Source organism: Natronobacterium texcoconense, from assembly GCF_900104065.1.
GTDB classification, from domain to species: domain Archaea; phylum Halobacteriota; class Halobacteria; order Halobacteriales; family Natrialbaceae; genus Natronobacterium; species Natronobacterium texcoconense.
Map to the genome: position 1 here is coordinate 55,076 of NZ_FNLC01000002.1, position 51,839 is coordinate 106,914.

Below are 51,839 nucleotides of genomic sequence, written 5' to 3' on the forward strand. Positions count from 1 at the left end.
CCCAGACCGGCGGCCTGGTCGCTCTCGACGCCGAGTTCGTCGTCGATCTGCCGGTTGAACGTGTACGCGACGTCTTCGGCGGTCAGTTCCTCGCCGTTGTGGAACTGGACGTCGTCGCGGATCGTGAGTTCGGCCGCCCCGTCGCCGGTGTCTTCCCACTCTTCGACGACACGCGATTGGAACTCGAACTCCGGCGTGACGTCGAACAACGGTTCGTAGACAGCGTCGAGGATGTTGAAGTACGGCCCCGTGATGTGGTCGTTCGGATCGGGGTTCTCGATAAACTCTCCCTGGGTAATGACGAGTTCGTCCGCGTCGTCCCCCTCGGGATCGTCGAGACAGCCGGCGAGCCCGGTCAGGCTCGCTGCACCGGCCACCCCGGAAAGCTTCAGGACTGTTCGGCGACCATAGTTCGGTCTGTCAGCACCCTGCATACCTAACATCGTCGTAAGACGATTATTTATATATTTGGAATTGTCGACTGATGGTGTGTGACACGTGCACTTATGCCCAGGTTTGGGTGTAGATGTGCAATTCCTGTTCGAGAATCGGTTCGTGAAACCCCTGCCACAAGCTTAAGTTGCGCAAGCGTCCTACTACAGGTATGGCCGCTCACGGCCGGTCCGCACTGCGGGACCTGTTCGACGAGTCGCCCACGCCGCATATCGCCCATCCTCCCCGGACTCACCACCGCGACTTCTACGTCGCCACCGACGGGTCCTTCCGGGAGTCGGGCGGCGGCCTGGGGGCCGTTATCGAAACGCGCGACGGCACCCGTGTCGCACGCATCGCGACCGCGGATACGCCGCCGGACAACAACGTCGCCGAGTACCGGGCACTACACCTCGGGCTCGACGTACTGGCGGCGAGAGCGCCTCGAGACGCTCGCGTCGGCCTCCTCGTCGATCACGACGTGCTCGCGAGTAACGTCAACAACGCCGTCCTCGCCGCCGATCACCCCGACTGGAAGCCGCCACAGCCGTTCTCGGTCCCGGCGGCGACGCGCAACCACTGGCGAGGGATCCGCGCTCGACTCAGTGGGTTCGACGAGATCCGCGCTGCACGCATCCACAGCGACCAGAACCCCGCCCACCCCCTCGCGAACGAACCGGACCGGTACCAGCATCTCGAGGGAGAACCCGACCGCTGTGTCCTCCCCGACCCACCCGAACCCACGACGACGGCGACGGAGTTCCCGCCGCCGTCTCGAGCGGATCGAAACAGTGAGAGTGGCAATCGAGCCTCCGACTGACCGGGAACCGCCACCGTTATTTCGTCGCTAGAGAGAGTCGTCTTCGATGAGCCTTCGCGTCGCCGTCGCCGCTCCCTTCGTCCAGCACGGCACCGATTGCCTCGAGGAAGGCGAGTTCGTCGTCGCGCTCTCGCTGGATCGTGACTGGTTCTCGCCCGACCAGGCCAAACGGCTGATCGACGTCGCCACCCAGGAGGGACTGCTCGAGCGCGAGGACGACGACCTCGTCGCAGCGTTCGACCACACTGACGTGACGGTCCCCGAGGAGTTCGTCCCCGACGACGAGATCCTCCGCGAGCGATCCACCTTCGAGCGCGTGCTGGACGCCCTCGTCGCCGAGGGAATGGAGAAACACGAGGCCGTCGGCGCGATCAACGGGCTTCAGGAGGAACTCGGACTGACGATCGAGGCGGCAGCGGTCGTCTACGCACGACGCGAGGGGATCGACGTCTCGGAACTCGCACCGATCGCGAAGGACGCGCTCGAGGACGAATCGTGACGCCGTTCTACCCCTTCAACTCGACCCGGAGTGCGTGGTAGGGGACGGTGTCGACGTTCTCGACTGCGTGTGGCCCCTCCGGTTCCATCCACTCCGTTTCGGGCGGGGAGCGGTCGGCAGTCTCGCCGTCTTCTCGTTCGGGTGATTCGTACGCGAGGTCGTCGTTCTCGTCGTAGTATCGAATGCGTGCGGCGCGGTCGACCATCATCACGCTCGGCCATCGATGGGTGTGGAGTGGTTCCTTCTCGCCGGGCGGGATGATCACCTCGACGACTCGCACGCGATCGTTCTCGAGAAGTACCACGTGGGAGTCCGGAGCGGCCTCGACAGCGTCGAGGGAATCGGGCCAGGGCCAGCCGGAGTCGGTGCGATCGGACATGTCGTACAGATAACTGGTGCCGCGTACATGAATTCACCGTTGCGTTCGGCCAGCAGTAGACGGCCGGGACGACCCGAAGAGAGTTACTTTCCCGACCCCCGAACCCAGGACATGGTCGAAGAGCAGATCACGAACGGAAAGCGAATCGCCCAGTTGCTCTCCTCGGAACTGGACGGGCGCGACGACGGCGTACTCGAGCCCGTCGCCGTAACCAACGCCGACGCGGACGTCGAACCGACGGTCGACGGCGAACGAGCCTACGACGTCGAACTGGACGCGGACGGCGAGACCACCCGCCTCGCACGCGTGTTCGTACACGAAGACCGCGCTCGAGTCGAGTTCGAGGTCGGTCAGGACCGTGCGGCCGAGGAAGCGAAAGCCGTCGAGCTTCGAACCCGTCCGAAAGCGAGTCAGCCGCCTCGAACGCTGCTGTTCGTCGAGAGCGGTGCGGAAGTCAAACGGGCGACGGATGTCGTGCAGGCCGTCGTTCGCGGCGAGTTCGATTAGGACTCACTCGAGGTCCGCGACGATTCCAGGTACTGCCGTCGCGACCTCGTCCTGGTCGACGTGGGCGACGGCCCGCGAATCGGGGTCGGGGCCGTCTTCGAGAAGAACCTGGATTACCCGCATTCCTGCGTTCGTCGCGCCGTAGACGTCGGCCTCGACGTCGTCGCCGACGTAGACTACGTTTTCGGGTGCGACCTCGAGCGCGTCAGCGACTGCTTCGAACGCCCGCGGATCGGGTTTGCCCGCCTCGAGTTCGCCGGTCACGACGGCGGCGTCGAAGACGTCCTCCCAGCCGAGCGTCTCGAGTTTGTCCCGCTGGGCGCGGACGGGGCCGTTGGTGAGCAAGCCGACGCGATACCCTCCACGGAGGTCCGCAAGCATAGCCTCGACGCCGACCAACGGCTCGAGCGCGTCGGCGATGGTCTCGCGGTACGCTCGAGCGAGGGTCTCGGGGTCGGCGTCGGTCGTTCGATCCGCGAGCAGGTCGGCGAAAATCGGCGCTCGCGTCTCGCGGGTGAGGTTCTGGCTGTGGGCTGTGAGGTACGCCTCGCGGCTCAGTTCGGGAGCGTCGACGGCGTCGGCGGCCTCCTGCAGAATGGTTTCACGGTCCCGTGACGGAACCGCGAGCGTGTAATCGAGATCGAAGACGACCGCCTGTACCATGGGAGTCACGGCGGACTCGAGGGGGTTGAAGCTGTCCCTTCGGGGGCATCGAGACCGGACTCGGGGCTGTGACCGCCTGACAGCCGTCGCCCAACGAGTGTTCACGTTTGTCGGGAGAACAGAACCGCTATCGGTACCATTAATTCGGGGGACCCGTCAGTTCGTACCGAATGGTCACAGAGGTAGCACTCACTCTCGATCTCGCCATTATTATTCTCAGCGCGACGCTCGCCGGCTTCGCCGCCAAACGGACGGGACAGCCGACGATCATCGCCTACATTCTCGTAGGCGTGGTGATCGGGCCGGCAGCCCTGGGAATCGTCGAGGTCAGCGAACTCACCGACCTGCTTTCGGAACTCGGACTCGCCTTTCTGCTGTTCCTGCTCGGGATCAAGATGCGACTCGACGACGTCAGGCACGTCCTCACGCCGATCGTCAAGATTTCGATCCCGCAGATGCTCGCCATCTTTCTCGCCGGAATGGGCGTGGCGCTCGCCTTGCCGCCGTTTGGCCTTCTCGAGTCGTTCCTGATCGGCCTCGCGGTGATGTACAGTTCGACGGCGGTCGTCATCAAGATGCTGAACGACAAAGACGAGGCGACGTCGTTACACGGCAAGATCGACGTCGGCGTCCTCCTCGTGCAGGACATCGTCGTCGTCATCATCCTCGCGGTGCTCGCTGCCGGCCGGCCGGACGACCTGGCAGAGGTCGCCACGACGCTGGCCGTCGTTCTCGTCCTCGTCGCGATCATCACCGTCGCGGCGATCGGTGCCTCCCAGTCGGTACTGCCGACGGTCTTCCGCCGTATCGCCGACGACAAGGAGGTATTCTTCCTCGTCGCTCTCTCGTGGGCGTTCCTGTTCGTCTTCGTCTCCGAAAACATCAACCTCTTTCTGGAACCCTTCGGAATCACTGCGTACCTCTCGATCGAGATGGGGGCGTTCATGGCAGGGCTGGCCCTCGCCCAGCTTCCCTACAGCAAGGAACTCCAGGACCGGGTCAATCCGCTGACCGACCTGTTCGTGATGGTGTTCTTCGTCTCCGTCGCGCTCGATCTGCGGGCCGCGGAGTTGCTCGCCCACTGGCACGAGGCGATTATCGCCGGACTCGTGTTGATGCCGGTGAAATTCCTCGTGTTCTTCTACCTGCTCGACTGGCAGGGCTTCGACTCCGAGACGACGTTCCTCGGCTCCATCAACATGATCCAGGTCAGCGAGTTCGGGATCATCGTCGCCGCCGTCGCCTACGAGGGCGACTTCATCCCAGCCGAGGTGCTCGGGTTCATGACGCTACTGGCGATCTTCACGATGAGCGTCTCCGTCTACCTCGTCGAGTTCAACCACGCACTATACGACCGGTTCGAGGCGCCGATCGACCGGTGGACCGGCGACCGCGAGTTCGAAAGCGGCAAGCGGGAGTACCGCGACCACGCCGTCGTCATCGGGTACGACGAGGTAACGAAAAACTCTCTCCCGCTGCTTGCCGACAACTACGAGGACGTCGTCGTCGTCGACCGAACCGTCAGCCACATCGAAACCCTCGAGGAAGAAGGATACGATGTAATCTTCGGCGACGCCAGAAACGCCACGATCCGAAAGGACGCGGCCGTGAAGAAGGCCGACTTCGTCCTCTCGTCAGCGGGTGATCCAGCGGTAAACGAGGCGTTGCTCAGGGACGTCAGCGACGACGCAACGGTGTTCGTCGAGGCGAAGCGGATCGAACACGCACGCGACCTCTACGACAGCGGTGCTCACTGCGTTATCATGACACCATACCTCGCAGCCGACAGACTCGCGGAGTACCTCCGGACCTACCTCGAGGAAGAGGAAGATGTCCTGATGGAAGCGATCGACAGCGATGTCGAACTGCTCGAGACGCCGGATCCGCTCCCGGAGGCCCGCAGCCGACTCGGGGGTGGTCTCGATGAGTGAACTGCTCACGGCGGTCTCGATACTCTTCATCGTGACCGGTCCTCTCCTGCTCGTCGCTCACCGATTCGATCTGCCGGCGGTGCCGGCGCTGGTCCTCGGTGGACTGCTCGCCGGCTGGGTCGTCGAGCCGGATCCGCTGCTCGAGCTTGCGTACTACGGAATCGCACTGCTCGTGTTCACGTGGGCGACGCGGGTCGACCTCGCGGCGATCCGGACGGTGATCGTCGACGGTGAGCTCGCAGCGCTCGGCCAGATCCTCGTCGTCGGCTCGCTCGGCATCGGGTTCGGTATCCTCCTTGGCGTCTCGCCCACCGACGCGATCTACCTCGGGATCGCTGTCGCACTCTCGTCGACGATCGTCGGCACAGGCCTGTTACACCGGGAGATCACCACAGATCTCGTTCGCGGCCGACTGGCACAGTCGCTGCACTTCGTTCAGGACCTGGTCGCCGTCGTCATCGTGTTACTTCTCGGCGCCGGCACGCTCGAGGCTGGATACGTGGGACCGGCGCTCGCTGGTGGAGCAGCACTGTTGGGCGCGGCCGTCCTCGTCAACAGGTACGTGTTCGACGTCATCGGCCGATTGGCCGGGGACTCGGACGAACTCATGATTCTGGGGGTCGTCGCGTTGCTCACGATATTCGTCGGCGCGGCCGAGCTCGCCGGTATTTCGATCGTCGTCGGGGCGTTCGCGGCCGGGCTCGCGGTGCGACACGACCCCGTCGAGTACCTCGGGCTGTTCAACGGGCTGCAGTCGATAAGGGACTTCTTCGTCGCGATCTTCTTCGTCACGGTCGGCGCGCTCGTCGTTTTCCCGTTCATCGGCGAAATCGGGTGGACCGAGTCCGTCGAGAAGCTCGCCCTCGTTGCAGGCCTGGTCGTCCTGACCGCGGTCGTGAAGCCAGCCGTCACTACGGCGATCCTGATCGCTCGCGGATACGAGGCTCGATCGGCGACCCTCGCCAGCCTCAACACCGATCAGGTCAGCGAATTCGGGCTGATCATCGCGATCCAGGCGCTCACGTTCGAGGCGTTGAGCCCGGCCGTCTTCGACGCGATCATCCTCGCCGCTGCGGTGACGATGATCACCTCGAGTCTGACCAACCGGTACAACGAGGAGATCTACCGCGCGCTCGCCGACCGCGGCGTAATAGACGGAAAGCACGACCGGATCGACGAGTGGAGCGACGTGCCCGACGGCATCTCCGATCACGTCGTCATCGTCGGGTACGGACGACAGGGGGCGAGACTCGTCGAAACCTGCGAGGACCTCGATCATCCCTACGTCGTCATCGAGAACGATCCCGCCCGCAGGGAAGCGGTCATCAACGAGTGTGAGGCCGCCGTCGTCGGCGACGCGATGGAAGACTACACCTGGGAGAAAGCCAACGTCGAGGACGCGAAACTCGTCCTCTCGACGGTCGATTCCCGCCCAGTCTCGCGTCGCATCCTCTCGCTGGACGTTGCAGCCGACGTGACGCTGCGATCGAGAGACCGGGCGACCGCTCTCGAATTACTCGACGAAGGCGCATTGTACGTCGGTCACCCCGAACTGCTCGCGGGCCAGCAACTGGCTCAGCAGATCGAGGACCTGTTCGAGGGTGAACTAACGCGCGCGGAACTCCGGGAGTACCAGCGGGACGAACTCGAGCGACAAGCCGATCACGCGCCGCTTCACCTTCAGTGAGGCGATTACTGTAACGATTTCCCGCGCAACCGCAGGACAGGTCGCGGTTGCGCTGGTATTGACTTACAGTAGTCGTATGGACGGGACCCAACCTCGATCGGTTCCCGGGACGAAACGCCATTTCTTTGATGCGGCCGCCGGTATCTACTGGCGTGTTCGAAACCGCCCAAGTGCTTCGGATCGGCCGTAATCTGGTCGTCTACGCCGTGGGTGTCGGATTGCTCGTCGCCGGCGCACTCGGGATGGCAGATGCGATCGATCTGACGACGACCGTCGCCATTCCGTCTTTCGTCGTCGGGTTGCTTCTCGTGTTGTTTGTGCACGAATACTTCGGTGGGCCGGTGTGAGATACCCGCATCACCTCGTATAGGGCGGGCTGTCGTACCTGATTGATTGAGCTTCCTCGGTGATCGAACGTCGTCCACTCACTGTTTCAACCCCTGGATAACTACTCCCACGAGCTTTTTATTTCCCGAAGAGAAGACCGAGCCCAGGTGAGCTAGGGTATGGTCGAGGTCGGCCTCGCGAGTGACGTAGCCACGATCCTCGTCGCCGCTGCGATCGTCGGCGTGCTCGCTGTAAAGCTAGGGCAACCGACGATCATCGGATACATCCTCACCGGCGTGGTAATCGGTCCAGTCGGACTTGGAATCGTAGAGCCGAGCATTATCACAGACACGATGGCCGAGCTCGGTCTGGCATTTTTGTTGTTCCTGCTCGGCATCAAGATGCGCATCGGCGATATCCGACACCTCATCGCTCCGATCGTAAAGATCTCGATTCCGCAGATGGCCGCGATCGGGCTCGTCGGGTTCGGGCTCGCGATCGCCCTCCCGTTTTCCTTCGAGGAGGCGGTAATCATCGGTCTGGCGGTAATGTACAGCTCGACCGCCGTGGTCATCAAGATGTTAAACGACAAGGGAGAAGCGACGTCGCTCCACGGCAAGATCGACGTCGGCATCCTCCTCGCTCAGGACATCGTCGTCGTCATCATTCTCGCGGTACTGGCCGCAGGCCGTCCCGAGGACGCTGCAGACGTGGCGGCGACGCTCGCGGTCGTGATGGTTCTGGTCACGGTCACCACCGTCGCGGCGATCGCCGCGTCCAGGTACGTGCTCCCGCCGCTCTTTCGGCGGATCGCTGACGATACGACGTTCCTGTTCCTCGTCGCCATCTCGTGGCTCTTCCTGTTCGTCCTCGTCTCCGACCAGATCGATGTTCTCCTCGCACCGTTTGGAGTCGACGCGTATCTCTCCGTCGAGATGGGAGCGTTCCTCGCCGGGCTAGCGATCGCACAGCTTCCCTACAGCAAGGACCTCCAGGGCCGAGTCAACCCGTTGACCGACCTGTTCGTGATGGTGTTTTTCGTCTCCGTCGCCCTCGACTTCGAAGCCCGACATCTCCTCGAATACTGGACGGAGGCGATCGTCGTCGCCGTGGTATTGCTGGTCGTCAAGTTCGTCGTATTCTTCACGCTTCTCTACTGGCAGCAGTTCGACCTCGAGACGACGTTCCTCGGCAGCATCGGGATGATCCAGGTTAGCGAGTTCGGGATCGTCGTCGCCGTCGCTGCGGCCGAGAGCGATCCCCCGTTCATTGGACAGGAGGAACTCGGCTTCATCACCCTCGTCGCGCTGCTGACGATGAGCGTCTCAGTGTACTTTATCCAGTACAACAAACAGCTGTTCGAGCGGGTGAAACCGCACCTCTCGCGGTGGGAACAAATCGATCCCGTCGAGCCGGCCGACACGGAGTATCGAGACCACGTCGTCGTGGTCGGCTACGACGAGATCGCACGCAGAGCGTTGCGGATCCTCGAGGAGCGGTACGACGAAATCGTGGTCGTCGATCGCAACGTCGAGCACGTCGAGGCGATCGAAAAGGCTGGGTACGAAGTTCTGTTCGGTGACTTCCAGTACGAGAAGATTCGCAAGGATGCCGGCGTCAAATACGCAGACTTCGTGTTCTCGTCGTCCGACCAGATGGAGATCAACGAGATGATTCTCAGGGAGACTTCGGAGGAGACGACCGTGTTCGTCGAGGCCAAAACTGCGGAGGAAGCAGAGAAACTGTACGACCTTGGCGCGGGGTACGTCATCATGGCTCCACAGCTCGGCGTCGCACAGTTCATGGAATACCTCGAGTCGTACGTCGAGAACAGATCGAGTTTCGACCGGGAAATCGCTGCGGACATGGAGTTGTTGCGAAGCGGCCGACTGTTCCCCGACATTACGGATCGACCGGGTGGTGACGATGACTGACGTCGCGTTACTCACCGCACTGGCGGTCCTGTTCGTCGTCGTCGGGCCGCTGTTGCTGATCGCGAAGGGGCTGCGGCTGTCACTCATCCCGTCGCTTATCCTGGCCGGGTTGCTCGTCGGACAGCTGGGTATCATCGACGGGGAACTCATGCTCGAGCTTTCTCGGCTCGGGATCGCGTTTCTCGTCTTCACCTTTAGCGTGCAGATCAACACCGAACGCGTTCGAACGGTCGTCTCGAACACCGAAATCGTCGCGATCGTTCAGATGCTCGTACTCGGGGCGCTCGGGATCCTCTTTGCGCTCGCGGTCGGTATCGCACTGGAGTCCGAGGCCCTCGCAGGTGTGGGGATCGACGAGCCACTGACAGTCGAACAGGCGCTGTTCGTCGGGATCGCGGCTGCGCTGTCGTCGTCGATCGTCGGGACCACGCTGTTTGCGAAATCGCAGACCGACATCGTTCACGACTCCCTCTCGAGTGAGATCGATTCGTTCAACGATCTTTTGGCGGTGTTCCTCCTGCTCGTCGTCAGCGCCGGCACCTTCGCCCTGGATCCGATTGCGATGCAGCTTGGATACGGCATCATGCTTCTCGCCGCGGCGATCATCGTCAACCGGTATCTCTTCGGCATCGTCGAACGGCTCGCGGGTGGTTCCGACGAGGCGATGTTGATCAGTATCGTGGCGCTGTTGATCGTCTTCCTCGCCGCGGCGGAGTTCCTCGAAACTTCGATCGTCGTCGGCGCGTTCGCCGCCGGGATCGCAGTCAGGGACAACCCGGTCGAGTACTCGGAGGTATTCAACGGGGTAACGTCGATCCAGGAGTTCTTCGTCGCGATTTTCTTTGCCACTGTTGGGGCGCTGGTAACGCTTCCCTCGCCGATCACGGTAGTATCCGACCCTTCGGCCGCTCTCGTCCCCTTCGTACCGATCGGGTTAGTGTCCGATCCATTGGCCACGCTCGCTCCCTTCGTCCCTGTCGCCACGGTTGCACTCGGCCTCGTGATCCTGACGGTCGTGATCAAGCCGATCGTCACCGCCGCCCTGCTCGTGTACACCGGATACGACAGGCGATCGGCAACCGTTACAGGACTCGATCTGGATCACGTCGGCGAGTTCAGCGTCATCGTCGCTATCGAAGCGCTCGTCCTCGGGCTCCTGATCGAGCCGGTGTTCGAGGCGATCATCCTGGCCGCTGCGGTGTCGATGATTCTCTCGAATGTAACTCACACCTACGACGAGGAAATTTACGGGGTGATGGTGAATCGCGGCTGGCTTGGAGAGCCGTATCACGACGTCGACGATTGGAACTCCGTTCCCGAAGACATCTCTGACCACGTCGTCGTCGTTGGGTATGGTCGGCAGGGCCGTCGACTCGTCGAGTTCTGTGAGGAGTTCGATCAGCCCTACGTCGTCATCGAGAACAACCCGCAGGCATTGCCCGATCTTCGGGCCGAGTGCGACGCCTACGTATTCGGCGACGCAATCGAGCCTGAAACGGCAGCGGTGGCCAACCTCGAGTCGGCAGAGCTGGTTATCTCTACGGCCGAATCGAAGCCCCTCACCGAGTACTTCCTGTCGTTTACCGATACCGTCGACGTCATCGTCCGGACCAACGAACTGCCGATGGCCGCCGAACTCATCGACCGAGGGGCAACCTACGTCATCGTTCCGGACCTCCTCGCAGCCGACCAACTCGCCGACAGCCTCGGTGCACTCCTGAACGGAGAGTACGATCCAGATGAACTGCGGACGGAGAGTATGCGCGCACTCGACGTGGATCGCGTGCCACCTCGTTCTTCCTCTGCGGAATCGACGTCGGATACCAGAGAGTTCGGAGGTTGACATCTTCTACGAGCTGTTGGCTGTGGTGCTACCCTGTTCAACGTACAACGAGTAGGATCGTCGCTCGTTCGACTACGAGAGGGCGATCTTCGGAACTCCTCCCGGACCACGGACTTTGCGGATTTCAGCGCACGTCAACCTGCTCGAGAACGCCCTTCTGACAGTCGCGAACGGAGACGACGCCACGAAAACAGTTCGTGCACTCGAGCCGTCCAACCCGGGCCGAAACCCCACGGGCCATCTCAGACCCGCTCGTCCCGCGTCGCGAACCCGTACCGCTCGAGCGCCTGGAAGTACTCGCGCTGCTCGCGCTCGAGCGTCGTCGAATCCGTCTCGTCAGCAGCGAGAGCTTCGACGGTCGAGATCAGCTGTTCGCCCGTGAGGACGTTCGGAACGGCGACGTAGATTGCGCCGGACTCGAGTAACTCGCTCGCGTCGTCGACCGACCCGGAGCGGAGCACGACGTCGGCGTCGGCCCCGATCTCGAGGGCAGTCTCCGACACCGGACGGTGGTCGACGGTCGACCAGACCAGCGCCGCGTCCGCAACCTGGGCTTTCTTCCAAGGGTAGGCCGCCATCGCGTCACCCAGGACGTAGTTGCGACACTCGGTGTCGAGTTCGTCCCACAACACTGGATCGTTCTCGAGGACGACGTACGGCTGGTCGAGTTCCTCGAGTTTCTCGACGATGCGGCGACCGATCCGGCCGTAACCGACGACGACGACGTGATCCTCGAGGTCGTCGACCCTGCTTCGCTCGTCGACTTTTCGCGTCCGCTGGCCCCGGAACAGTCGGACGATGATCGTCTCGTAGACCAGGTCTTCGGACCGTCGTGCGAGGAACGTGAGAAGCATCGTCACGGCCGCTGCGAGAATGATCGCGTCGAACAGTTGGCCTGCGATCGTCCCCATCGTCGCCGCCTGGATCGCGATGATCAGCGAGAACTCGCTGACCTGGTTGAGACTCGAGCCCGCCAGGAACGCGGTCCGGGAGTCGTATCCCTCGTAGACAAAGGAGAGAATGTGGACGATCGGATTCAGGACGAGCACGAGCGCCGCGAGCGCGGCCGCCATGAGCAGGACTTCGATCGACGGGATCGCGACCAGCGCGCCGACCGTCACGAAGAAGATCGCGACGAAGAAGTCCGTGATCGAACTGATCCCGTTCTGGACCTCGAGGGCCTGCGTGCCGTCGCTGCGGATGGCGACGCCGGCGGCGAACGCGCCGACGACGATCGAGAGTTCGACGTACTCCGCAGCGGCGATGAACGCGATCAGGATCGAGATGCTCCCCACGAGCACGAGTTCACCGTCGCCGTCGGCGAGTCGGACCAGAATCGGGAAGCCGTGGCGGTAGATTACCAGTCCAGCGAGAACCAGCACGACGCCGTAGCCGATCTGGGCGGCGACGGCGTCGGCCGTGACGACCTCGGTACTGAGGACCAGCAGTAACGCGATCGCGACCAGGTCGTCGAAGAAGTGAATCGACGACGCCAGCCGCCCGTGGACGAGGTTCTCGCGGATCTCCGTCCCGAGTACGACGCCGCCGACCAGCGAGGAACTCAGGACGACGGCCGCGCTGAAGTAGACGGCGTTCCGAACGACGTTGTCGAAGCCGAACAGGTCACCGAACAGGTAGCCGACCGCGAACGCGATCGGCGCGACGACGACCAGTTGCGTGACGGCCGCGAGTTCGGCGTCCCGCAGCACTGACTCGAGGTCGCCGAAGTCGATCCGGATCGCGAAGACGAACACGAGGAAGGCGATCCCCCACTGGGCGAGAACGACGATCTCGTCTTCCGTGACGAACGCGAACTGGCCCGTGATCAGCCCGGCGATGATGTAGAACGGGATCGGCGAGAGCCCGAAGTGGTTCGCGATCAGCGACAGGATGCCGGCGGTCACGAAAACGACCGCTAGCGCGATCACCAGCGCCTCAGTCATGGAACTCACCACCCGGATCGTCGACGACGTCGGTTCCGGTCACGGGGTCTCCCTCCTCGAGTCGTTCGGCCGAACGCCGCCGCCGAGCCTCGATCCCGTCGGCGTCGCGGGCGACTGCCTCGTCGAACGCCGCCCGATCGGAGACGTACAGTTCGAGGTACTCGCTCAGCTTCTCGGCGGCGAGATGCGTACTCATGATGACGTAGGTGGCTCCCTGCTCGTAGAGTGCGCGTGCGTCGTCGATCCGTTCGGCCTCGACGAACACGGTCGCGTCGTCGTCGACTTCGGCGAGTAGCGCCTCGTTGACTTCGCGTTCGACGCTCGAGCTGAGCACGAACGCGGCACCCTTCAGGTTCGCCTCCTTGCGAACCTCGGTGTGACGGAAGTCGCCGAAGACCGCTTCGTATCGCCCCTCACGCTCGAGTTCCTCGATGTGGTCGGTCTGTCGGTCGATGATGACGACCTCGCCGTACTTTTCCTCGAGCAGCGGCAGCGCACGCTCGGTGATCTCGTCGTAGCCGATGGCGATCGCGTGATCGTCGTACGTGCTGATCTCCGCGTCTTTCTCGTCACCGGACTCGAACCGGCGGAACCACGGCTCGAGGCGCGCGTAGATCGCGTGGTTGTAGGCGATGATGTACGTCGAAACGCCCATCGTCAGGAGTGCCATCAGGCTCAGGTATCCCAGGACGTCGGAGCCGATGAGCCCCTGGTCGATCGCGAGCGCGCCGACGATCAGCGAGAACTCGCTGACCTGGACCATGTTGATCGAACCCAGGAACGAGGTCTCGACGTCGAACCCTTCGCGGTCGATGAGGTAGAACATGATCCAGAAGTTGCCGACCATCAGGACGACAGAGGCGACGATCGCCTGCCACCAGTAGGCCAGCAGACTCGAGAGTCCATCGATCTGGAGCCCGATGGTGGCGAAGAACACGAGGATGAAGAAGTCCGTGATCGGCGTGATGCGGTCCTCGAGTTCCTTGCTGTAGGGTAGCTGTGCGATGCTCAGGCCGGCGAGGAACGCGCCGACTTTCGGATCGAGGTCGGCACCTTCGGCGATGGCAACGAACAGGAACGCCCAGCCGATGGCGACGACGAGGAAGACGTCTTTGTTATCCGCGATGCGCCGGAACAGGCCGGGCAGGATGTAGCGCGAGGAAAACAGCGAGAAGAGGCCGATAAACGACATCATGACGAGGATGACGCCGAGCGTCGAGGCGATATCGGCCGCGCCGCCGAGTTCGTCGGTGGCAAACAGCGCGAGGACGACGACGAGGTAGATGTCCTGGACGATGAGGACGCCGACGTCGATCTTGCCCGGCAGCGAGGTGATCTCGTCTTTGTCGGTGAGGATCTTGACGATGATCGGCGTCGCACCGAAGACGGTCGCGAGTGCAATGACGAGGATTTCATTGGTTTCGAATCCGAGCGCCCACGCCACGAGGAACGCAAGTGCCGTCTGGAGGACCGTCTGCCCGATGGCGACGTTCGTCACCGCGGGCAGAATCTCGCGGATGTCCTCGAAGCGCATCTTCAGCCCCAGCAAGAAGAGGAGAAACGCGAAGCCGAGGTCGGCCATCAGCTCGACTAACCCCTCGTCGGTCACGATGTCGAACGCGACCGGGCCGAGGATAATCCCCGTGAGGATGTACGCGATGATCGTCGGCTGGCCGGTCTGTCGGGCGATCAGCCCGATAACCGTGGCGACGACGACGATGATCGCGAAGTCGGCTGCGAGGGCGATTTCACTCATCGAGAACTGTTCACCTCCCCTTTTGCCGACCCCGTTTGTATACGTTGTCTTCTTCGCTACGAACGGCTGGCGTGACGTGGTTCTCGTTCGGTTCCTACTCGAGGCTCACGAGTATAGACCAGTCGCTTCACCGAACCGTCGGGAGTGGTACTATACTACTGTCCGTGGTCGGCCGTTCCGTCCCTGGTTTCGAGGACGGAGATACTATGGTCAAAATCGGACACAAACTCGTCAGTGAACTGCACGGCCCCCACGATCTCGTCGAGTACGCCCAGTTGACCGAGACGTCGGAACTGGCCTTCGCCAACGTCTCGGATCACTACCATCCCTGGATTCCCGAGCAGGGAGAGAGCCCAATGGTCTGGAACGTACTCGGCGCGATCGGACAGGCGACCGACGACCTCGAGGTCTGGACCGGCGTCACCTGCCCGACGATGCGCATCCACCCGGCGGTGATCGCCCAGGCCGCGGCCACCGCCGCGACGATGCTCGAGGGCCGGTTCACGTTCGGGGTCGGCACCGGGGAGAACCTGAGCGAGCACATCCTCGGTGAGGGGTGGCCGGAACACCAGATCCGACTCGAGATGTTAAAGGAGGCACTCTGGATCATCAGGGCGCTCTGGCGCGGCGAGACCGTCAGTCATCGCGGCAACCACTACACCGTCGAGAACGCGCGACTGTACACACTCCCCGACGAACCGCCAGAGATCGGCGTCGCGGCCGACGGCCCGAAAACCGCCCGCAAAGCAGGCGAGATCGGCGACGGCCTCATCACTGTCGTCCCGGACGAGGGCCTCGTCTCCGAGTTCGAGTCGACCGCGGACGACGGCGCTCCCGTCTACGGCGAGGCGACCGTCTGCTACGCCGAGGACGAAGACGAGGCGATCGACACGGTCTACGAACTCTGGCCACAGGAGGTCCTCCCGAGTTCGTTGCTCTGGGACCTCCCGACGCCCGCACACTTTGCACAGGCAGTCGAGAGCGTCTCGAGGGAGGATGTCGCCGAGGAGGTCCCCTGCGGGCCCGATCCGGACGAGCACATCGAAGCGATTCAGGAGTACGTCGACGCAGGATTCGACATGGTCGCGATCCACCAGGTCGGCGACAGACAGGCGGAGTTCCTCGAGTTCTACGAGGAGGAGGTCCTGCCGTCGTTCGGCTGAACTGTGTCAAATTCCGGCCGAACGCTCATACGTGATCCATCGACGAGATACACAGTAATGGTACCGTACGACAGTATTCTCCTTCCGACGGACGGGAGCGAGACCGCAGAACTGGCGACCGAGCGGGCAGTCGACATGGCGGATCGACACGACGCCGAACTGCACGCCCTCTACGTCGCCGAGCGAACGCGAGAGGAGCCGACCCAGCAGGGACTCGAGGAGAAGCTCGCGCGGGAGATCGACGAAGGGAAGGACGTAATGGACGTCATCGAACGGCAGGCCGCAAAGCGCGATGTCGAGACCACTACGACGGTCGAACCGGGGGTACCCAGGACGACGATCGAAGAGTACGCCGACGAACACGGGATCGGACTGATCGTCATCGGATCGACGGGGGCCTCCGACGTGACCGAGAAGTTGCTCGGGACGGTCGCGAAGTACGTAGTCAACGAAGCGCCCGCTGACGTCTTCGTCGTTCGGCCGGACAAACGGCTACGATAATCGTTAGTCCGACGCTTCGAAGTGCGCCTGCCCTCGCTCCGTGAACTCCTCTCGCGAGATGTCGTCGGATAGCAGCGCCTCGAGGTCGTCGCCGACCCGCTCGGCTGCGATCGCGTCCGGATAGACGACGCCGGTCGCGCCGCGCTTGAGGAACTCGGCCGCCGCATCCGTGTTCTCGACGCGAACGATCCGTGGCGTCTCCGTCTCGAGGTCGACCACCGTCTCGGCCCGATCCCGTTCCGGCGTCAGCGAGATAACCACTGCGGCGTCCTCGAGTTGCGCCAGTTCCCAGACCCGGTCGTTCAGCACGTCGCCGTAGATGTAATTGTCACACTCGTCGCGGATCTCCTCGAACAGCACGGGGTTGTCCTCGAGAACGACGATCGGGCGCTCGAGTCGGGTGCAGGCCTCGATCACCTGCCGGCCGCCGTGCTGGAAGTCGACGACGATGACGTGATCCTCGAGTCCCTCGGTGACCTGGGTGCGTTCGCCAAGCGGTTCGCCGAGTGCGCGAACGACGCCGCGGTTGCGCAACTGGCGGTTGATCTCACCGGCGTGGCGGCTCGTGTAGGTCGCGACGATCATCGTGACGGCGGTCGCGAGGACGATCGCGTCGAACAGCGGCCGGACGATCGTCTCCGCGGCGAGTGCCTCGATCGCGATAAACAGCGTGAACGTACTGATCTGGTCGAGCGTGAGGCCGGTGAGGATCGACGTTCGACCGTCGAACCCGCCGCGAAGCAGAACGAACGCGACGATCAGGGGGTTCAGTACCAGAACTGCGACGATCAGGGTCGTCGCGTAACCGATCGTCTCGAGTCCCGGTATCGTGAGCAACGCGCCGACGGTGACGAAGAAGATCGGCGTGAAGAAGTCCTCCAGGTCGTCGATCGTGTCCACGAGCTCGAGCGAGTGGGGGTAGTCGTCGGCGATGGCGATGCCGGCGGCGAACGCGCCGACGACGATCGAGAGGTTCGCGGCCTCGGCCAGTGCGATGAATCCGATCGCGAAGGAGATGCCGACGAGCATCATCACCTCCGGATCGCCGCGCAGTCTGGCGGTCAGGCGATGGAAGAGGTAGTAGCGGATCACGAGCGCGAGCGCGAGCATGCCGGCTGCGACGGCGAACTGCTCTATGGCCGGTTCCGTGGCGTAGACGAACGCGGAAAGTGCGAGCACGGCCAGGACCCCGAGGACGTCCTCCGTGAAGTGGATCGATTCGGCGAGCAGTTCGTACGTCGGCTGGGCCTCGCCGGTGTCGTCGAGGTAGCTCGTCGCGACGAGCGACGAACTCAGGGCGGCGGCGATGCCGAAATAGACGGCGTTCACTGAATCGAGTCCGAACGCGAGCCCGGCCCCGAACCCGAGTACGCCAACGATCGAGGCCTGCAGGACTCCGACTGTAACGCTGATTCGCCCTCGAGAGCGGACCGCCTCGAGATCCACGTGAACGCCGAACAGCAAGACGAGAAACGCGATCCCCCACTGGGCGAGATCGAGCAATGCTCCCTCGTCGATCACCGTCCCGGCGACGACGCCAGCAAGCAGGTAAAACGGGATCACGGGGAGCCCTCGCTGGGCGGCGACGACCAACAGGACTGCGGCGAGGCCGAAGATCAGCGTCAGCGCGAGCAGGATCTCATACATCGCTCTCACCTCCCGGTGCCGTGTCGGGCTCGCGTGGCGAGCCGTCCCGTGCGCGGTCGTTGAGTTCGGCGAGTCGTCGTTCGAACGCCTCGCGGTCGTCGACGCGCTCGAGCAGTTCGCGCAACTCCTCGCCGACGAGTCCGCGACCGACGACGACGTAGTCGGCGCCGCTCTCGTACAGCACCGTGGCCTCGTCCTCGGTGGTAGCCACGACGACAGTCAGCGCGTCCGGGGCGTCCTCGACCAGTCGGAGGTTGACGTCGAGTCGTTCCGCGGCGCTGACGACGACATCGGCACCGGAGACGTTCGCCTCCTGCCGGACGTCGCCGTGTCTGGCGTTGCCGAAGAGGAAGCCGTGTTCTGCGTCCTGTAACTCCTCGACGTACTCGGCTCCGTGTTCGACGAAGACGATTTCGTCGACCGTGGACTCGAGGACGTCCGCGAGTTCGCCCGTCAATCGGCTGTAGCCGACGATCACCGCGTGATCCTCGTACTCGACTGGGGTCGCTTCGACCGTGTCTTCTCGCTCGAGTCGCTGCAAGAGGGGTTCGACGGCCGCGTAGATCTGCCGGTTGTAGATGACGTAGTAGGTCGAGATCGGCATCGTGATCAGCGCCATCAAGCTGAGGAAGCCGAGGATTCCTTCCTCGATGAATCCCTGGTCGACCGCGAGCGCCCCCAGTACGAGCGAGAACTCGCTGACCTGGAGCATCGAGATCGTTCCCAGGAAGGAGGTCTCGACATCGAACCGCTGGCTGTAGAACAGCGAGAAGACGATGAAGAAGTTGACGACGATCAACAGGACCGACGCGGCGATGGCTTCCTGCCAGTACTCGAGCAGCTGGTCGACCTCCATCTGGAGCGCGATCGAGGCGAAGAAGACGGCGATGAAGAAGTTCGTCGCCGGCCGCATGCGCTCTTTGAGCTCCGTGCTGTAGGGGAGTTGCGCGAGCGCGAGCCCCGCGAGGAAGGCACCGATCTCGATGGACAGCTCGAGCGTCTCGGCGGCGAAGATGAAGACGAACGCCCACGCGATGCCGACGGTAAAGAGCGTGCTCTTGTTGGCGGCGCTCGCTCGCAACAGCGCGGGCAGGAAGTACTTGCTGGCGAGGTAGGCGACGACGCCGATCGCGCCCATCAGGAGGAAGACGCGCCCGATGCTGAACGCGATCTCACCGACATCGTCGACGGTGCCGACCGCCAGGATCGCAAGCGCCATCACGAGATAGATGTCCTGGAAGATGAGGACGCCGACGTCGACCTTGCCGTACAGCGACTTCAGGTCGTCCTTGTCGCCGAGAACCTTGACGATGATCGGCGTCGCGCCGAACGTCGTCGCGAGCGCGATCATCAGCGACTGGAAGAGGGTGAAGCCGAGCAGGAGTGCGACCGCGGTCGACGCGATCGCCTGCAGGATCGCCTGGCCGACGGCGATCGCGCCGACCGGACGCGCTATCTCCCGAATGTCGTCGAACCGCATCTCGATTCCCAGCAGAAAGAGGAGGAAGCCGAGTCCGAGTTCCGAGACGATCTCGATCAACTGGTCTTCCGTGACGATCTCGAGGCCGATCGGCCCGACGACGACGCCGGTCAGGACGTACGCGACGATCGTCGGCTGTTTCGTCAGCCTGGCGACGTAGCTCAGAACCGTCGCGGCGACGATGAGCAACGCGAAGTCGGTCGCCAGCGCGATCCCGCCTAGTGACATCGTGGGAGTTCGAGAGCGTCGAAAACGGGTGCCAGTCGTCGACCATCTCCCGCACGTTCCATGAGCAAAACTGCACCGACGGCTAGCAAGAGTAGTGGCCGGCTACAGGCCAGTAATCCGTTCGTAGCTCCGATTTCGGCGGTCGAATCGCTCGCCTCGAGGACGCCCCGGGTCACTCCGCGAACCCCTCGATCAGGAACTCGGCCGACGAGAGGTTCGTCGCCAGCGCGGTGTCGTGGACGTCACAGATCCGAAGGAGTGCGGAGATATCGGGCTCGTGTGGCTGTGCTCGGAGCGGGTCCCGGAGGAAGACGATCCCGTCGAGATTGCCCGCAGCGACCTCTGCACCGATCATCATGTCCCCACCGAGCGGGCCCGATTCCTTCCGGTCGACGTCGAGGTCGGTCTCCTCGAGCAGCCGTTTCCCGGTCGTTCCGGTCGCGATCAGGTCGTAGTCTCGCAACTGGCTCTCGTGGGTCTGTGCGAACTCGACGAGTTCCGGTTTCTTCTCGTCGTGAGCGATGAGCGCGATCCGGGTCATACGGGACGGACGGTCGCCAGCCGAATAATCGTGGGACCGGGATGTGCCCGCTCCCGGAGTCGAACGTTTTTCGTCGCTCCCTGTCGCACCGACGAGCATGGCACGCCCCGAACTCGACGGCCACCACGTCGGCATCACCGTCAACGACCTCGAGACCGTCCTTCCGTTCTACCGCGACGTCCTCGGACTCGAGGTGATCGACCGGTTCGAGGTCGGCGGCGAGGCGTTCTCCGACGCGGTCGACGTCGAGGACGCGAGCGGACGCTTCGCGCATCTTTCGGCCGGCGATACCCGGATCGAACTCGTCGAGTACGAGCCCGAAGCGCGCGGTTCGCCGGCGGCAGGGCTCAACCAGCCCGGCGCGACCCACGTCGCCCTTGCGGTCGACGACCTCGAGTCGTTTTACGCCGAGTTGCCCGACGACGTCCGGACGATCAGCGAACCGCGGACGACCGAGAGTGGGACGACGATCTGCTTTCTCCGGGATCCCGAGGAGAACCTGGTCGAGTTGCTCGAGAGCTGATCTGTTCGGTTTCGAGACTCCCTCGAGTCGTTACTGACAGAGAGTAGCAGGCCAGATCGTAGTTTGCCTCGGTGCCATTCAGTAATGACAGGTGCCTAACAAAACCCAGAGTCCTACTCTAGCGAGCAACCAGGACGACCCCGATAACTGCGAATACTATTCCAGCAAATCTGGTTATCGTGATTTCGTCTCCAAGGATAGCGATACCGATGAGAGCCGCGACGACGAAGTACATCGCACTGAGAGTCGAGACGATGGTTGTTGACCCTCCGGAGAGGCCGATGTACATCGAAATCAGGCCGATTCCGGTGAACAATCCGGCCGTAGCAGCGAGTAGACCCCCTCTCGCAGTAATGGCAAGCGAGGCGTCTGAAACGAGGATGTATCCGAGTGCAAGGGGCGCCGCAACGAGATAGGAGATCGCGGCGGCCGTCCTCGGATCGATAGACTCCGACGCAGCGTTACCCAGGACGACCCAGATTCCCCAGGTGACCATTGTAATCGAGCCAAAGAACACAGCCGAATCTATCTCGGGAAACCCCATCAGTGTGTACTCCGACCGTGCGACCGAAAAGCGTCTCCCTTTCGTATTTGTAGGTCTTCAATTGCAGAGTTGAGCGCGCTGGTTCACAGTATCTGGGGCATAGCTCAACAAAACCGTCGACAATTGATCGATGGTTAGCCGCTCAGTTCCACATGTATTGATTAGCTGATTCAGAGGACCGGGCGCGAACTAATCTCTAAACCTCCACGACGATCTCAACATGTCCGTGGGCAGCCACACTGGGCCTGACGTGACACACTAATCCCTGTGTCTCGAGCGGAAAACTCCTGAAACAGTCGTACCGAGCGATCCGACTTTCTGCTCACGCGCCAACTAGGGATTCCACGTCCTCCCCAGCCGACTCGCTCGCTGGCTCACGGCCGCCGGCCGTTCGCCTCCCGCTCGCTCGCCCCTCGCGGGCCGTCGACCCGCGGTTCGTCGGCGACTCACCGCGGTTCAGCCGCGCCACCGCCCAGTATAGCAACCTTTTCGACCATCGCGGCGTCACTCGCTGTCATGAACTTCTTCGATCGACTGCACGACCGCATCCGGACGGTCGACAGCGTCGTCAGCGTCGGTCTCGACCCCGACCTCGACCGGATTCCCGACCACCTCGAAGAGTACGACCTACCCCGCTGGGCGTTCAACCGGCGGATCATCGACGCCACGCACGAACACGCCGCCGTCTACAAGCCGAACGCGGCCTTCTACGAGGATCCCGACGGCTGGCGCGCCCTCGAGGAGACCATCGCCTACGCACACGGAAAGGACGTCCCCGTCCTGCTGGACGCCAAACGAGCCGACATCGGCAACACGACCCGACAGTACGCCCAGATGCTCGAGAAAGTCGACGCGATCACGGTCAACCCCTACATGGGCCGGGACTCCCTCCAGCCGTTTCTGGCCGACGAGGAGTCGGGCGTGTTCGTCCTCTGTCGGACCTCGAACCCTGGCGGCGAGGACCTTCAGGACCTGGAACTCGAGACCGGTGAACCCGTCTACGAACGCGTCGCCGCACTCGCGGACCTGTGGAACGAGAACGACAACGTGGGGCTCGTGGTGGGGGCGACCAAGCCCGAGGAACTCGAGGAACTGCGCGAACAGGTACCCGACCTCCCGTTCCTCGTCCCTGGCGTCGGCGCACAGGGTGGCGACGCCGAGGCTGCAGTCGAGTACGGGCTGGCCGACGGCGTCGGACTGGTCAACTCCTCGCGTGGGATCATTTTTGCCGGTGAGGAGCACGGCGAAGAGTTTGCGACCGTGAGCGGACGAGCCGCAAAGCGCCTCAAAGAACGGCTCAACCAGTATCGGTAGCCGTTCGGACGGATTGGAACGTGGTTCTCGTCCTTTCTCCGCGGTATCCGACGGGAGAGCACTGCCGACTGGCCGGTGCCAGCAATCAGTTCACCAAAACCCCTAGTCGATAGTGACCGTCAGCCGGAAGACTTATTCCCATTACTTGAAATTTTCTGCATATCCAGACTCGAGAAGCCGAACCGATACGCCACAACACGCCTGCACGCCGGTACCCGTGTGGGCCGATATGGTGTCAACCGACCAATGAGAGCGAACGACGACCGATATACGATATATGACAATCGGCCCCGTATTCCGTAACCGGAACGTGTCCCTGGTAGCGATTGTAGCCCTCTCCGTTATCGTTTTGCTCGCGGCTGTTGCAGGTGGCGCGGCCGCGGACACCGATCCGTACGACGATGGGATAGCATATGATCTGCAGAACAACACCGCAGGAGCCGACGAACCGGCCTTCGAACCCGTCGGCAACTCCGACGAAGATACAAACGCTACCGACAGTGCCTCGATCGAATTCGTCGGCAACGTCTCCGCTGAAAGCGGTGGGACGATCGATATCGCAGTCTCGCTCGAGCACACAGACCGTGGTTACGTCCAGATGGTCGACACCGAGGCGACGCAGTTCCAGGCCGTTACGGGATTCGAGTCCGAAGACGGAACCGTCGACGAGGCCGTAATCCAGTTCAACACCTACGCGCCGAACGACGGCGACTCGTGGCGCGTCCACCCCGATTACGAGGGCGACATCGCGCTCACGGGGCCACAGTACGCGAGCGCTGCGGACCACGACGGCCCGCTCGAGGTCGGCTCGTACGGGATCGTCACTGGACTACAACTCGATGACTCGTACAGGAACCCCGTGATCGAGGCCGGATACGACACCGACACGACCTTTTTCGACGTAACTCAGCCGACGCCGGCGACGGGGATCAACGTCTCGACCGCACCGATCGGCGAGGATCTCGAGGAGTACGACGGATATCAGGACGCACCGATCACGAACCGCCCGGACGTCGCCGCCGGCGACGAACTCCTGGTTTCTGTCGACGGGTTCGACCGAGCCGGTTTCGTCCAGTCACTCGACGGTAAAGAGTCGATCGGCGACGAACTCGCCGACGAGAAAATCTCCCTCACGATCGTCGAACAGGCGAGCTGGTGGTACGTCGAACCCAAGGTCTGGTCGACGAACCCCGCCGATGCAGCCGAAGACGACGTCCACCACGTGGACGCCACCGCAGTCTACACGGAACCGAACCACTACGACGGCACCCTCGCACTTCGACTCGCGTACGACGACGCCGACGAACCGCTCGAAGCCGGCGGATACGACCTGCACTACGAAATCGGTGAAAACAGTTCGCTCGTCGACGAAACACACGACTTCGAAACCGAGTTCGAAATCGTCGAACCGACCCTCGAGTGGAACGACAGCGCCCAGGAGGTGCCGAACGCGGACAACACGACGGTAACCGGGACGACCACTCTCGCGCCCGGTAGCTCGATCACCACCGGCGCTCGTTCGGCCGGAACCTTCACCGACGCCAGGGACGCCGTCGTCGAACCCGACGGCACCTTCACTGCTTCCTACGACTTCAGCGAATACGAGGCCGGCCTCGAGTTCGTCCTCGAGGCGTACGCCACCGATCGAGACGCCTACGACTCTCCCGACGCACTCGAAGACGAGATTCGCACCGTTCTCGTCAGCGGCACCTATTCACCGGTAGAGCTCGAGACCGACGCGCCCAGCGAGGTCGAGCACGGGGACACCGCTTCGATCGACGTCACCGTCAGCAACGACGAGAATCGAACCACCGACGCCGACGTTACCGTCGTAATCGGCGGTGAAGACGTCGAGGAGACCACGATCTCGCTCGAGGGTGGCGAGCAGTGGGACGACAGCTTCGAGTTCGATACGACCGTCGAAGGCGACGTCAGATGGGCGGTCACTGCTGGTGATCTAACCGAAAGTGGGACCCTGACTGTCGTCGAGGAAGAGCAAGACGAGGAAGACGACATCGTCGCCGACGACGACAGTGTTCCTGGTGGCGAAGACGACGATATCGACGAGGAGGCGACGCCCGGATTCGGGGTCACTGCGGTCATCGTCGCTTTGCTTGTTGCTGGTATAGTGGCCCGTTTTCAGCGGAGCTGACTGCTCGACGCCTCACTTCTCGTACGGCACATCCTGATAGAAAAAGTTCGGCGTATCGACCCGGTTGTCGTACGTCTTGTGGAAGATGTGCGTCGACGCCGGCGACACCGGCGGGACGAGCCACGACCAGTCGCCGGTTACCTCCCGATCTGCCTCGTCCTCTCGCCGTTCGAAGGCTTCGAACTGTTCTGCGGCCGTGTGGTGATCGACGATCTTCACGCCCGCCTGCTCGTAGGAGTGGAGTACTGCGCGGTTCAGTTCGACGGTCGCCTCGTCTTTCCACAGCTCGCGGTTTCTCTCGGTGTCCAGCCCGAGTCTGGCTGCGACTTCCGGGAGCATATCGTATCGGTCCTCGTCGGCGAAATTACGGGCAGCGATCTCGGTCGCCATGTACCAGCCGTTGAACGGCGCAGCCGTATACTGGAGACCCCCGATCTCGAGGCGCATGTTCGAGACGACGGGAACGCCGTACCACTGGAGTCCGAGGTCGGCGAACCAGTCGTGGTCCGGATGCTCGATCGGTACCTCGAGAACGAGGTCGTCGGGAACCTCGAACAGTTCCGGCTCCTCGTCGTCTATCTGGACGACGAACGGGAGGACGTCGTAGTCGGTCCACTCTCCCTCCCAACCTCGAGACTGACAGTACTCGGTGAAGGCGAGTTCGTCCGGATCGCCGACGATTCCGTCGTCGGTCTCGTAGCCAGCGTAGCGAATCAGCTGATAGTTCCAGAGACGGACCTGCTGTCTCCCGCGGATCATCGGCCTGAAAACCGTGATAGTCGGACGGACGTCGCCGCCGTTCGTGGCGACCTCGAGGTGACGACACAGCTCCTCGGAGACGCTCTCGGCGTCGTCGGCGTCACGGGCGTCGATCACGTTCAGCGTCTTCCAGAACAGGCGTCCGATACAGCGGTTGCTGTTTCGCCAGGCCATCCGTGCGCCGTGCTCGAGTTCCGCGGGGGTGTGCTCGTAGTGGCCGGATTCGGCGATCGATCGGCGAATCTCGGCGAGTCGCGGTTCGATCTCGTCTTCCCGCTCGAGTTCCGTGTAGCACTCCCGGACGAACGCCTCGGCTTCCGCGTACAGGTCCGTCGGATCGTGCTCCGGCACGGGCGCGTGCATGCTCGAACCGGAGGACTGAGTGGGTTTATCGCCGTCGGTCGACGCATTTGTCACCAGCGCTGTTTCGACGGACGACCGTCACTGGTTGCCTATCAGCCACGAGAACTCTCGTACCGTCTCGCTACCGGCTCTCAGAACGACGATCCGCGTCGACGATTCGGGCGGCCACCCGTCCGTCGACGATCCGACTCACGATCTCGACTGCGACGGGATCGTCGGGCGGCCGCTCCTCGAGTCGGTCGGCTCCCTCGATGACGACGATGTCCAGTGGACTCTCCTCGTTCGGGTGGTCGGCGACGAGCCGGCCGTCTCGCTCCTCGAGGGTACAGTGGACTGTTTCCCCGACGGCGAGAGATTCCGCGAGCAGGTCCCGTATCGACGTCACGGTCAGAAACGGTGGACGTCGACGTCGTCGCGGTCCGGACTCGGCTGTGCCTGTGCAGCACAGTCGGCACAGAGGCCCTTATCGCGCTCGTAGTGCTGGAGACAGGTGAGTGTCCCGCAGTTGCCACACCGCTGCTGGGCCGGCCGGGACTCACAGATCTGGCAGAGACCGCTGACGCTCATACGCTCGGTACGGTCTCGAGCGTCTTGAAACCGGGCCCGGCGTGAACGCTCCAGCGCGAATCCTCGGAACTCGTCGACGAACGCACGAACGAACACCTCGAGGAAACTGACGTTCGGGAGTAGCGACCGTCGAGATGCGAAACATCGGTCTTCGGCCGAGATACTGTGCTAAATGTTGCCATTCTACGAGAAGCCTTTTGCCCTGTGAGTCTCTACCAGTCTCTATGAGCCGTGACCGGGTCCTCCTCGAGCGGGCCCTGGAACGTGGCGAACAGGACGGTGGCAACGTCGAGTTCAAGGAACGACTCTCACGAGACGTCCATCTCGAGGGTGGGCGGCGGGAAAGCCTGGCAGCGCAGTTGCGGCACCGACTGCTGTCGGGCGACGGCGAGGCGACCTACGTGGTCGGCGTCACCGACGACGGCGGCCTGGCCGGAATCGATCCCGATACCTTCTCCGAGACGATGGACGTACTCTCCCTGCTAGCCGAAGAAGCCGACGCACATATCGACGACGTCCAGACGTGGGGCGTGAAGGGCGAGGCGGGAACCGCCTCGGAAACAGGAGCGGCGGAGCCGCGAGAGGGACTCGTCGGTGTCGCTCTCATTCAGGAGGGTAGCGTCTTGGAGACCGACGACGAACACGTCGTGGTCGGGACGGCGGGCCACGTCGACCACGGGAAGAGCACGCTCGTCGGGTCGCTCGTGACGGGCAAGCCGGACGACGGCGACGGTGCCACACGCTCGTTCCTCGACGTCCAGCCACACGAGGTCGAGCGCGGCCTCTCCGCGGACCTCTCCTACGCCGTCTACGGCTTCGACGAGGACGGTCCCGTCCGGGTTCGAAACCCGAACCGCAAGTCCGACCGCGCGGCGGTCGTCGAGGAGGCGGACCGACTGGTCTCGTTCGTCGACACCGTCGGCCACGAGCCCTGGCTGCGGACGACGATCCGCGGACTCGTCGGACAGAAACTCGACTACGGACTGCTCGTGGTGGCAGCCGACGACGGGCCGACCCGCACCACGCGCGAACACCTCGGCGTCCTGCTGGCGACCGACCTTCCCACTATCGTCGCGATCACGAAGACCGACGCGGTCAGCGACGAGCGCGTCGAAGAAGTCGAACGCGAGGTCGAGAGCCTGCTGCGCGACGTCGACAAGTCGCCGCTACGCGTCGCTCGCCACGGCGTCGACGCGGCGGTCGAAGAGATCAGCGAGCGCGTCGTCCCCATCGTCGAGACGAGCGCGATCACGATGGAGGGACTCGACACCTTAGACGTCCTGTTCGACCGGCTGCCGAAGACGTCCCAGGACGACGGCGAGTTCCGGATGTACGTCGACCGCAGCTACTCGGTCACCGGCGTCGGCGCGGTCGCCTCCGGCACCGTCATGTCCGGCGAGGTCGAGGCCGGGGACGAACTCCTGATCGGGCCGACCTCCGACGGCCGCTTCCGAGAGGTCGAAGTGCGCTCGATCGAGATGCACTATCATCGCGTCGACCAGGCCCAAGCCGGCCGAATCGTTGGCATTGCCCTGAAGGGGATCAAGGAAAGCACCATCGAACGGGGCATGGTCCTCCTCCCCCGGGAGGCCGATCCCAACCCCGTCCGTGAGTTCGAGGCCGAAGTGATGGTACTCAACCACCCCACTCGGATCGGCAACGGCTACGAACCGGTCGTCCACCTCGAGACGATCGGCGAGGCCGCTGCCTTCTATCCCGAAGACGGGCGTCTGCTGCCGGGCGATACCGGAAAGACCACCGTCCAGTTCAAGTTCCGACCGTACCTGATCGAGGAGGGCCAGAAGTTCGTCTTCCGCGAGGGGCGGAGTAAAGGGGTCGGTACGGTTACGGACGTCCACCCGATGGAGTAGCTATAGCCGACACTCCCGCCCGATCTCCCGTTCGTACGCCGATTTCATCCACTCGAACGCCTGTTTCCCGAATTCCGTTCGCAGCCGTGGTGCCGCCGTCGCGAAGAACTCGTCCAGATTTTCGTACTCCTCGAAGTGTTCGTTCGTCCCATCCGTCTCGTACCGGCCCTCGCGTTCGTACTTCAGCGCCTGCAGGCAGTTCTCGAGCAGGTCCACGTCCTTGACGAAGCGAGCGGTCGGCGTCTCGCGGGCCTCGTACTCCTCCCAGAGCGATCGTCGCTCCGACTCGAGTCCGAAGGGATCGAGCAACTCGTCTATCGCCTCCCGTTCGGCCTGCTCCTTCTCGGCCGCTGAAATCCGCTCCCGTCCCTGCTCCGCTCGAGTCGGAATATCACCCGTCCGGGCCTCCGCGAGATCATGGACGAGCGCCATCTCGACGGCTCGCTGGCGGTCGACTTCGTCGCTGACGGTCTCGTGGTCGGCATAGAGGAGACAGAGGGTCGCCGTCCCCCAGGTGTGGGCGGCGACGGATTCGGGCTCGTCGACGTCACGCAACTGCCAGCCCGTGCGCCGCTCGTCTTTCAGTTCGAGTAACTCGAGCAGCGACTCGAGTTCGGGGTCCATCAGAGGTCGAACGACTCGATCAACAGGTCCTCGTCGGTTTCCCCGTGAACGTAGGTCGGACCGCCGACCACGTCGACGGTCACCTTCGCGGGGGCAAACAGGTCGGATGGGATCTCGTCGAACTCCCACTCGAGGTCGTCGAACACTGCCTCGAACGGCCGGCCGTGATCCTCGGCAGCCGTCGACGGGATCGAGTCGAAGACGTCGGCGTCCTCGCGAACCGTGAGGTGTGCCGTGCCGCCGTAGGCGATCGCATCGTTCGTGCGCGCGATGGCCGTGGGCTCGTCGTCGGCGACGGGCGCGACCGGCGCTCGACCCGTTACGGAGACGATATCCAGCGGATCGTAGCCCAGTTCGGCAAGCCGGAAGGTCGCGAGTTCGGCCGCGCGCGCGGCGTTCGTGATACTTCCGACGGGGCTCGCAGTCGAATACGCAAGCAGGAAGACGCTGCTCGTCTCGACCTCTGCGAGTTCGGCGACCTGTTCGGCCGCGGATTCGGTCGGTAGCTCGTCGGTCTCGACGGCAAGCGCCGTCAGATCGAACGCGTCCGTGTAGCCGATCCGTCGGAACTCGTCTTCCTCGGCCACGAGCGCGCGTGCGGGACCACTCCCTAGCCCTTCGAAGTCCTCCGTGGTAAGTTCCCAGCCGGCCTTCTGGGAACACAGCAACGAGAGGGCGGGCTGGTCGGTCGTCAGTTCCACGTACGGGATCGGGGCGTCACCGATTTCGCCCAGTTCGTGGCTCGGCGTCGCCATCCCCGCCGTCTGGATCTCGGTCAGTAACAGTCCGGCCTCGACGCCGCCGTCGAACTCGACCCCGAAGTCCAGTACCGTCGCCTCGTTCTCGAGATCGAAGCCGCCGACGTTGAGCTCTTCAGCGTAGTCGAGCGCCTCGTCGACGAGCTCGATCGCCATTCGGTTCAGACTCTCCATACACTCGAGTTCAGCCTCCCGCGTAAAACAGTTTGCCAGTTCTCGTCTGACCCGCGTCCGACCTGTGTCAGACCGCCGGCTCGTAGCCCGCGTTCTCGATCGTGGTACTGATCGTCCCCTCGTCGACGGCGTCCTCGTCGTGTTCGACGCGAACCTCGCCGGAGTCGTGATCCGCAGTCGCCGACGAGACGCCCGACAGCGCCTCGAGTGCGTCGACGACGGTTTCCTCGCAGCCGCCACAGGCCATGCCTTCGACCTCGAGTGTCGTCTGTTCCATACGCGATGAAAGACAGGCGGACGGGTTGAGTGTTCTCCTTTCGGGTCTGCTCGTACGGACCGTTGTAAGTCATCGCCGACGAACACACAGGTGATACGGTTTACTGTCGTCATTTCCGGCGCAACCGCGACCCGGGCGGCGGTTGCGCCGGTACATCGTTACAGCAATCCGTATCAGTCGTAGGTGCGCCGGGAACCGTTCTCGCAGACCGTATCAGTCCCTGTTCGTCGCCGGCCGGCCGAGTTCCGACTCGACGGACTGGACCTTCTCCGCGGCGGTGGTGTCTCTCGACCGTTTGTCGTCGATCTTCAACACCGTACTGACGCGGTCGCCGTCGACGGCTTCGTGGGCTGCCTGGGCCGCCGCGAACAGTTCGCCGACGTCGTCGGCCTCGATCACCGTCCCCATCGGATTCGTCTCGTACGTAACGTCGTACTCCTCTAACGCATCGACTGCCTTGGCAATCTCGCCGCTCATGCTATCCTCGATTACCGGTGCGACGCTCAGTAGTGCAATCACCGTCATGATCGACCCGACGACGGCGAGGCATCTAAAACGAATCCATGCAACCGCTCGAGCACGAACTCGCAAAAAACAGTTACTGTGATCGATCCGACGGCGGGTAGACGATCACGTCACCGTTCGCGTACACGTAGACTTCGTGCTCGAGGGCGGTGAAGGCGATGTGTCCACTCGTCCGGTCGGTCCCGTCGGCTTTCGGGCGGAAGATCCGGTCGAGTGCGTCGGGATCGACGCTGTCGTAGAGGGAGAACTCCCCCTGCGAGACGTCGACGTCCGTGATCGACGACAGCGCGTGGACGATCGTCGTCGTGATCGTCGCAGTGCCGTCGGTATCGTGGTGGAAGACGTACCGTTCGTTCGTCTGATCATACTGGAGGTCCGTGCCGTCTGCGGGTGATTGTTCCGTTTGCATTGCTACACCAGAGTACTCAATCGTCTATTGATCCGTAGTCAGTCACAGCATAAAAGCAAATCGGCTGCCAGAACGATAGACGTTCGTGAATAGATACGCCGACTACTGGTTCATATTTTTGATTGTCGGGGATCGATGGAAGACCGTCCTCGAGTCCAGGCTTGTGGCTGTATTGTCGCTATCTCTCGCGATAAACCGTCGAATACTCGGAAAGGAGAGAGTGAGGGGGTCCGCTGGAATTGCTTCGTTTACGGAGAGTCGAAATTACGTGCTCGAGTTCGTTCAGCTGCGTCCTCGATCGGTGGCTGGGATTTGAACCACGGTCAGACGGTCGCCTCACTTCGTTCGGCGCTGCGACTGACCTGATTCAAATCCAGAAACGATTTCTCCGAACACGGATACTCGCACTGCTACGCAGTGCTCGTGATGTTGTGTTCGGAGAAATGCGCTGGCTGGGATTTGAACCCAGGTTGTGACCATGGCAAGGTCACGTGATACCACTACACTACCAGCGCCCTGCTGCACTTACACCTACTACCGGAGGGATGTATAAGGGTTGCGAATCGAGAGAAGTTAGACACAGTGGAACACGCTGTCTTGCCCCGTACGGCACCCGTCGATATCAAGGAGTAATATCTCCTTATCCATCTCGAGTCAGAAACCGACCGATCACTAATCGAGAGTGTGTGCCCGTTCCACACGAATTCGGGGCTGTGAGGCGTTCACAGCCGTAATCGAATCCGCTATTCTTTTAAGACCCTATCGGCAATACATCGCTACAGTCTAGTGACGCGGCATCGAAGCGTTACGGCATGACCGTCAGCGTGCTCGTGCCGTCGTCGCTCACCCGGGAAGCCGAGGACAAACGCGAGGCAACTCGCAAAATCGGATACGTCGCCCGCGCGGCGACGATCTTCCGGGTGGATCGCCTCGTCGTCTATCCCGATCGGGATGGCGACACGGGGCGATTCGGCGACGGGTTCGTCAGTACCGTTCTGCGGTACGCCGCAACGCCGCCGTACCTCCGCAACGAGGTATGGGGGATGCGAGACGAACTGGAGTACGTCGGCGTTCTGCCGCCGCTCCGCGCCACGTCACAGACCGGCTCCGAATCGAACGGTTCGGGGTCGTCAAGACAAGGGATCGTGACCGAGGTCGGACCTGAAGGGCGCGTCCGGGTCAATTGCGGCTTGCAACACCCAATCTCCCTCAACACACCTCCTGATATGGAGGTCTCCGAGGGGGAACGCGTGACCGTCAGGATCTCTTCGCGACGACCGGTCCGGGCGAAGCTCGTCGACGAGCCTCTTTCGGGGCTTTCAGTCGAGCGGACGGACCTTTCGACAGCTCTCGGCCGTGAGGACGCTGGCGTTCGTATCGCAGCCTCCCGATTCGGTGAACATCTCACCGTCGGGCGGCTCGAGACGCTAGCCGGACGCACCGAGGGCGACGGGATGACCGTCGCCTTCGGCGCGCCCGAGAGAGGGCTGCCGGATATCCTCGGAATCGAGGCGTCTGCCATCCCCTCGGACGACGAGGGAGGCGACGACGGAGTCGAACCCACAGCCGATCCGGGGTTCGACCTCTGGCTAAACACGGTTCCGGACCAGGGAAGCGAGGTCGTGCGAACGGAGGAGGCTCTGTTCGCTACCCTCGCACCCCTCTCACTGAGAGAGTGATAGAATGCCACAAGCAAATACACCACGCAAAGGCTCACTCGGATTCGGCCCACGAAAGCGTGCGACCAGCGAGGTCCCACGCTTCAACTCGTGGCCGGACGACGACGGACAGCCGACGCTCCAGGGCTTCGCGGGCTACAAGGCCGGCATGACCCACGTCGTCATGGTCGACGACCAATCGAACTCGCCGACCGAGGGGATGGAACAGACCGTCCCCGTGACGATCGTGGAGACGCCGCCGATGCGCGCCGTTGCTCTGCGTGCGTACGAAGATACGCCGTACGGACTGAACCCCGTAACCGAGGTCTGGACCGACGAGTTCGTCGACGAACTCGACCGCGTCCTCGACCTCCCCGGCGACGACTACGACACTGACGCCGCTGAAGACGAAATTCGCGGCCTCCTCGAGGAGGGACGCGTCGACGAAGTTCGCGTCATCACGCATACGGTTCCGACCGAGGTTCCCTCGGTCCCCAAGAAGAAACCGGACGTGATGGAGACTCGTGTCGGCGGTGGCTCCGTTCAGGAGCGCGTCGACTTCGGCCTCGAACTGCTCGAGGACGGTGGCGAACACGTCATGAACGACGTGTTCCGCGCCGGCGAGTACGTCGACGCAAGCGGCGTCACGAAAGGTAAGGGTACGCAGGGTCCCGTCAAGCGATGGGGCGTCCAGAAACGAAAGGGCAAGCACGCCCGGCAGGGATGGCGCCGCCGCATCGGGAACCTGGGTCCATGGAACCCGTCCCGCGTCCGGTCGACGGTCCCACAGCAGGGACAGACCGGCTACCATCAGCGGACGGAACTGAACAAGCGCCTCGTCGACATGGGCGACGGCGCAGACGCGACGGTCGACGGCGGCTTCGTCAACTACGGCGAAGTCGACGGCCCGCACGCGTTGATCAAGGGCTCGCTCCCCGGTCCGGAACAGCGGCTCATCCGCTTCCGACCGGCGATCCGACCCGGAGACCAGCCGCGCCTCGACCCCGAGGTCCGGTACGTCTCCACCGCATCCAATCAGGGGTAGATAGCATATGGAAGCAACAGTATACGACCTGGATGGCTCGGACGCGGGCTCGGTCGATCTTCCGGACGTCTTCGAGACGCAGTTTCGTCCGGACCTGATCGGCCGCGCCGTTCGCGCCGCTCAGGCCAACCGGAAACAGGACTACGGTGCCGACGAGTTCGCCGGCAAGCGAACGCCGGCCGAATCGTTCGGTAGTGGCCGCGGGATGGCTCACGTTCCCCGGCAGGATGGACGCGCACGACGCGTTCCCCAGGCCATCAAGGGACGCAAGGCCCACCCGCCGAAGGCCGAGAAGGACTGGACCGAATCGATCAACACCAAAGAGAAGAAGCTGGCCGTCCGCAGCGCCATCGCTGCGACGACCGACGCCGAACTCGTCGCCGAGCGCGGTCACGAGTTCGACGAGGACCTCGAGACGCCCGTCGTCGTCGACGACGAGTTCGAGGACCTGGAGAAGACGAAAGACGTCGTCTCCTTCCTCGAAGGAGCCGGCCTCTACGCGGACGTCGAGCGAGCCGACGAGGGTCGTAGCGTTCGCTCGGGTCGCGGGAAGACCCGTGGGCGCAAGTACAAGACGCCCAAGTCGGTTCTCTTCGTGACCTCGAGCGAGACGGGGCCGTCCCGTGCCGCTCGCAACCTCGCCGGCGCGGACGTCGCGACGGCTGCGGAGGTCAACGCCGAAGATCTCGCACCCGGCGCACAGCCGGGTCGACTGACCGTCTGGACCGAAAGCGCACTCGAGGAGGTGGCAGACCGATGAGTACGATCATCGAACACCCACTGGTGACCGAGAAGGCGATGAACGACATGGACTACGAGAACAAGCTCCAGTTCGTCGTCAACCCTGACGCTACCAAACCCGAGATTCGGGATATCGTCGAGGAGCGCTTCGACGTGACGGTCGACGACATCAACACGCAGGTAACGATGAAGGGCAAGAAGAAAGCAACAGTTCGACTCAGCGAGGACGACGACGCGCAGGAAGTCGCCTCGCGAATCGGGGTGTTCTAACGATGGGACGACGCATCCTCGGACAACGACGCGGACGCGGTACGTCCACGTTCCGTGCCCCGTCGCACCGGTACAAGGCGAAGCTCAACCACAAGAAAGAGGAGGACGACGACGTCGTTCGCGGGACGGTCGTGGACATCGAACACGACCCTGCGCGATCGGCACCAGTCGCCGCCGTCGAGTTCGAAGACGGCGATCAGCGACTCGTCCTCGCTCCCGAGGGCATCGGTGTCGGCGAGGAGCTGCAGGTCGGCGTCTCCGCGGAGATCAAGCCGGGCAACACGCTCCCGCTCGCGGAGATTCCCGAAGGTGTTCCGGTCTGTAACGTCGAGGCGAACCCGGGCGACGGCGGCAAGTTCGCTCGCGCCTCGGGTGTCAACGCGGACCTGATCACCCACGACCGATCGGCTGCGGTCATCCAGCTTCCCAGCGGCGAGGTCAAGCGCCTCGATCCGCAGTGTCGTGCCACCATCGGCGTCGTCGCCGGTGGCGGTCGCACGGAGAAGCCGATGGTCAAGGCAGGCAACAAGTATCACAAGATGAAAGCCCGGGGCACGAAGTGGCCCCGCGTCCGTGGTGTCGCGATGAACGCCGTCGACCACCCGTTCGGTGGTGGCGGCCGTCAGCACCCCGGCAAACCGAAGTCCGTCTCGCGGGACGCCCCGCCGGGACGGAAGGTCGGTGACATCTCCTCGCGCCGAACCGGGCGAGGTGGAAACAAATGAGCCAGGAGTACCGAACCGGCCGTGAAGGTGAGTTCACCTACCGCGGCCACACGCTCGACGAGCTGCAGGATATGGAGCTCGAGGAAGTCGCAGAACTGCTACCCGCACGAAAGCGGCGAAGTATCGAACGCGGTCTCTCCGTCGAGAAGCAGAAGCTTCTCGAGGAAGCCCGCGAGAAAGAAGAGGAGGAAACCGCGAACGCGCCGATCCGGACGCACCTGCGTGATATGCCGGTGCTGCCGGAGTTCGTCGGACTGACCTTCGAAGTGTACAACGGCCAGTCCTTCGAACGCGTCCGCGTCGAACCCGAGATGATCGGACACTACCTCGGTGAGTTCCAGCTGACCCGGACGTCCGTCGAGCACGGACAGGCCGGTATCGGCGCGACTCGCTCCTCGAAGTTCGTCCCACTGAAGTGATCATCGTATGGGAATCAACTACTCAGTCGACGCTGACCCGGACACGACCTCGAAAGCGATGCTCCGGGAGCGTCACATGAGCCACAAGCACAGCAAGGAGGTCGCTCGCGAACTCAAGGGCCGAACCGTCGCGGAGGCCCAGGCGTACCTTCAAGACGTGATCGACGAGGAACAGTCGGTTCCGTTCAAGTCCCACAACGCCGGTGCCGGACACCGCTCCGACATCGACGGCTGGGACGCCGGCAAGTACCCCGAGAAGGTCTCGAAGGCGTTCCTCGATCTGCTCGAGAACGTCGAAGCGAACGCAGACCACCAGGGATTCGACGGTGGATCGATGGAAATCGTCCACGTCGCCGCCCACAAGGTCGGCGAGTCGGTCGGTCGCAAGCCCCGCGCGATGGGGCGGGCGTCCGCCTGGAACACGCCGGAGGTCGACGTCGAAATCGTCGTCGAGGACGTCGACGAGACCGCAACCGAAACTGCCTCCGAGGACGAGGAGGGTGACGAATAATGGCTGACGAACAACAGTTCATCGAAAACGGCCTGCAGCGGTCCCAGATCGACGAGTTCTTCCAGGAAGAACTCGGCCGCGCGGGCTACGGTGGTATGGACGTCGCCAAGACGCCGATGGGAACCCAGATCGTCCTCAAGGCCGAGAAGCCGGGGATGGTCATCGGTAAAGGCGGCGAGAACATCCGGAAGGTCACGACCGCCCTCGAGGAGAAGTTCGACCTCGAGGATCCGCAGGTCGACGTCCAGGAGGTCGACGAACCCGATCTCAACGCACGGATCGTCGCGGACCGCCTGGCTAACGCACTCGAGCGTGGCTGGTACTTCCGGAAAGCCGGTCACACGACGATCGACCGGATCATGGAGTCCGGCGCGCTGGGTGCCGAGATCGTCCTCTCCGGGAAGGTCACGGGCGCTCGCTCGCGCGTCGAGAAGTTCAACCGTGGCTACATCAAGCACAACGGTCAGCCTGCCGAGGAGATCGTCGACGAAGGCCAGGGGACGGCCGTCATGAAGCTCGGGACGATCGGCGTTACGGTCAAGATCATCCCGCCGGAGGCCCAGCTGCCCGACGACTTCGAGGTTCACGAAGACATGGACCCCGAAGAACTCGTTCCCGACGCTGTCGAAGCGAACGAAGGCGTCGAGGAACTCCTCGAGGGCGAACCCGAGGAAGCCGAGGCCGACGAAGCGGACGCCGAAGCGCCGGTCGACGAGGACGCCGAGACCGCAGACGAAGACGACCTCGACGAAGAGGTCGTCGAGGAGGTCATCGAAGAGGAAGTCGAGGCCGACGACGAGGAGTTCGAAGAGGTCGACGTCCCCGGTGAGGACGAAGAGATCGAAGAAGAACTCGAAGAACTCGAGGAAGACGTCGAGGCCGAGGCCGAGGAACTCGTCGAGGAGATGGAAGCCGACGCCGACGACGAAGACGAAGGAGGTGACGCCTGATGGCAATTCTCCACGTCGAAGAGATTCGCGACATGACGGCTGCCGAACGGCAGGAAGAACTCGAGGAACTCGAGACCGAACTGCTGAACCAGAAGTCCGTCCTCGCAGCCGGTGGTGCCCCGGAGAACCCGGGTCGAATCGGCGAGATTAGCCGCACCATCGCACGGATCAAGACGATCCAGACCGAGGAAGGCGACTTCGAAGACGAAGACGAATAACGATGGCACTGACACCCGAGACCCTGCCGCGACACGAACTCAACGGACTGCCGGTCCGCGTCGTCGAGAGTGACGACACTGATCGGGTCGGCATAGCGGGTCGTGTCGTCATCGAGACGACCAGCACGCTCTCTATCGAGGTTCGTGATAACGGCGAGTCTCGGGTCGTGATGGTGCCGAAATCGGGCTCGACCTTCGAGTTCGCGATCACAGATGACGCCGCCGACCTCGAGAAGAGGTCGGGGACCGCGTCCAAACTGGCCGACACTCAACCTGCAGCGGCGGACGATTCGTCTGACGCTGCAGACCGAGCCGGCGGCGATACCGCCGACTGTCGTGGCGACGACCCCGAAGTGGATCGTCGTCACGCTGCTGGCGAGGACGTGGCCTACGTTACGGTCGATGGTTCGCGACTGCTCTCACGACCCGCCCGACGCACGGAAACGAATGGTGACTCACCATGGCAATAGGACTAGACGTTGAAACCCCTCCGGAACCAGAAAACCCGGAGGAATACGACTACGAGAAGTGTCCGTTCTACGGCGAGCTTCCCGTTCGAGGACAGGTCCTCGAGGGAACCGTCGTCTCGACGGACATGGACAAGACCGTGGTCGTCGAGCGAGAGTACGACGTGGCTGTACCGAAGTACGATCGGTACATGAAGCGTCGCTCGCGCATCCCGGCTCACGTGCCGGGCGTGCTCGAGCCGCTCTCGGTCGGTGACACGGTCAAGATCGCAGAGACCCGACCACTGTCGAAGACGAAATCGCACGTGGTCGTCGAAGTAACCGAAGAAGCGACTGCCGAGGACGTCGCAGCACTGACCGGCGAAAGCGAGCCGGAACCACAGCTGTCGGCGGAAGATCTCGGCGGCGACGACGAGGGTGATCAGTGATGGAGGCGATGAAAGCCGACGTCACGCAGGGCCTGAAGAAGGGATCACTCGTCACGTGTGCCGACAACACCGGCGCACGCGAGCTGAAAGTCGTCAGCGTCTCGGGCTACCACGGCACCAAGAACCGCCAGCCGAAGGCGGGTCTCGGTGACAAGGTCACGGTCTCCGTGACCAAGGGTACCCCCGAGATGCGCCGCCAGGTCCTCGAGGCCGTCATCGTTCGCCAGCGGAAGTCGATCCGCCGGCCGGACGGGACGCGACTGAAGTTCGAGGACAACGCGGCGGTCATCATCGACGAGAACGAAGAACCCCGCGGTACGGAGATCAAAGGACCGATCGCTCGTGAAGTCGCAGAGCGATTTGGTGCGATCGCATCCACCGCGACGATGATCGTCTAACTATGAGCAAGCAACCACACAAACAGCGAACGCAGACGGAGCGTGCGCCGCTGCACAAGCGACAGAAGCAGCTCCACGCGACGCTGTCCGACGAACTCCGCGAGGAGTACGACACTCGACGTACCCGCGTCAACGCGGGCGACCGTGTCGAGGTCATGCGTGGCGACCACGCCGGCGAAGAAGGCGAGGTCCTCCGTGCGATCCTCGAGGACGGGACGATCCACGTCGAAGAGGTCACCGTCGAGACGGCAGACGGCGAGGAAGTGCCGCGACCGCTCGACCCGTCGAACGTCCGGATCACGGAACTGGACCTCGAAGACGAGCGTCGCGAAGCACGCCTCGAAGGCGATACAGACGAAGGTGATAGCGAATGACGAAACACCAGAAACGACTGTCAGTCCCGAAGTCCTGGCCGGTCGAACGGAAGACCGAGGTCTTCACGGTCAAAGCCGGCGCAGGTCCCCACGGTGAGGAAGGCGTTCCGCTCGTCGTCCTCCTGCGGGACGTGCTGGGCTACGTGGACTCGAAGAAAGAAGCACGGTATGCTCTCTCCGAGGACGCGATCCTCGTCAACGGAGAGCCGATCAACGACGAACAGCGTCCGATCGGTATCTTCGACATCCTTGCGTTCCCCGGTCGAGAGGAGTACTACCGCGTCTTCCCCGACGAGGGCGGTCGGCTCTCGCTGACCGATATCGACGCGGATTCCGCCGAGAGTCGACTCGGCAAGATCGAGGGCAAACAGCAGGTCTCTGGCGGCGACACCCAGTTGACTCTGCACGACGGAACGAACGTCATCGCCGACGACGACGCCTACAGCACGAACGACTCGATCGTCGTCGACAACGAGGACAAGTCGATCGTCGCCCACTTCCCGTACGAAGAGGGTGCCCTGGTGACGGCTATCCGTGGCAACCACGGTGGCAAGATCGGCGAGATCGAAAACATCGAAGTCACTCCCGGCAGCGGTTCGAACGCCGTCACTATCTCGACCGACGACGGCGAGTTCGAGACCGTCGAGGAGTACGTCGTCGTCATCGACGAGAACTTCACGGGTGATGACGATGAGTGAAGCCAGCGATGCTGACTTCCACGAGATGCGCGAACCGCGCGTCGAGAAGGTCGTCGTCCACATGGGCGTCGGTCAGGGTGGTCGCGAACTCGGCAAGGCCGAGGACATCATCGAAGAGATCACCGATCAGGAGAGCGTCCGTACCCAGGCCAAAAAGACCGAACCCGACTTCGGTATTCGCCAGGGCGACCCGATCGGTACGAAGGTCACCCTCCGCGGCGAGGACGCCGACGAGTTCCTGGCGACGGCGCTTCCGCTCGCCGAACTCTCGGCAAGCCAGTTCGACGATACGGGTAACTTCAGCTTCGGGGTCGAGGAACACACCGAGTTCCCGAGCCAGGAGTACGACCCGAACGTCGGGATCTACGGGCTGGACGTCACCGTCAACCTGGTGCGTCCGGGCTATCGCATCGCCAAGCGCGACAAGGCGACGCGATCGATCCCGTCGAGTCACCGACTCACGCCCGAGGACGCAATCGCGTACCTCGAGTCGACCTTCGACGTAACCGTGGAGGAGTCCGAGGATGAGTGAAAGCGAATCAGAACCAGAGACAGAACCGGAGTCGGAAGCGTCCGAGACCGCAGCCGATCGGACCGGCGAGCACGCTGCAAAGCGTACCGGTCAGATCGAGGAATGTCAGCGCTGTGGTCGCAAACAGGGGCTCGTCGGCAAGTACGACATCAACCTCTGTCGGCAGTGCTTCCGCGAAATCGCCCGCGACATGGGATTCAGGAAGTATCGATAACATGACAGGAAACGATCCACTCAGCAACGCGCTCTCGGGCATCGACAACGCCGAGAGCGTCGGGAAACTGAGCCACGAGGTAACGCCCGCCTCCAACGAGATCGGCAGCGTACTCGAGGTCTTCTACGACCGCGGGTACATCGACGGCTTCGAGTTCGTCGACGACGGTAAAGCCGGTCAGTTCGAGGTCGAACTGAAAGGAGCGATCAACGAGTGTGGCCCCGTCAAGCCCCGCTACAGCGCCGGCGCCGACGAGTTCGAGAAGTGGGAGAAGCGATTCCTCCCCGCTCGAGACTTCGGTGCACTCGTCGTCACGACGAGTAACGGCGTCATGAGCCACTACGAGGCTCGTGAGGAGGGTATCGGGGGCCAGGTGATCGCATACGTCTACTAACCATGCGAGTCGAACTGGAAATCCCTGACAACGTAACCGTCGAGAAAGACCACCTCGACGTGACCGTCGACGGACCGGAAGGCACCGTTACCCGGCGCCTCTGGTACCCCGACGTGAGCGTCGACGTGGAAGACGACAGCGTGGTAATCGAAAGCGAGGCCGAGGACGCGAAAACGAACGCGACCGTCGGCACCTTCGAGAGCCACATCACCAACGCCTTCCACGGCGTGACCGAGGGCTGGGAGTACGAGATGGAAGTCTTCTACTCTCACTTCCCGATGCAGGTCCGCGTGGAAGACGGCGAGGTCGTCATCGAAAACTTCCTCGGCGAAAAGGCACCGCGACGTACGACTATCCACGGTGACACCGACGTCACCGTCGACGGCGAGGAACTCGTCCTCTCGGGCCCCAACAAGGAAGACGTCGGCCAGACGGCGGCCGACATCGAGCAGCTGACACGCGTCAGCGGCAAGGACACTCGCGTCTTCCAGGACGGGGTCTACATCACCGCGAAACCCGCCACGGGAGGTGTCTAATAGATGGCAGACGAAGACAACGAACCACAGGAACTCGAGGACATCAGCGGCGTCGGCGAGAGCAAGGCCGATGCCCTTCGAGAGGCCGGCTTCGAGTCCATCGAGGACGTCAAGGAAGCCGACCAGGACGACCTGGCCGAGGCCGACGGCGTCGGTAACGCGCTCGCGGCCCGTATCAAGGCCGACGTCGGCGACCTCGAGGTTTCCGAAGAGACCGAGGCAGAGATCGAAGACGAGGGCGTCGAAGAAGAAGAGCCCGAGGAAGACGTCGAGACGGAACTGCAGCCACGCGGACTGGTCGACAAGACCCCCGAACTCTCCGAGGAAGAGCAGCGACTGCTCGACCGTCGGAAGAGCGAGGGCAAGCCGCAGTTCAACCGTCAAGACTACCACATGAAAAAGCGGACGCCCGAATCCTGGCGTCGCCCACGCGGTCAGCTGTCGAAACAGCGCAAGGGCGTCAAAGGGAAGGGGCCGAAGGTTTCGGCTGGCTTCCGTACGCCCGAAGAAGTCCGGGGCAAACACCCGAGCGGCTTCGAAGAGGTCTACGTCGAGAACACGGACGACCTCGAGGGTGTCGACGGCGACCGCGAAGCGGTTCGCATCGCCTCCTCGGTCGGCGCGCGCAAGCGCGAACGTATCGAGGAACAGGCAGAGGAACAGGGCGTTCGCGTCCTGAACCCAACGTACGAAGAAGTCGAGGTGGAATCAGATGACTGATCTTTCCGCACAGAAGCGACTCGCAGCCGACGTTCTCGACGTCGGTAAGAACCGCGTCTGGCTCGACCCCGACGCCCAGGCCGACATCGCCGAGGCGATCACTCGCGACGAGATCCGCGAACTCGTCGAGGAGGGTCGGATTCAGGCCGAAGACGCCTCGGGCAACTCCCGCGGTCGTGCCCGCAAGCGCAACGAAAAACGCGCCTACGGCCACCAGAAAGGCCCGGGCAAGCGCAAGGGCAAGAAGGGCGCACGCCAGAACGAGAAAGAAGAGTGGCAGAACAAGATCCGCGCACAGCGACGGAAGCTGCGCGAACTCCGCGACGAGGGCAAAATCACGCCCACGCAGTACCGCGAGCTCTACAAGAAGGCTGGCGGTGGCGAGTTCCGTAGCGTCCGGTACCTGTTGAACTACATCGACGAAAACTACGGTGACCAATAATGGCGACAGGACCACGATACAACGTTCCGATGCGGCGTCGCCGCGAGGTCCGAACGGACTACCACCAGAGGTTGCGCCTGCTGAAGTCGGGTAAGCCCCGCCTCGTCGCTCGAAAGAGCAACAAGCACACTACGGCGCAGCTGATCGTTCCCGGACCACAGGGCGACGAGACGCTCGCGAGCGCACACTCGGGCGATCTCGAGGAGTACGGCTGGGAAGCACCCACGAGCAACATTTCGGCGGCGTACCTGACCGGCCTGCTGGCCGGCACGCGCGCCGTCGAGGAAGGACTCGAGGAGGCGGTGCTCGACATCGGCCTCAACACTGCGACGCCCGGCAACAAGGTGTTTGCAGTTCAGGAGGGCGCGATCGACGCCGGTCTCGAGATTCCCCACAACGACAGCGTGCTTGCAGACTGGTCGCGTACGCGTGGCGAGCACATCGCCGAGTACGCCGAACAGCTCGACGAGCCGCTGTACAGCGGTGAGTTCGACGCAACCGAACTCCCCGAACACTTCGACGAAGTACGAGAGGCGATCCTAGAATGAGCGCAAACGACTACAACGACGACGGCTGGCAGCCTGTCACCCGTCTCGGCCGGAAGGTCCAGGAGGGCGAAATCGACACGATGGAGGCCGCCCTCAACTCGGGCCTGCCGCTGAAAGAGCCCGAACTCGTCGACCAGCTCCTTCCCGGACTGGACGACGAGGTACTGGACATCAACATGGTCCAGCGGATGACCGACTCCGGACGACGCGTGAAGTTCCGCTGTGTCGTCGCCGTCGGCAACCGCGACGGCTACGTCGGCTACGCGGAAGGCCGAGACGATCAGGTCGGCTCTGCCATCCAGAAGGCGATCGGTATCGCGAAGCTGAACATGATCAAGGTGCCCCGCGGCTCCGGGTCGTGGGAGGACCGTTCGGACCGACCCCACTCGCTGACTCGTCGGACGACCGGCAAGGCCGGCTCCGTCGAAGTCGAGGTCATTCCTGCGCCGGAAGGTCTGGGACTCGCCGCGAGTGACACGGTCCACGCCGTCCTCGATCTCGCAGGCATCGAAAACGCCTGGACGAAGAGTCACGGCAACACCCGAACCACGGTCAACCTCGCGAAGGCGACGTTCAACGCACTCGAGAACGCCTCGCAGTCCCGACATCCGCCGGGACACCGCGATGCAGGGAGCGACCGTGACGAACCCGAAGAAACGGAGGTGGCCGAATAATGCGAGCAGTCGTGCAGGTTCGCGGTGAGGTAAACCGCCAGGAAGACGTCGAAGACACGCTGCAGATGCTGAACATCCACAGCGTCAACCACTGTGCGCTCGTCCCCGAAACCGACACCTACGAAGGGATGATCGCGAAGGTCAACGACTACGTCGCACACGGTGAACCGAGTGCGGACGTGGTCGCGACGCTGCTCGAGAAGCGTGCCGAACCCCTCGAGGGTAGCCAGTCGGACACCGACGAGGAGTGGCTGGCCGAAAACACTGAGTACGGCGACTTCGAGGAACTCGCCACGGCGCTGGTCGACGAGGAAACGACGCTTCGCGACGAGGGTCTCTCGCCGACGCTGCGGCTTCACCCACCACGTGGCGGTCACGATGGTATCAAGAAGCCAACAGCCGAGGGAGGCCAACTCGGAAAGCATACAACCGATGAGATTAACGACCTGCTAGAATCGATGCGATAACCATGACGAGTAAAAAACGACGCCAGCGCGGATCGCGTACGCACAGCGGTGGCTCCCACAAGAACCGACGGGGCGCGGGCCACCGCGGTGGGCGCGGACGTGCTGGACGTAGCAAACACGAGTTCCACAACTACGAACCGAAGGGCAAACACGGCTTCAAGCGACCGCAAGGGATCCGCGAAGACGTCGTGGAGATCGACGTGAAGAAGCTCGACGAGGACGCGATCCTCTACGTCGCAGAAGGCGACGCCGAAGAGATCGACGGCGGTGACGGCTACCGTCTCGACGCTCGAGACGTCGTCGAGGACGGCCACGAGGTCGACGTCGTCAAGGTCCTCGGTTCCGGACAGGTTCGAAACCAGCTCGAAGTCACGGCGGATGCCTTCTCCGACGCCGCTCGCGAGAAACTCGAGGATGCCGGCGGTGACGCCGTCCTCTCCGAGCGCGGCGAGGAGCGAGCAGCAGACGCCGAGGACGACGAACCCGAACAGAGCGAGGAGTAACGTATGGGATGGAAGGAAGCCGCCGAACCGGTTCTAACGCGCATTCCCGCAGTGAAACGTCCGGAAGGGCACGTTCCCTTCAAGCGGAAGCTGGCGTGGTCTGCGGGGATCGTTGTGTTGTACTTCTTCCTGACGAACATCACGCTTCTCGGCGTGGGTGAAGGTGCGACCGACCTCTTCGGCGAGTTCCGTGCGATCCTCGCCGGTGAGCACGGCTCGCTGTTGCAGGTCGGTATCGGACCGATCGTCACGGCAAGCATCGTCATGCAGTTGCTCGGTGGTGCGAACCTGCTCGGGCTCGACACCGACGACCCACGGGATCAGGTCCTCTACCAGGGTCTCCAGAAGCTGCTCGTCATCGTCATGACGGCGCTGACGGCGCTGCCGATGGTGTTCGCTGGCGGCTTCCTGCCAGTCCAACAGCAGCCGCTGTCCCTCGGTGGACTCGAGCTAGTCGGGACGCAGATCCAGCTGCTGATGTTCTTCCAGATCTTCCTGGGCGGCATCCTCATCCTCTACATGGACGAGGTCGTCAGTAAGTGGGGGATCGGCAGCGGGATCGGGCTGTTCATTATCGCCGGCGTGAGCCAGAAGCTCGTCACCGGGTTCATCTCTCCGTCGCCGGAGGGATTCTTCTACAGCTGGTACCAGATCATCTTCACCGACGAAGTTCTCGTCGGGTCGTTACTCACTGGTGACGGCCTGTACACGCTGATCATGGGTGAGGGTGATATCCTCGCGTTGTTCACGACGTTGCTGATCTTCGGCGTCGTCGTCTACGCCGAGTCCGTGCGAGTGGAGATCCCACTCAGTCACGCTCGAGTGAAGGGCGCGCGTGGTCGGTTCCCGGTGAAGCTCATCTACGCGAGCGTCCTGCCGATGATCCTCGTTCGTGCGCTGCAGGCGAACATTCAGTTCATCGGTACGATCCTGCACCGTGTCGGCGATGGTGGTGCCGGTGACCCGATCATCCTGTTCGGCATGGAGATGCCGTGGCTCGGCGTCTACGCCGACGGCCAGCCCGTGAGTGGGTTCTTCTACTACACGGCACCCATCTACAATCCCGAAGACTGGATGTGGTGGGCCGGTGAAGTCGCAGCCGAGACCTGGATGGTGCTGTTGCGCGTCACCGTCGACCTGACGTTCATGATCGTCGGTGGGGCTATCTTCGCCATCTTCTGGGTCGAGACGACGAACATGGGTCCAGCGGCGACCGCCCAACAGATCCAGAACTCCGGGATGCAGATTCCCGGCTTCCGACAGAACGTCGGCGTCATCGAGAAGGTCATGGAGCGGTACATCCCGCAGGTGACCGTCATCGGTGGCGCACTGGTCGGTCTGCTCGCGGTCATGGCGAACATGCTGGGCACCATCGGAGCCGTCACCGGGACGGGTCTGCTGCTCGCCGTCTCCATTACGTACAAGCTGTACGAGGAGATCGCCGAGGAGCAGATGATGGAGATGCATCCGATGATGCGCCAGATGTTCGGCAAAGAGTAGCCGACATCTCGCTTTCTCCGCTTTCTTCTGTCGTCTAGGTAGCGATAGCTCCCGTGAGCTGTAACTCCTGAATAAATTCTCGTACTGAACTGGTAGGACGAACGGAGGCTCGTATCGCCTGTGGTACCGATCTACCGGTCAAACACGGACAATCCTGCGGTTGCGGTGTCGAACAGTTCGTATCAGGCGATATCCCGACTCGTGTCGATCGCGACTTCCTCGATCAGTTCGAGTTTGATCGATTCGACCGGCTGGCCACCGCTTCGGAACTTCGGAATCGTGAGTCGATTCTCGAGTTCGGTACCCGCGACCTGGGTCTCGAGGTCGAAGACCGCGTCGGCAGCGTGGTAGGTTCGCGGTCGATTCGTCGGGACATCCTCACCTTTCAGACAGTGTAAGACCGCAATTCCGCCGGTCTCGTTCATCTTCTCCTTGAGGTCGTTGAGGAAGCCGATGTAGTCGTTCGTCTCGGCTCGCTCGAGGACGTTCATCGTATCGATGATAAGGTTCGCGCCATCGGGAAGTGCCTCGACGAATCTGGACGTCTCCTCGAGCGGCGAGTCGCTCGTCACGTGTCTCACGGTGGGGTTGCCGACGGCGGACGGGGAGTCCTCGAGAGCGTTTCGAACGAGGCCGTCGGAGCGTTCGGTCGTCAGGTAGAGGGTTCCGCGAGCAGCCGTCAGTTCGTACAGGATAAGCTCCGACTGGCTGGCTGGGTCGGCGGTGTACGCGACGATACACCCCGGGGGCAACCCGCCGTCGAGTTTCCGATCCAATACGTCGATCCCTGTTTCCAGCCGATCCACCATACGAGTATGATTTCTTGCTGTAGTGACTGCATAATTCTTTGCCTTCGATCCGGCAGTCGATCGCTCTCGAGTGTAACTGGATTGCGTTGCACTCAACTCCGAATGAGGGGATTGAAGGGGACCGCAAGCGCGTACACGAACGAATGCGCCACGATCACCTCATCACGAGCAAACAACTCTCGCGAGCGGACATCGAGACCGTTCTCGACCGTGCAGCCGAGATCGCAGCCGATCCCTCGGCCGTCGCCGACCGGTACTCGAACACGCTCCTCGGCCTGCTCTTTTTCGAACCGAGCACGAGAACGAAGATGAGTTTCGAGACTGCGATGAAACGTCTCGGCGGTGACGTCGTCGACATGGGCTCGGTCGAGTCCTCGAGCGTCAAGAAAGGGGAGACGCTCGCGGACACCGTCCGGGTTATCGAGGGGTACGCGGACGCGCTCGTCCTTCGCCACCCCAAACAGGGTGCGGCGACGATGGCAAGCGAGTTCGTCGACGTGCCGCTTTTGAACGCCGGTGACGGTGCAGGCCACCACCCGACCCAGACGCTGCTGGATCTGTACACGATCCGGGAGAACGCCGGCCTGGACGATCTGACGATCGGTATCATGGGCGACCTGAAGTACGGCCGAACGGTTCACTCGCTTGCCCACGCCCTGACGAACTTCGACGCTCACCAGCACTTCATCAGCCCAGAGAGCCTGCAACTGCCCCGCGAGGTCGTCTACGACCTCCACCAGGAACAGGAAGGGACCCAGATCCGCGAACACGACTCGCTCGAAGAGATCCTGCCGTCGCTGGACGTCCTCTACGTGACCCGGATCCAGCGCGAGCGGTTCCCCGACGAGAACGAGTACCAGAAGGTCGCGGGCGAGTACCAGATCGACGCGGAGACGCTCGAGAAGGCCGACGACGACCTGACGATCTTGCACCCGCTGCCGCGGGTTGACGAGATCGCACCGGAGATCGACGAGACGGAGTACGCGGCGTACTTCGAACAGGCGCACAACGGCGTCCCGGTCAGGATGGCGTTGCTCGATCTGCTTCTCGACGGAGGTGAGTCCGATGAGTAACGACCACGAACTGCGGGTCAGCAAGATCCGCGACGGCACCGTTATCGACCACGTCCGCGGTGGACAGGCACTGAACGTGCTCGCGATCCTCGGCATCGACGGCGGCGAAGGCGAAGAACTCTCGGTCGGGATGAACGTCCCCTCCGACAGGCTCGCACGAAAGGACATCGTCAAGGTCGAAGGTCGGGAACTGAGCCAGGACGAGGTCGACGTCCTCTCGCTGATCGCGCCCGACGCGACGATCAACATCGTTCGCGACTACGACGTGATCGAGAAACACCGCGTCGAGCGCCCCAGCGTCGTCGAGGGCGTTCTCTCGTGTCCGAACCCTGGCTGTATCACGACCGCCGGTGAGCCGGTCAGCTCCGAGTTCGAGGTGCTCGAGGACGGCGTTCGCTGTTCGTACTGTGGAACGATCGTTCGGGACGAAATCGCGTCGCTGATCGACGCCGACTGAGACGGGTTGCTGTCCCTATTCACCTCCGATCGCCGGTGATCGACGACAGCAGACCGTCTGAGAGAGTCGATTCCGACCCGGACCTGCGGAGGCCAACACTGGACTCCGTCCGGATTTCGAGACCGTTTTTTCAGCGTTGGAGAACCATCCAGAATACCTAAGTGTGTCTCGACCATTCATTCGTCTGTACATGTCACGTACTGTCAAAGTCCTGGTCGCCCTGTTCGTCGTCGTCGTTCTCTGGAAGGTCGTCTTCAGCAGTTCCGACGTCGACGTAGAGGAAATCGAGTACGAACCGGCAGAATAGGCACGCTCGTTCCGAACGGCTTAGGGCGGCGGCGCCGTATCTCGAGGTATGCACGGCGTCGTCACCCGCAACGCTGAGGAAGTTCGATGGCCCGAGTTCGACCGCGGATTCTACGAGGTCAAAGACGTTACCGGACGGTCCGCCGAGCCGATCGAGGACGGAGTGAACATGGTGTCGTGTTTCGGCGACAACGCCGCCGTCGACGCCGATCCGTCGCTCGCTCCCGTCGACGACATGGGTCGTCCTGCGACGCGGGACCGCAAGTACTTCGACTGGGCTTACGTCTGTCCGTCCCGACTGGACTACCGCGACGGACTGTTCGAGATCATCGACGACTGTGTCGCCGCAAACGAGGACGTCCGCCTCGACGACGTCGGGTTCCCACGGGCGGAATACTGTCGATGTGGCGTCTGTGAGAAACGATTCGAAGAAAGCGAGTACGACGACCGGTTCGCCTGGCGTGCGAACGTCATCACGGAGTTCGTCGCGGAAGCGGTCGACCACATCCCCGGTCGCGTCTACCTGACGCTCTATCCTGACCCCTACCCCGGTCACCTCTACGAACGCGCCGGGCTGGACCTCGAGGCCCTCGAGCAACACGTCGACGAGTTCGTCGTCCCGCTGTACGATACGGCCTACGAGACGACCTACTGGCTCGAGACGATCGCGAAGGGATTCGAGAGCGCACTCGAGACGCCGTTTAGCATCGAACTGTACGGAGTTAACGTCGACGTCGACAACTTGATTCACGCCCTCGAGGTCGCAGAGGAGTACGGTGAGCACGTTCTGTTCGGCTACGAGGCGTCCAACGCACGGGCAGCACTGCGGCGTCGAAAGGCCAACCAGCGCGACGGCGTCTCGCACGGTGAACCGGGTTCGAATTCCTGACGGTCGGACGGAAACGACTGTTTCGGCTCGAGGCGTCTTCGTAAACCAGTCTTACGGGATCGCTCGACGGCACTGTGTGGTATTACGTTCGGGTTCTTCGACTGGTCAGGTCGTCGCCTGTTGTCGGTTTTCCGCCTTGCATCGTTTCGGCGGGTTGCGGTCGCGCTTCCGTTCGGAACCGACGACGGCCTTTATCAGCGTCTCGGTCGGCAACGGTAACGATCGAGACTCGTATCGCCGGGGCCGACCGGTGGACCGACGACTGAGACGTTTTGGAGGGTGATCACGGGTCTCGAAACCTGCTAAACTATGAGAGACCAGCAATCAGGCTCCGATTCGACTGCGGAGATGCAACGGACGACGATCGACCAGAGCCAGGAGGCGATGGAGCAGTTGATCGATCTTCAGCGCAACATGGCTCGGATGACCCTGAGCGCGATGAAGTGGCAGGAGACGGCCCAGAAGCAGGGGATGGAGATGACGAGATCGATGATGGGGTCGTTCCCGGGACAGGAGTTCACGCAGTCGATGCTGGAGAACTACCTCCAGGGGATGCAGGCGGTCATGCCGGAGATGGAGCGAGCGATCGAGAAGGGAAGGCAGGCCGCACAGCCGGACCAGAGCATGGGTGGCATGGGCCAACAGATGAGGAGCGCCCCTCAGCAGATGAGCCAGATGGAACGCGGCCAGCAGATGGGTAGTGGGAGCCGGCAGATGGGGTCCCAGGACCACTCGAGTGGCGAACGGATGGAGCGAATGGAGTCCCAGGATCGTGGTCGAACCGGCAGGGAGTACGGAGCGACCCAGCAGTACCCACAGACCGGTGAGTGGGTCACACAGGGAACCTACGGCGGCGAGTCCACCGGACAGCGCCACCAGCAACGTGAAGAGGGCGGCGGGATCGAACAGCCACGAGCACGCGGCGAGAGTCGGCAGGGCGAAGAACGAACGCAGGATCGGTCGATGACCAGGCAGAGCCAGGGAGACAGTCGAATGGCGGGCCAAGAGCGAACTGGAAGTCCCCGGCACAGCCAGGAAGAGATGGAACGATCCCAGCACGACCAGCAGGGTAGTCGGCAGCAAGACCGGGGTCGACAGGAGCAACACGGGCAGGCGTTCGGCGAGACCACGGGGTCTCGAGGCCAGCGCTCCGAAGAGCAGGGCCGACGCGGACGAGAGGAGCGGTCGCACGAGCAGTCGTCACAGCGGATCGAGCCTACCGATCGCCGACGTGAGTCCGGCCGTCAGCGACGGTCGATCAGACAGGGGCAGGGAGCGCACACCGAATCCGACCAGGGCGAGTCGGAACGCGAAGGTGGCGAGATGGCCCAGAGCGATATGGAACTCTCGTCGGAACGAAGCGAAGACGACATCGATACAGAGTCGCCGCCCGACCGCGACCAGGGGCAGGAGTAAGAAAACAACTGTATCGTCCCCTCGAGGCGTCGACGTGATGGTGTATCTACGTACAGACGTCACCGGTCAGCGACCTCATACGGGCTGCTGTAACGATTTACCGGAGCGCCCGCAGGACGGCTCGCGGTCACGCCGGAAATGACTACAGCAGTCCGTCTCAAAGGGTGTCTTCGTCGTCGTCACCGATCAAGTCGTCATCGTCGTCGCTTCGCCGACCCTCGTCGTCACCGATTAGGTCGTCATCGTCGTCGCCGATCAGGTCGTCGTCATCGTCCATCATACCTTCGTCGTCGCCCCGCCGATCATCGCCACCGAT

61 protein-coding genes and 1 tRNA gene (1 of these 62 cut by a window edge) are annotated in these 51,839 nt (G+C 62.8%); 43 read left to right on the forward strand and 19 right to left on the reverse strand.

Annotation, left to right across the window (positions count from 1 at the left end; all coding sequences use genetic code 11):
* On the reverse strand, positions 1–434 hold the 5' end (the start) of the coding sequence (locus tag BLR35_RS07635) for an ABC transporter substrate-binding protein (protein ID WP_090379942.1). It extends 1,135 nt beyond the left edge of the window; the window shows 434 of its 1,569 coding nt (coding positions 1–434); it begins with the start codon at positions 432–434; the stop codon falls past the left edge of the window.
* A gap of 170 nt (positions 435–604) precedes the next feature.
* Here BLR35_RS07635 and BLR35_RS07640 point away from each other — a divergent pair, with 170 nt between their 5' ends.
* On the forward strand, positions 605–1,252 hold the full coding sequence (locus BLR35_RS07640; protein WP_090379945.1) for a ribonuclease H family protein: 648 nt from the start codon (positions 605–607) through the stop codon (positions 1,250–1,252).
* A gap of 46 nt (positions 1,253–1,298) precedes the next feature.
* Complete coding sequence (locus tag BLR35_RS07645) at positions 1,299–1,751, forward strand: DUF2240 family protein (RefSeq protein ID WP_090379948.1); 453 nt, start codon at positions 1,299–1,301, stop codon at positions 1,749–1,751.
* Positions 1,752–1,758: 7 nt separating this feature from the next.
* On the opposite strand, the gene BLR35_RS07650 is transcribed toward BLR35_RS07645, so the two are convergent.
* Positions 1,759–2,130 carry a cupin domain-containing protein gene (locus BLR35_RS07650; RefSeq protein ID WP_090379951.1) on the reverse strand — a complete coding sequence of 124 codons (372 nt, stop codon included), beginning with the start codon at positions 2,128–2,130 and terminating at the stop codon, positions 1,759–1,761.
* A gap of 111 nt (positions 2,131–2,241) precedes the next feature.
* On the opposite strand from BLR35_RS07650, the gene BLR35_RS07655 reads away from it, so the two are divergent.
* On the forward strand, positions 2,242–2,637 hold the full coding sequence (locus BLR35_RS07655; RefSeq protein ID WP_090379954.1) for a DUF7993 family protein: 396 nt from the start codon (positions 2,242–2,244) through the stop codon (positions 2,635–2,637).
* A 3-nt stretch (positions 2,638–2,640) separates the two neighbouring features.
* Here the strand turns inward: BLR35_RS07655 and BLR35_RS07660 are convergent, their stop codons facing one another.
* Positions 2,641–3,300, reverse strand: a complete 660-nt coding sequence (locus BLR35_RS07660; protein ID WP_090379956.1) for an HAD family hydrolase — start codon at positions 3,298–3,300, stop codon at positions 2,641–2,643.
* A gap of 170 nt (positions 3,301–3,470) precedes the next feature.
* Between BLR35_RS07660 and BLR35_RS07665 the strand changes: the two genes are divergently transcribed.
* The 5 genes from BLR35_RS07665 (at position 3,471) to BLR35_RS07685 (ending at position 11,022) form a co-directional block, all read left to right on the forward strand.
* Positions 3,471–5,231 carry a cation:proton antiporter gene (locus BLR35_RS07665; RefSeq protein WP_090379959.1) on the forward strand — a complete coding sequence of 587 codons (1,761 nt, stop codon included), beginning with the start codon at positions 3,471–3,473 and terminating at the stop codon, positions 5,229–5,231.
* Positions 5,224–6,918 carry a cation:proton antiporter gene (locus tag BLR35_RS07670; protein WP_090379962.1) on the forward strand — a complete coding sequence of 565 codons (1,695 nt, stop codon included), beginning with the start codon at positions 5,224–5,226 and terminating at the stop codon, positions 6,916–6,918. The genes BLR35_RS07665 and BLR35_RS07670 overlap by 8 nt, the downstream gene beginning before the upstream one ends.
* Positions 6,919–7,070: 152 nt before the next feature.
* Positions 7,071–7,265, forward strand: coding sequence for a hypothetical protein (locus BLR35_RS07675; RefSeq protein WP_170830992.1), 195 nt, complete (start codon positions 7,071–7,073; stop codon positions 7,263–7,265).
* Between the two features lie 159 nt (positions 7,266–7,424).
* Positions 7,425–9,179, forward strand: a complete 1,755-nt coding sequence (locus BLR35_RS07680) for a cation:proton antiporter (RefSeq protein ID WP_090379969.1) — start codon at positions 7,425–7,427, stop codon at positions 9,177–9,179.
* Positions 9,172–11,022 (forward strand): cation:proton antiporter domain-containing protein, encoded by a 1,851-nt coding sequence (locus BLR35_RS07685; protein WP_090379972.1) that lies wholly within the window; start codon positions 9,172–9,174, stop codon positions 11,020–11,022. The genes BLR35_RS07680 and BLR35_RS07685 overlap by 8 nt, the downstream gene beginning before the upstream one ends.
* Before the next feature lie 242 nt (positions 11,023–11,264).
* Here the strand turns inward: BLR35_RS07685 and BLR35_RS07690 are convergent, their stop codons facing one another.
* The gene (locus BLR35_RS07690; RefSeq protein WP_090379975.1) at positions 11,265–12,965 is read right to left on the reverse strand and encodes a cation:proton antiporter; all 1,701 of its coding nucleotides are present in this window, start codon (positions 12,963–12,965) and stop codon (positions 11,265–11,267) included.
* Positions 12,958–14,721, reverse strand: coding sequence for a cation:proton antiporter (locus BLR35_RS07695; protein WP_090379977.1), 1,764 nt, complete (start codon positions 14,719–14,721; stop codon positions 12,958–12,960). Before BLR35_RS07695 ends, BLR35_RS07690 begins: the two co-directional genes overlap by 8 nt.
* Positions 14,722–14,927: 206 nt before the next feature.
* Here BLR35_RS07695 and BLR35_RS07700 point away from each other — a divergent pair, with 206 nt between their 5' ends.
* Positions 14,928–15,884, forward strand: coding sequence for a TIGR03557 family F420-dependent LLM class oxidoreductase (locus BLR35_RS07700; protein ID WP_090379980.1), 957 nt, complete (start codon positions 14,928–14,930; stop codon positions 15,882–15,884).
* 57 nt (positions 15,885–15,941) lie between these two features.
* Positions 15,942–16,385, forward strand: a complete 444-nt coding sequence (locus tag BLR35_RS07705; protein WP_090379983.1) for a universal stress protein — start codon at positions 15,942–15,944, stop codon at positions 16,383–16,385.
* A gap of 3 nt (positions 16,386–16,388) precedes the next feature.
* On the opposite strand, the gene BLR35_RS07710 is transcribed toward BLR35_RS07705, so the two are convergent.
* From BLR35_RS07710 to mgsA, 3 genes are all read right to left on the reverse strand, one after another.
* A complete protein-coding gene (locus BLR35_RS07710; RefSeq protein WP_090379986.1) occupies positions 16,389–18,032 on the reverse strand; it encodes a cation:proton antiporter in 1,644 nt (547 codons plus the stop codon).
* Positions 18,025–19,740, reverse strand: a complete 1,716-nt coding sequence (locus BLR35_RS07715) for a cation:proton antiporter (RefSeq protein WP_090379989.1) — start codon at positions 19,738–19,740, stop codon at positions 18,025–18,027. The genes BLR35_RS07710 and BLR35_RS07715 overlap by 8 nt, the downstream gene beginning before the upstream one ends.
* 172 nt (positions 19,741–19,912) lie before the next feature.
* Positions 19,913–20,281 carry a methylglyoxal synthase gene (gene mgsA, locus BLR35_RS07725; RefSeq protein WP_090379995.1) on the reverse strand — a complete coding sequence of 123 codons (369 nt, stop codon included), beginning with the start codon at positions 20,279–20,281 and terminating at the stop codon, positions 19,913–19,915.
* Between the two features lie 97 nt (positions 20,282–20,378).
* On the opposite strand from mgsA, the gene BLR35_RS07730 reads away from it, so the two are divergent.
* Positions 20,379–20,804 carry a VOC family protein gene (locus tag BLR35_RS07730; protein ID WP_090379998.1) on the forward strand — a complete coding sequence of 142 codons (426 nt, stop codon included), beginning with the start codon at positions 20,379–20,381 and terminating at the stop codon, positions 20,802–20,804.
* 118 nt (positions 20,805–20,922) lie between these two features.
* On the opposite strand, the gene BLR35_RS07735 is transcribed toward BLR35_RS07730, so the two are convergent.
* A complete protein-coding gene (locus BLR35_RS07735) occupies positions 20,923–21,348 on the reverse strand; it encodes an EamA family transporter (protein WP_090380001.1) in 426 nt (141 codons plus the stop codon).
* A gap of 516 nt (positions 21,349–21,864) precedes the next feature.
* Between BLR35_RS07735 and pyrF the strand changes: the two genes are divergently transcribed.
* Together pyrF and BLR35_RS07745 are read left to right on the forward strand one after the other, a co-directional pair.
* Positions 21,865–22,662 carry an orotidine-5'-phosphate decarboxylase gene (pyrF, locus tag BLR35_RS07740; protein ID WP_090380003.1) on the forward strand — a complete coding sequence of 266 codons (798 nt, stop codon included), beginning with the start codon at positions 21,865–21,867 and terminating at the stop codon, positions 22,660–22,662.
* Between the two features lie 310 nt (positions 22,663–22,972).
* Positions 22,973–24,814 carry a BGTF surface domain-containing protein gene (locus tag BLR35_RS07745; RefSeq protein WP_090382847.1) on the forward strand — a complete coding sequence of 614 codons (1,842 nt, stop codon included), beginning with the start codon at positions 22,973–22,975 and terminating at the stop codon, positions 24,812–24,814.
* Positions 24,815–24,826: 12 nt separating this feature from the next.
* Here BLR35_RS07745 and BLR35_RS07750 read toward each other — a convergent pair whose 3' ends face one another.
* The 3 genes from BLR35_RS07750 to BLR35_RS07760 form a co-directional block, all read right to left on the reverse strand.
* Positions 24,827–25,936 (reverse strand): nitric oxide synthase oxygenase, encoded by a 1,110-nt coding sequence (locus BLR35_RS07750; protein ID WP_090380005.1) that lies wholly within the window; start codon positions 25,934–25,936, stop codon positions 24,827–24,829.
* A gap of 121 nt (positions 25,937–26,057) precedes the next feature.
* Positions 26,058–26,321, reverse strand: coding sequence for a hypothetical protein (locus BLR35_RS07755; protein ID WP_090380008.1), 264 nt, complete (start codon positions 26,319–26,321; stop codon positions 26,058–26,060).
* 2 nt (positions 26,322–26,323) lie between these two features.
* A complete protein-coding gene (locus BLR35_RS07760) occupies positions 26,324–26,503 on the reverse strand; it encodes a hypothetical protein (RefSeq protein ID WP_090382849.1) in 180 nt (59 codons plus the stop codon).
* A gap of 224 nt (positions 26,504–26,727) precedes the next feature.
* Here BLR35_RS07760 and BLR35_RS07765 point away from each other — a divergent pair, with 224 nt between their 5' ends.
* Positions 26,728–28,374 carry a GTPBP1 family GTP-binding protein gene (locus BLR35_RS07765; protein WP_090380011.1) on the forward strand — a complete coding sequence of 549 codons (1,647 nt, stop codon included), beginning with the start codon at positions 26,728–26,730 and terminating at the stop codon, positions 28,372–28,374.
* Here BLR35_RS07765 and BLR35_RS07770 read toward each other — a convergent pair whose 3' ends face one another.
* The 6 genes from BLR35_RS07770 to BLR35_RS07795 form a co-directional block, all read right to left on the reverse strand.
* Positions 28,375–28,998 (reverse strand): HD domain-containing protein, encoded by a 624-nt coding sequence (locus BLR35_RS07770; RefSeq protein ID WP_211704968.1) that lies wholly within the window; start codon positions 28,996–28,998, stop codon positions 28,375–28,377.
* Positions 28,998–29,930, reverse strand: coding sequence for a methenyltetrahydromethanopterin cyclohydrolase (gene mch, locus BLR35_RS07775; protein WP_090380015.1), 933 nt, complete (start codon positions 29,928–29,930; stop codon positions 28,998–29,000). Before mch ends, BLR35_RS07770 begins: the two co-directional genes overlap by 1 nt.
* 67 nt (positions 29,931–29,997) lie before the next feature.
* The gene (locus BLR35_RS07780; RefSeq protein WP_090380018.1) at positions 29,998–30,207 is read right to left on the reverse strand and encodes a heavy-metal-associated domain-containing protein; all 210 of its coding nucleotides are present in this window, start codon (positions 30,205–30,207) and stop codon (positions 29,998–30,000) included.
* A 213-nt stretch (positions 30,208–30,420) separates the two neighbouring features.
* Positions 30,421–30,732 (reverse strand): MTH1187 family thiamine-binding protein, encoded by a 312-nt coding sequence (locus BLR35_RS07785; protein ID WP_090380021.1) that lies wholly within the window; start codon positions 30,730–30,732, stop codon positions 30,421–30,423.
* A 73-nt stretch (positions 30,733–30,805) separates the two neighbouring features.
* Positions 30,806–31,141, reverse strand: coding sequence for a HalOD1 output domain-containing protein (locus tag BLR35_RS07790; protein ID WP_090380024.1), 336 nt, complete (start codon positions 31,139–31,141; stop codon positions 30,806–30,808).
* 444 nt (positions 31,142–31,585) lie between these two features.
* Positions 31,586–31,656, reverse strand: a tRNA-Gly gene (locus BLR35_RS07795).
* A gap of 297 nt (positions 31,657–31,953) precedes the next feature.
* On the opposite strand from BLR35_RS07795, the gene BLR35_RS07800 reads away from it, so the two are divergent.
* The 25 genes from BLR35_RS07800 to secY are packed head-to-tail and all read left to right on the forward strand — an operon-like array spanning position 31,954 to position 46,573.
* Positions 31,954–32,820: a putative RNA uridine N3 methyltransferase gene (locus BLR35_RS07800; protein WP_090380027.1), complete on the forward strand. Its 867-nt coding sequence runs from the start codon at positions 31,954–31,956 to the stop codon at positions 32,818–32,820.
* Between the two features lie 4 nt (positions 32,821–32,824).
* Complete coding sequence (locus BLR35_RS07805) at positions 32,825–33,844, forward strand: 50S ribosomal protein L3 (RefSeq protein ID WP_090380030.1); 1,020 nt, start codon at positions 32,825–32,827, stop codon at positions 33,842–33,844.
* 7 nt (positions 33,845–33,851) lie between these two features.
* On the forward strand, positions 33,852–34,604 hold the full coding sequence (gene rpl4p / locus BLR35_RS07810) for a 50S ribosomal protein L4 (protein ID WP_090380033.1): 753 nt from the start codon (positions 33,852–33,854) through the stop codon (positions 34,602–34,604).
* A complete protein-coding gene (locus tag BLR35_RS07815) occupies positions 34,601–34,855 on the forward strand; it encodes a 50S ribosomal protein L23 (protein ID WP_090380036.1) in 255 nt (84 codons plus the stop codon). The genes rpl4p and BLR35_RS07815 overlap by 4 nt, the downstream gene beginning before the upstream one ends.
* Positions 34,856–34,857: 2 nt before the next feature.
* Entirely contained in the window at positions 34,858–35,580 is a 723-nt protein-coding gene (locus BLR35_RS07820; RefSeq protein ID WP_090380040.1) for a 50S ribosomal protein L2, read from the forward strand.
* Positions 35,577–35,999 carry a 30S ribosomal protein S19 gene (locus BLR35_RS07825; protein ID WP_090380043.1) on the forward strand — a complete coding sequence of 141 codons (423 nt, stop codon included), beginning with the start codon at positions 35,577–35,579 and terminating at the stop codon, positions 35,997–35,999. The genes BLR35_RS07820 and BLR35_RS07825 overlap by 4 nt, the downstream gene beginning before the upstream one ends.
* 7 nt (positions 36,000–36,006) lie before the next feature.
* Positions 36,007–36,510, forward strand: a complete 504-nt coding sequence (locus BLR35_RS07830) for a 50S ribosomal protein L22 (RefSeq protein WP_090380046.1) — start codon at positions 36,007–36,009, stop codon at positions 36,508–36,510.
* Positions 36,510–37,460, forward strand: coding sequence for a 30S ribosomal protein S3 (locus BLR35_RS07835; RefSeq protein ID WP_090380049.1), 951 nt, complete (start codon positions 36,510–36,512; stop codon positions 37,458–37,460). The genes BLR35_RS07830 and BLR35_RS07835 overlap by 1 nt, the downstream gene beginning before the upstream one ends.
* Entirely contained in the window at positions 37,460–37,678 is a 219-nt protein-coding gene (gene rpmC / locus BLR35_RS07840) for a 50S ribosomal protein L29 (protein WP_090380052.1), read from the forward strand. The genes BLR35_RS07835 and rpmC overlap by 1 nt, the downstream gene beginning before the upstream one ends.
* 2 nt (positions 37,679–37,680) lie before the next feature.
* Positions 37,681–38,148, forward strand: a complete 468-nt coding sequence (locus tag BLR35_RS07845; RefSeq protein WP_090380054.1) for a ribonuclease P protein component 1 — start codon at positions 37,681–37,683, stop codon at positions 38,146–38,148.
* A complete protein-coding gene (locus BLR35_RS07850) occupies positions 38,139–38,573 on the forward strand; it encodes a 30S ribosomal protein S17 (RefSeq protein ID WP_090380057.1) in 435 nt (144 codons plus the stop codon). Before BLR35_RS07845 ends, BLR35_RS07850 begins: the two co-directional genes overlap by 10 nt.
* Positions 38,573–38,971 carry a 50S ribosomal protein L14 gene (locus BLR35_RS07855; protein WP_090380061.1) on the forward strand — a complete coding sequence of 133 codons (399 nt, stop codon included), beginning with the start codon at positions 38,573–38,575 and terminating at the stop codon, positions 38,969–38,971. The genes BLR35_RS07850 and BLR35_RS07855 overlap by 1 nt, the downstream gene beginning before the upstream one ends.
* 2 nt (positions 38,972–38,973) lie before the next feature.
* Positions 38,974–39,345 (forward strand): 50S ribosomal protein L24, encoded by a 372-nt coding sequence (gene rplX / locus BLR35_RS07860; protein WP_090380067.1) that lies wholly within the window; start codon positions 38,974–38,976, stop codon positions 39,343–39,345.
* Entirely contained in the window at positions 39,342–40,043 is a 702-nt protein-coding gene (locus BLR35_RS07865) for a 30S ribosomal protein S4e (RefSeq protein WP_090380069.1), read from the forward strand. Before rplX ends, BLR35_RS07865 begins: the two co-directional genes overlap by 4 nt.
* Entirely contained in the window at positions 40,036–40,575 is a 540-nt protein-coding gene (locus BLR35_RS07870; RefSeq protein ID WP_090382854.1) for a 50S ribosomal protein L5, read from the forward strand. Before BLR35_RS07865 ends, BLR35_RS07870 begins: the two co-directional genes overlap by 8 nt.
* Entirely contained in the window at positions 40,568–40,789 is a 222-nt protein-coding gene (locus BLR35_RS07875; RefSeq protein ID WP_090380072.1) for a 30S ribosomal protein S14, read from the forward strand. The genes BLR35_RS07870 and BLR35_RS07875 overlap by 8 nt, the downstream gene beginning before the upstream one ends.
* 1 nt (position 40,790) lies before the next feature.
* Positions 40,791–41,183, forward strand: coding sequence for a 30S ribosomal protein S8 (locus tag BLR35_RS07880; protein WP_090380074.1), 393 nt, complete (start codon positions 40,791–40,793; stop codon positions 41,181–41,183).
* Positions 41,184–41,185: 2 nt separating this feature from the next.
* A complete protein-coding gene (locus BLR35_RS07885; protein ID WP_090380076.1) occupies positions 41,186–41,719 on the forward strand; it encodes a 50S ribosomal protein L6 in 534 nt (177 codons plus the stop codon).
* A gap of 3 nt (positions 41,720–41,722) precedes the next feature.
* A complete protein-coding gene (locus tag BLR35_RS07890) occupies positions 41,723–42,439 on the forward strand; it encodes a 50S ribosomal protein L32e (RefSeq protein ID WP_090380079.1) in 717 nt (238 codons plus the stop codon).
* Positions 42,432–42,881 (forward strand): 50S ribosomal protein L19e, encoded by a 450-nt coding sequence (locus tag BLR35_RS07895; protein WP_090380082.1) that lies wholly within the window; start codon positions 42,432–42,434, stop codon positions 42,879–42,881. Before BLR35_RS07890 ends, BLR35_RS07895 begins: the two co-directional genes overlap by 8 nt.
* Complete coding sequence (locus tag BLR35_RS07900) at positions 42,881–43,429, forward strand: 50S ribosomal protein L18 (protein ID WP_090380085.1); 549 nt, start codon at positions 42,881–42,883, stop codon at positions 43,427–43,429. Before BLR35_RS07895 ends, BLR35_RS07900 begins: the two co-directional genes overlap by 1 nt.
* Positions 43,426–44,103: a 30S ribosomal protein S5 gene (locus tag BLR35_RS07905; RefSeq protein ID WP_090380088.1), complete on the forward strand. Its 678-nt coding sequence runs from the start codon at positions 43,426–43,428 to the stop codon at positions 44,101–44,103. Before BLR35_RS07900 ends, BLR35_RS07905 begins: the two co-directional genes overlap by 4 nt.
* Positions 44,103–44,570 (forward strand): 50S ribosomal protein L30, encoded by a 468-nt coding sequence (locus tag BLR35_RS07910; protein WP_090380093.1) that lies wholly within the window; start codon positions 44,103–44,105, stop codon positions 44,568–44,570. Before BLR35_RS07905 ends, BLR35_RS07910 begins: the two co-directional genes overlap by 1 nt.
* A 2-nt stretch (positions 44,571–44,572) precedes the next feature.
* On the forward strand, positions 44,573–45,073 hold the full coding sequence (locus BLR35_RS07915) for an uL15m family ribosomal protein (RefSeq protein WP_090380096.1): 501 nt from the start codon (positions 44,573–44,575) through the stop codon (positions 45,071–45,073).
* A 3-nt stretch (positions 45,074–45,076) separates the two neighbouring features.
* Positions 45,077–46,573, forward strand: coding sequence for a preprotein translocase subunit SecY (gene secY / locus BLR35_RS07920; RefSeq protein ID WP_090380099.1), 1,497 nt, complete (start codon positions 45,077–45,079; stop codon positions 46,571–46,573).
* A 182-nt stretch (positions 46,574–46,755) separates the two neighbouring features.
* On the opposite strand, the gene BLR35_RS07925 is transcribed toward secY, so the two are convergent.
* Positions 46,756–47,382, reverse strand: a complete 627-nt coding sequence (locus BLR35_RS07925) for an RAD55 family ATPase (RefSeq protein ID WP_090380102.1) — start codon at positions 47,380–47,382, stop codon at positions 46,756–46,758.
* Positions 47,383–47,525: 143 nt separating this feature from the next.
* On the opposite strand from BLR35_RS07925, the gene pyrB reads away from it, so the two are divergent.
* The 4 genes from pyrB to BLR35_RS07945 all read left to right on the forward strand — a co-directional run bounded on the left by pyrB (position 47,526) and on the right by BLR35_RS07945 (position 51,523).
* Entirely contained in the window at positions 47,526–48,455 is a 930-nt protein-coding gene (pyrB, locus tag BLR35_RS07930) for an aspartate carbamoyltransferase (protein ID WP_090380104.1), read from the forward strand.
* Positions 48,448–48,912, forward strand: a complete 465-nt coding sequence (gene pyrI / locus BLR35_RS07935) for an aspartate carbamoyltransferase regulatory subunit (protein WP_090380107.1) — start codon at positions 48,448–48,450, stop codon at positions 48,910–48,912. Before pyrB ends, pyrI begins: the two co-directional genes overlap by 8 nt.
* 355 nt (positions 48,913–49,267) lie before the next feature.
* The gene (locus BLR35_RS07940) at positions 49,268–50,107 is read left to right on the forward strand and encodes a hypothetical protein (RefSeq protein WP_090380110.1); all 840 of its coding nucleotides are present in this window, start codon (positions 49,268–49,270) and stop codon (positions 50,105–50,107) included.
* 309 nt (positions 50,108–50,416) lie between these two features.
* Positions 50,417–51,523: a hypothetical protein gene (locus tag BLR35_RS07945; protein WP_090380112.1), complete on the forward strand. Its 1,107-nt coding sequence runs from the start codon at positions 50,417–50,419 to the stop codon at positions 51,521–51,523.
* Positions 51,524–51,839: the final 316 nt, after the last annotated feature.

Bases quoted from the DNA above. Each gene is read 5' to 3' on its own strand.
- BLR35_RS07820 (WP_090380040.1), top strand. From the start codon at position 34,858: ATGGGACGACGCATCCTCGGACAACGACGCGGACGCGGTACGTCCACG.
- pyrF (WP_090380003.1), top strand. From the start codon at position 21,865: ATGAACTTCTTCGATCGACTGCACGACCGCATCCGGACGGTCGACAGC.
- rpmC (WP_090380052.1), top strand. From the start codon at position 37,460: ATGGCAATTCTCCACGTCGAAGAGATTCGCGACATGACGGCTGCCGAA.
- BLR35_RS07655 (WP_090379954.1), top strand. From the start codon at position 2,242: ATGGTCGAAGAGCAGATCACGAACGGAAAGCGAATCGCCCAGTTGCTC.
- BLR35_RS07685 (WP_090379972.1), top strand. From the start codon at position 9,172: ATGACTGACGTCGCGTTACTCACCGCACTGGCGGTCCTGTTCGTCGTC.
- BLR35_RS07900 (WP_090380085.1), top strand. From the start codon at position 42,881: ATGGCGACAGGACCACGATACAACGTTCCGATGCGGCGTCGCCGCGAG.
- BLR35_RS07680 (WP_090379969.1), top strand. From the start codon at position 7,425: ATGGTCGAGGTCGGCCTCGCGAGTGACGTAGCCACGATCCTCGTCGCC.
- rplX (WP_090380067.1), top strand. From the start codon at position 38,974: ATGAGCAAGCAACCACACAAACAGCGAACGCAGACGGAGCGTGCGCCG.
- BLR35_RS07710 (WP_090379986.1), bottom strand. From the start codon at position 18,032: ATGTATGAGATCCTGCTCGCGCTGACGCTGATCTTCGGCCTCGCCGCA.
- BLR35_RS07665 (WP_090379959.1), top strand. From the start codon at position 3,471: ATGGTCACAGAGGTAGCACTCACTCTCGATCTCGCCATTATTATTCTC.
- mch (WP_090380015.1), bottom strand. From the start codon at position 29,930: ATGGAGAGTCTGAACCGAATGGCGATCGAGCTCGTCGACGAGGCGCTC.
- BLR35_RS07705 (WP_090379983.1), top strand. From the start codon at position 15,942: ATGGTACCGTACGACAGTATTCTCCTTCCGACGGACGGGAGCGAGACC.
- pyrI (WP_090380107.1), top strand. From the start codon at position 48,448: ATGAGTAACGACCACGAACTGCGGGTCAGCAAGATCCGCGACGGCACC.
- BLR35_RS07660 (WP_090379956.1), bottom strand. From the start codon at position 3,300: ATGGTACAGGCGGTCGTCTTCGATCTCGATTACACGCTCGCGGTTCCG.
- BLR35_RS07645 (WP_090379948.1), top strand. From the start codon at position 1,299: ATGAGCCTTCGCGTCGCCGTCGCCGCTCCCTTCGTCCAGCACGGCACC.
- rpl4p (WP_090380033.1), top strand. From the start codon at position 33,852: ATGGAAGCAACAGTATACGACCTGGATGGCTCGGACGCGGGCTCGGTC.
- BLR35_RS07825 (WP_090380043.1), top strand. From the start codon at position 35,577: ATGAGCCAGGAGTACCGAACCGGCCGTGAAGGTGAGTTCACCTACCGC.
- BLR35_RS07880 (WP_090380074.1), top strand. From the start codon at position 40,791: ATGACAGGAAACGATCCACTCAGCAACGCGCTCTCGGGCATCGACAAC.
- BLR35_RS07785 (WP_090380021.1), bottom strand. From the start codon at position 30,732: ATGACGGTGATTGCACTACTGAGCGTCGCACCGGTAATCGAGGATAGC.
- BLR35_RS07875 (WP_090380072.1), top strand. From the start codon at position 40,568: ATGAGTGAAAGCGAATCAGAACCAGAGACAGAACCGGAGTCGGAAGCG.
- BLR35_RS07850 (WP_090380057.1), top strand. From the start codon at position 38,139: ATGGCAATAGGACTAGACGTTGAAACCCCTCCGGAACCAGAAAACCCG.
- BLR35_RS07910 (WP_090380093.1), top strand. From the start codon at position 44,103: ATGCGAGCAGTCGTGCAGGTTCGCGGTGAGGTAAACCGCCAGGAAGAC.
- BLR35_RS07760 (WP_090382849.1), bottom strand. From the start codon at position 26,503: ATGAGCGTCAGCGGTCTCTGCCAGATCTGTGAGTCCCGGCCGGCCCAG.
- BLR35_RS07945 (WP_090380112.1), top strand. From the start codon at position 50,417: ATGAGAGACCAGCAATCAGGCTCCGATTCGACTGCGGAGATGCAACGG.
- BLR35_RS07800 (WP_090380027.1), top strand. From the start codon at position 31,954: ATGACCGTCAGCGTGCTCGTGCCGTCGTCGCTCACCCGGGAAGCCGAG.
- secY (WP_090380099.1), top strand. From the start codon at position 45,077: ATGGGATGGAAGGAAGCCGCCGAACCGGTTCTAACGCGCATTCCCGCA.
- BLR35_RS07700 (WP_090379980.1), top strand. From the start codon at position 14,928: ATGGTCAAAATCGGACACAAACTCGTCAGTGAACTGCACGGCCCCCAC.
- pyrB (WP_090380104.1), top strand. From the start codon at position 47,526: ATGCGCCACGATCACCTCATCACGAGCAAACAACTCTCGCGAGCGGAC.
- BLR35_RS07650 (WP_090379951.1), bottom strand. From the start codon at position 2,130: ATGTCCGATCGCACCGACTCCGGCTGGCCCTGGCCCGATTCCCTCGAC.
- BLR35_RS07640 (WP_090379945.1), top strand. From the start codon at position 605: ATGGCCGCTCACGGCCGGTCCGCACTGCGGGACCTGTTCGACGAGTCG.
- BLR35_RS07770 (WP_211704968.1), bottom strand. From the start codon at position 28,998: ATGGACCCCGAACTCGAGTCGCTGCTCGAGTTACTCGAACTGAAAGAC.
- BLR35_RS07895 (WP_090380082.1), top strand. From the start codon at position 42,432: ATGACTGATCTTTCCGCACAGAAGCGACTCGCAGCCGACGTTCTCGAC.
- BLR35_RS07690 (WP_090379975.1), bottom strand. From the start codon at position 12,965: ATGACTGAGGCGCTGGTGATCGCGCTAGCGGTCGTTTTCGTGACCGCC.
- BLR35_RS07765 (WP_090380011.1), top strand. From the start codon at position 26,728: ATGAGCCGTGACCGGGTCCTCCTCGAGCGGGCCCTGGAACGTGGCGAA.
- BLR35_RS07730 (WP_090379998.1), top strand. From the start codon at position 20,379: ATGGCACGCCCCGAACTCGACGGCCACCACGTCGGCATCACCGTCAAC.
- BLR35_RS07750 (WP_090380005.1), bottom strand. From the start codon at position 25,936: ATGCACGCGCCCGTGCCGGAGCACGATCCGACGGACCTGTACGCGGAA.
- BLR35_RS07830 (WP_090380046.1), top strand. From the start codon at position 36,007: ATGGGAATCAACTACTCAGTCGACGCTGACCCGGACACGACCTCGAAA.
- BLR35_RS07940 (WP_090380110.1), top strand. From the start codon at position 49,268: ATGCACGGCGTCGTCACCCGCAACGCTGAGGAAGTTCGATGGCCCGAG.
- BLR35_RS07915 (WP_090380096.1), top strand. From the start codon at position 44,573: ATGACGAGTAAAAAACGACGCCAGCGCGGATCGCGTACGCACAGCGGT.
- BLR35_RS07790 (WP_090380024.1), bottom strand. From the start codon at position 31,141: ATGCAAACGGAACAATCACCCGCAGACGGCACGGACCTCCAGTATGAT.
- BLR35_RS07885 (WP_090380076.1), top strand. From the start codon at position 41,186: ATGCGAGTCGAACTGGAAATCCCTGACAACGTAACCGTCGAGAAAGAC.
- BLR35_RS07780 (WP_090380018.1), bottom strand. From the start codon at position 30,207: ATGGAACAGACGACACTCGAGGTCGAAGGCATGGCCTGTGGCGGCTGC.
- BLR35_RS07835 (WP_090380049.1), top strand. From the start codon at position 36,510: ATGGCTGACGAACAACAGTTCATCGAAAACGGCCTGCAGCGGTCCCAG.
- BLR35_RS07715 (WP_090379989.1), bottom strand. From the start codon at position 19,740: ATGTCACTAGGCGGGATCGCGCTGGCGACCGACTTCGCGTTGCTCATC.
- BLR35_RS07855 (WP_090380061.1), top strand. From the start codon at position 38,573: ATGGAGGCGATGAAAGCCGACGTCACGCAGGGCCTGAAGAAGGGATCA.
- BLR35_RS07735 (WP_090380001.1), bottom strand. From the start codon at position 21,348: ATGGGGTTTCCCGAGATAGATTCGGCTGTGTTCTTTGGCTCGATTACA.
- BLR35_RS07845 (WP_090380054.1), top strand. From the start codon at position 37,681: ATGGCACTGACACCCGAGACCCTGCCGCGACACGAACTCAACGGACTG.
- BLR35_RS07865 (WP_090380069.1), top strand. From the start codon at position 39,342: ATGACGAAACACCAGAAACGACTGTCAGTCCCGAAGTCCTGGCCGGTC.
- BLR35_RS07805 (WP_090380030.1), top strand. From the start codon at position 32,825: ATGCCACAAGCAAATACACCACGCAAAGGCTCACTCGGATTCGGCCCA.
- BLR35_RS07695 (WP_090379977.1), bottom strand. From the start codon at position 14,721: ATGAGTGAAATCGCCCTCGCAGCCGACTTCGCGATCATCGTCGTCGTC.
- BLR35_RS07870 (WP_090382854.1), top strand. From the start codon at position 40,036: ATGAGTGAAGCCAGCGATGCTGACTTCCACGAGATGCGCGAACCGCGC.
- BLR35_RS07815 (WP_090380036.1), top strand. From the start codon at position 34,601: ATGAGTACGATCATCGAACACCCACTGGTGACCGAGAAGGCGATGAAC.
- mgsA (WP_090379995.1), bottom strand. From the start codon at position 20,281: ATGACCCGGATCGCGCTCATCGCTCACGACGAGAAGAAACCGGAACTC.
- BLR35_RS07670 (WP_090379962.1), top strand. From the start codon at position 5,224: ATGAGTGAACTGCTCACGGCGGTCTCGATACTCTTCATCGTGACCGGT.
- BLR35_RS07925 (WP_090380102.1), bottom strand. From the start codon at position 47,382: ATGGTGGATCGGCTGGAAACAGGGATCGACGTATTGGATCGGAAACTC.
- BLR35_RS07905 (WP_090380088.1), top strand. From the start codon at position 43,426: ATGAGCGCAAACGACTACAACGACGACGGCTGGCAGCCTGTCACCCGT.
- BLR35_RS07890 (WP_090380079.1), top strand. From the start codon at position 41,723: ATGGCAGACGAAGACAACGAACCACAGGAACTCGAGGACATCAGCGGC.